Here is a 54,947-nt window from a genome sequence, read left to right as displayed (position 1 = left end):
CGCGCATGCACCGGTGGCCGAACGATCCGCCATCGGCGACCCCAACGAAGCGAGTCTTACGAGCGACCGTTCGCGGCCCGTCTCAAGTCCGAGCCGTCCAAGCGCACGCGCCGCAGGCGTAGGACTCGACCACCCCTCGCGCATGCACCGGTGGCCGAACGATCCGCCATCGGCGACCCCAACGAAGCGAGTCTTACGAGCGACCGTTCGCGGCCCGTCTCAAGTCCGAGCCGTCGAAGCGCATGCGCCGCAGGCGCGAGTCTCGACGACTCGGACGCGAGACACCAGGGGGCCGCGAACCCGCCGCGCCGAAGGCGCGGCCATTAGACACAGCGGCAATTAGACACTCTCGCGCGCTTCCTCGATGCCGGTGCGCGCATCCGCGGCAACCGACTTGATGTTCGCGAAAGCCGTTCGGTAGCGCTCGATTTCGTGATCCTTGTCCAGGTACACCGGACCGGTGAACGCTTCGACATAGACCACCGGCGGCTCCCGCAGCTCCACCTGCGCCGTATCGGCGAATTCGAGTAGGACGAACGGGCCCGAATCCATGCCGTCGTGATAGCCGGAATCCGAGGGCACCAACTGGATTCGCACATTCGGCAGGTCGCACATGCGCCGCAGGTGCGCGAGCTGTTCGACGGTCACCTCGGCACCGCCGACCCGCCGCCACAGCACCGATTCGCTGATCACCACATCCAGATGCAGCGGCGAATCCTTGCGCGTGAGCAATGCCTGCCTGGCCATGCGCAGCTGCACCCGACGCTCGATTTCGGTCTCCGACGCCTCCGGACGCGCGGACTTCAGCAGCGCGCGGGTGTATGCCGCGGTCTGCAGCAGTCCGGGGATCAGCTCGTTCTCATAAGTGGCCAGGGCACGCGCGGCCTCCTCGAGACCGATGTACACCTCGAAACCCTCGGCGATCACATCGCTGTAGCCGGTCCACCAACCCCTGGCCTTGGTCTCCTTGGCCAGTGCGGTCAGCGGTTCGACGAGATCGGTTGGCGCACCGTAGATCTTGCACATGGCCTCGACGTCCAGGCTGCGCAATGAGGTCTGCCCGGTTTCGATCCGCCAGATCTTGGCCTCGGACCATTCGAGCTGCTGGGCCGCCATCCGAGTGGTCATCCTGGCCCGATTGCGCAGATCACGCAGATGTCGGCCGAGCTGCCTGCGCGGCATGGTCGATCCTGTTGTGCCCTGCGGTAAAGCCATGCTTCCCCCTCGCGATATACGAACAGCATTGTTTCACAGTAAATCCGACACAGGTCACGATCGGTGTCGCACGCAGGCCAAGGGCGCACGAGCGACGAACAGGTTCCCGCGGGGGATGATCCGGCAATTCAGCTGGGTCCTATTTGCGTGCGCCGCGCTTGCGGAAACGCCAGAACTGCACGGCGCGAACGTCTTCGGAGAGCTGGTTGACCGGCTCGGCGACATCGGAGAGCGCCTGGAACAGATCGTCGGCGAGATCGGCGATGTGCTCGACCTTGGTCGCCAGTTTGGACGCGTTCTCCAGGAATTCGAGCAGCAGCCGTACGACGGCGGCGATCGTCAGGCCGAGCGGTATCGCGATCAAGGCGGCCAGCACGCCGAGCACCGCGGAAACCTGCCACATCAACACCGTCAGTGCGATCGGGATGCCGATCGCGAAGGCCAGCCCGAGCATGTAGGCCAGCGGCAGCAACGTCCTGGTCGCGGGGCGATGGAATTGCACGTCGAGCAGGCCGCGGGCGGCATCGGCGGTCCAGGCCCGTGGACTTTCGAAAGGTTCGGCAGGTTCGGGCTCCGCTGTGCGCGAGAACCGCTTGGACGTGGTTTCTTTCCAAGTGATCCAGCGTGATTCGGTTTCGTACTCCGCCGAATCCGCTGCCCCGTCACGATTGGATTCATCTCGCCCGCCCGTCACCCGACCACCACCCCCCATCGAATCGCTACGCGATGCTCACCCATATGGCGATCCTTCCCTCAATCCGACGCCGGGCCAATAGGAGTGGATTCACACCATCGGGTACGGCTGCGTGGGACGGCGGTACGCCCCATTAAAAGAGGCGTCTCGGTGATAGCCGATCACTACCGGGTGAGACGAACCCGACAGTCACCAAGATCTTTTGTACAACCCGTAACGCCCACCCCACCCCGCCCCGATACCACCCACGTATGCAGGACCCAGATCTATCGGGGAATGGAGAAAGACAGTGCGCACCACGTTTCCGACTTCCGCATCGGCGGCAGAGATGACTGCCGCGGCGCAGGACTACATCCAGCGCGGGTGGACGATCGCTGAAACGACCAACGGAATCTGCCTGATCACGGATGAGGATCTGTCGGGTATCGAGATCAGCGGTGAGCTGGCCGGTGAGGTTCGCCGGTTCATGCGCGCGAACAACCTGACCGGTCCGGTTATCGAGATCCCCGGCGCCGAGCGTCGCGAGATCCACTTGGTCACCGGCCTGCGCAAGGCCGCGATGGCGCTGGAGGCACTGCGCGAGGCGGGCGCCACCGTCTACACCGACGGCGACGGCATCCCGCTGCCCCCCACCCAGCTCACCACCGGCGAGGCTTGCTGGGGCGTGGCACCCGGCGAGGCCCGCTGGATCCCGCCGGTAGTCGCGATCGGCGCGGCGGTTCGCTCGGCGCTCTCGCGTCGCACGACCGTCAGCACGGTCGCCTGCTGAGCAGACGTATCTATCCGGGCGGGGTCCGCACTGCCCTGACCCACCGATGACCGGTATCCGCTATCCGCGGATACCGGTCATTCTTGTTTCCTTGTGCGCGGAGATCCATCGCGCGCGATGATGGGGGTTATGGCCCAGCTCACTGATGACTCCCGGACGCTGTTGCGGACCTGCCCGCTGTGCGAGGCGGTCTGCGGACTCGAGATCACACTCGACTCGAACGACCATGTGACCTCGGTTCGCGGGGATCGACAGGATCCGTTCAGCAAGGGATTCATCTGCCCCAAGGGGGCCAGCTTCGGACATCTCGACGAAGATCCGGACCGGCTGACCGAACCGATGATCCGGGACCGGGCCACCGATACCTGGCGCACCGCATCCTGGACCGAGGCATTCGAGCTCATCGCCGCGCGTTTTCCGGCGATCGTGGCCGAACACGGAAATCAGTCGGCGGCACTGTATCTCGGCAATCCGAACGCACATACCGTGGCCGGGGCGCTGTATGTGCCGGTGCTGATCCGGGCGCTCGGCACCAAGAATCTGTTTTCGGCGAGTACCGCCGATCAAATGCCCAAGCAGGTGGCGAGCGGGTTGATGTTCGGTGATCCGCTCACCGTGCCGGTGCCGGATCTGGATCGCACCGATTATCTGCTGATGCTGGGCGCGAATCCGCTGGAGTCGAACGGATCGCTGTGCACCGCACCCGATTTCCCGGGCAGATTGAAGGCATTGCGCAAGCGCGGCGGGAAATTCGTCGTGGTGGATCCGCGGGAAACGCGGACCGCGAAGCTGGCCGACGAGCATCTGTTCATCCGGCCGGGTAGCGATGCTTATCTGTTGTTCGGGATCGTGCACACGTTGTTCGAACAAGGTCTGACCGATATCCGCGTGGATGTCGCGGGGGTGGATGAAGTGCGCACGGCCGCCGCGGATTTCACGCCCGAGGTGGTTTCGGAACGGACCGGAATCCCCGCCGAGACGGTTATCCGGATCGCGCAGGAGTTGGCTGCCGCGCCGACCGCGGCGGTATATGCGCGAATCGGCACCTGCACGGCCGAATTCGGCACGCTGACACAGTGGTTGGTCGAGGTGATCAACGTGCTGACCGGCAACCTCGACTCACCCGGCGGCGCCATGTTCGCCAATGCGGCGGCGGGCGGCATCCCGCGCACCAAGCCGTTCCGAACCGGGCGCTGGGCCAGCCGGGTGCGCGGCCTGCCCGAGGCGATGGGCGAACTGCCGGTGGCGACCCTGGCAGATGAGATCACCACACCCGGGGCGGGACAGGTCCGTGCGCTGGTGACCGTCGCGGGTAATCCGGTGCTGTCCGCGCCGAGCGGGGTCCGGTTGGATTCGGCCTTCGCGCAATTGGACTTCATGGTCAGTGTGGACCGGTACCTGAACGAGACCACCCGGCATGCGGATGTGATCCTGCCGCCGCCGCGGTCTACGCAGTCGCCGCACTACGACTTCGCATTGCTGCAGTTCGCGGTTCGCAACTACGCGCGGTACTCGCGGCCGCTGGTCCCGCTCGGCGATCGGCCTTCGGAGTCGGAGATCCTGGCCAGGCTCGGGGCCGCACTGACCGGGCAACCCGCCGGACCGGAGGCACTGAACGGCGTCGACGAACTGATCATCGCGGGCATGCTGCACAAGGCGGGCATACCTGAGCGGCGGCCCGAACTCATCGGGTCCAACAGCACCGAGCAACGCATCGACCTGATGCTGCGGCTCGGACCGTATGGCGAGTGGAATGCCGGCGCGAGCGTCGGGCCCGGAGCCGGTGGCCCGCGTGACCACGAAGGGCCCCGGGAGCGCCGAGAGCAATCCAGCACGCTGAATCTGCAGGTGCTGCTGGACAATCCACACGGTGTCGATCTCGGGCCTTTGCGGCCGCGCCTGCCCGGCGTGCTGCGGACGGCATCCAAGCAGGTGGAGTTGGCGCCGCAGCCGCTGCTCGACGACGTCGCGCGGATGCGGGCCCGGCTCGCCGATGTCGCGCCGGATGTGGTGCTGATCGGGCGGCGTCAACTGCGATCCAACAACAGTTGGATGCACAATATCCCGACGCTGGTCAGCGGGTCGAATACCTGCACCCTGCATATCAATCCGGCGGATGTGGCGCGGCTGGGGCTCGGTGATACCGCCGTGGTGAAGTCGGCCGCTGGGACGCTGACGGTACCGCTGGAGCCGACCGAGGCGATCATGCCCGGGGTGGTCAGCTTGCCGCACGGCTGGGGACATGCCGACAGCACGCAGACGGTGGCCCGGGCGCATGCCGGGGTGAATGCCAATGTGCTGACCGATGATTCGGTGGTGGATGTGCCGTCCGGAAATGCGGTCTTCAATGGCGTTCCGGTGACTTTGACCCCTGCCTGAGTTGCGCCGGATCCGACCGGTCGCGCGGTAAAAATTCCGGCCGGTCGGATTGTGGCTATTTTCTGGAAACCCTTGCGCTAACTAAACATTCAGTGCATTCTCAACATGGATTTTGCTGTGTTGCCAGACTAAAATGGACAGGATTTCGGTTTAGTCGCGGGCTCAGCGTCGAACCCGTTGCGGTGTGCCGGATTCCAGCTACCAGAGGGGGCGCGATGCCCGGTACACGTTGTGGCAGTGACGGTGAGCACGAACTACAGGACAGGTACGGTACGCGGGACCGCGCCGAACGCTTCTACCAAGATCAAGTACTCGATCAGCTGAACCCGACGATGATCGAATTCATCGCCAGGATGGATATGGCGTTCATCGCCACCGCGGACAAACACGGCGAATGCGACGCAAGCTTCCGTGCGGGCCTGCCCGGTTTTCTGCATGTGATCGACGAACGCACTCTTGCCTACCCGGAATATCGCGGCAACGGCGTGCATGCCAGCCTCGGCAACATCCTGGAGAACCCGCACGTAGGCATCCTGCTAATCGATTTCGTCCAGGATCTGATCGGATTGCACATCAACGGTTCGGCACGGATCGTGGACGACACCGCGCTGCGCCACAACGTCCCGGAACTGCCCGAGAACGTCAAGGGGCGAGCCGCACAGCACTGGGTGGTCGTCGATGTGGAAGAGGCCTACATCCACTGCCGCAAACACATCCCGCATCTGGTCCCCGCCGCGCGCGAGCAGCGGGAGTGGGGCACCGACAACATCCGGGCCAAGGGTGGCGACTACTTCGGGGCGAAGGCGCAGGCCCAGGCTGACGCCCTGGTTCGTTAGCCGAACTGCATACTCGGCCCCGCCGGAGCGAGTCTTACGAGCGAGGAGTTCGCGGCCCGTCTCGCGTCCGAGTCGTCCAAGCGCATGCGCCGCAGGCGTCGGACTCGACCATCCGGCGAGCGCGCATCAGTGGCCGAACGATCCGCCATCGGTGGCCCCCAACGGAGCGAGTCTTACGAGCGAGGAGTTCGCGGCCCCGCGGGGGGGCGGGGGGGGGGGGCCCCCCCCCCCCCCCCCCCGGGCGGGCACCCCCCGGCGCCCCGCCCCCCGCGGGGGGTCCGCGCCCCGGCGGGGGGCCGTGGCGCCGCAGCGCAAGCGACGAAGTCGCGAGTCTCGACGACTCGGACGCGAGACACCAGGGGGCCGCGAACACGCCGCGCCGAAGGCGCGGCAAATCAGACACCGAGTTTGAAGATGACCAGGCGTTGCACAACGAAGTTGATGACCGTGGCGGTGCCCTGGGCGATGACGAAGGCCAGGGGCTGGCGCCACCAGTCGCCGGGGAGCGTGGCGTAGAGCACGGCGTTGATGCCGACCTGGACGGCGAAGGTGACGGCATAGAGGACCACGACCGCGATGAAGCGGGTGCGGCTCGGGGGCGCTTGGAAGGTCCAGCGGCGATTGATCAGGTAGGCGGTGGTGGTGCCCGCGATGAAGCTGATCGATTTGGCGACGCTGACCGGCAGGCCGATGAGGTTCAGCAGGAAGCTGTAGATCCCGTAGTCGACGATGGCCGAGAGACCGCCGGTGAGGGTGAAGCGGACGATCTGGGTCTTCAGGTCGACATCAGTACTGGATTCGATTCGGCGCTCCCGGGTCCCTTCGTGGTCACGCAGGCTACCGCCTTCGGGCCCGTCGGTCACGCCGGCCGGCTCGTCGACCAGCGGCAGTTCGGTCGGGAGCGGCAGGTGGGGTTCGGCTTGCACGCGACGAGCGTAACGGCGTGACGCGGGACACGCGCAATCCAGGACCGTTGGACATCTGTCCGGCGAGATGGAACCGATGTCGGACCTCACATACTGGGGAGTACGGCGACGCCGACCGCATATCCGCTCATGCATGTAGCCTCTATGCCGATGTCCACGAAAGCTCCGACCGCCACCACAACCGGTAACTCCGGCAATGTCGCCGACGGCACCTACACGCTGCCGACGCGGACCAAGGCATTGACAGGGTGGGGTCGCACCGCACCAACATCTTCCGAAGTGCTCTCGACGAGCGATCCCGAACTGATCGCCAAGGCCGTCGCCATGGTCGCCGAGGACAACGACTCCAAGCCGGCACACCTGCGTCGCGGCATCATCGCGCGCGGGCTCGGCCGCTCCTATGGCGATCACGCGCAGAACGCGGGCGGTCTCGTCGTCGATATGACGCCGCTGAACAATATCCACCGGATCGACCGGGACACCCGGATCGTCGATGTGGACGGCGGCGTCAGCCTGGACCAGCTCATGAAGGCCGCGCTGCCGTTCGGGCTGTGGGTTCCGGTGCTGCCCGGCACCCGTCAGGTGACGATCGGCGGCGCCATCGCCTCCGATATCCACGGTAAGAACCATCACAGCGAGGGCAGCTTCGGCAACCACGTGCGCTCGATCGATCTGCTCACCGCCGATGGGCAGGTGCAGCACATCACGCCCAAGCGCAATGCCAAGCTGTTCTGGGCGACCGTCGGCGGCAACGGACTCACCGGCATCATCCTGCGCGCGACCATCGAGATGGTGCCCACCGAGACGGCGTACTTCCTCAACGACGGCGTGAAGACCACGACTCTCGACGAGACCATCGCCGCGCACAGTGACGGCAGCGAGGCGAACTACACCTACTCGAGCGCGTGGTTCGACGTGATCAGCCCGCTGCCGAAGCTCGGCCGGGCCACCATCACCCGCGGCCGCCTCGCCAAGGTCGACGAACTACCCAAGCGCCTGCGCAAGAAGCCGCTGAAGTTCGATGCGCCGCAACTGATGACGGTGCCCGACATCTTCCCGAACTGGACCATGAACAAGTTCACGCTCCAGGCCATCGGTGAGGCGTACTACGCCATGGGCGGCAATTACACCGGCAAGGTGCAGAATCTGACGCAGTTCTACCACCCGCTCGACATGATCGCGGAGTGGAACCGCGGCTACGGTTCCAACGGCTTCCTGCAGTACCAGTTCGTGGTGCCGACCGAGGCGGTCGAGGAGTTCAAGCGGATCATCATCGATATCCAGGGCTCCGGGCACTACTCGGCACTGAACGTTTTCAAGCTGTTCGGACCGGGTAATCCCGCACCGCTGAGCTTCCCCATGCCGGGCTGGAACATCTGCGTCGACTTCCCGATCAAGCCGGGTCTGAACGAGCTGGTGAGCGAGCTGGACCGCCGCGTCATGGAGTTCGGCGGGCGGCTGTACACCGCGAAGGATTCGCGCACCACCGCGGAGACCTTCCACCAGATGTACCCGCGGATCGACGAGTGGATCAAGATCCGTCGAAGTGTCGATCCCACAGGCGTTTTCATGTCCGATATGGCGAGAAGGCTGGAGCTCCAGTGATTAATGCCGTAGGCAACCCGCAGACCATCCTGCTGCTGGGCGGTACCTCGGAGATCGGCTTGGCGATCTGCGCCGAGTACCTGCGAAAGAGTCCGGCGCGCATCATTCTGGCCGCACTGCCCGGTGATCCGCTGCGCGAGGACGCCGTTTCCGAGCTGAAGTCGGCCGGTGCGACCCAGGTCGACGTCATCGACTTCGACGCGCTCGATACCCAGAGCCATCCCAGGGTTATCGACGCGGCCTGGGACGGCGGCGATGTGGATGTCGCCATCGTCGCGTTCGCCCTCGACGGCGATCCGGAAGAGCTGTGGCAGAACCAGCGCAAGGCCGTGCAGGTCGCCGGAATCAATTACACCGCGGCGGTTTCCGTCGGCGTGCTGGTCGGCGAGAAGATGAAGAAGCAGGGCTTCGGGCGGATCATCGCCATGTCCTCGGTGGCCGGTGAGCGGGTGCGTCGCTCGAACTTCGTCTACGGCTCCACCAAGGCCGGGCTGGACGGCTTCTATCTGGGACTCGGCGAGGCGTTGCGACCGTACGGACCGCGTGTGCTGGTGATCCGGCCGGGCATGGTGCGGACCCGGTTCTCGGCGCACGTCAAAGAGGCGCCGCTCACCGTCAACAAGGAAGATATTGCGGCACTGGCGGTTTCGGCGTCGCAGCGGGGCAAGGAGCTCGTCTGGGCGCCCGGCACCTTCCGCTTCGTGATGATGATCCTGCGCCACATCCCGCGCCCGATCTTCCGCAAGCTGCCCATCTGATTTCCCGAGCCGCACCTCGCTCACCGCGCACGCGTCCGCGCGGGACAGGTGCGGCTCATCTATATCCGCAACGCGCGGTTCCGTGGCTGCCCGGCGGGGTCGGTGCCGACGCGCCGGCAAGGCCGACATCAGCGCACACCACTGTGCCATTTGGGTGGATACCATCGTCGCGGTTCGCCGGGACCGGTCGATACGGCATTCGGCACCCTGCCCGTGCGAGCGGCCGGGCGGCGTGGCAAGTTCGGAGCCGACCTCGAGCCGTCGCATTGTCGAAGGAGCACTCCGTTGAGCACAGTCACGGCAGAACGCGCCGAGCACTCCGCACCGGAGCGCGGCCGGGGGACCCTGCTGATCCGGCACATCGGCTCCGGAATCGGCGAGGCACTGCTGGCTGTCGTGGTGGCCGCGATCGTTGCCGCCGTTGGGCTGGTGGCGTTTTCGATGGTGCAGTGGCCCGCATTCAACTCGTCCAATGTGACCAGGTCGTTGACCACGGTCGGACAGGTCGGCGCGGCGGTGCTGTTGGGCGCGGCGATCTGGCTGGTGCGGGCGCGGCGGTGGCCGTGGATGGCGAAAGCGCTGTCCTGGGTCGGGATTTCGACGTTCGTCACGGTGACATTGGGGATGCCGCTGGCGGCCACCAAGCTGTACCTCTTCGGCGTCTCGGTGGACCAGGAATTCCGCACCGAATATCTGACGCGGCTGACCGATAGCGCTGCACTGCACGATATGACCTACGCCGACCTGCCGCCGTTCTATCCGGCCGGCTGGTTCTGGATCGGCGGTCGAGTGGCGAATGTGCTCGGGATGGACGGCTGGGAGGCGTTCAAGCCCTACGCCATCGGTTCGCTCGCGGTGATCGCGGTGATCGCACTCGTATTGTGGTCCAAGCTGATTCGCGCCGACTGGGCGATCGGAGTCAGTGCGGCGACGACCGCGGTGACGGTGGCTTATGCCTCGCCGGAGGCCTACAGCGCGGTCATCGTGCTGCTGCTGCCACCCGCGTTGATTCTTGCGTGGGGTGCGTTGTACCGGCCGCTCGAGGGGGCGAGCGCCGCCGTTCACGCTGCGGCCTCGAGTGGTGGTAGTGCGTCAGGTGATGCCGCCGCACCAGGTGGCGAAGGCGCACCAGGTGGCGCTTCGGCATCAGGTGATGCGGCTGCAACAAGTAGCGCCGCTGCCTCGGATATCGCCGCTGCATCTGATGGCGGAGTCGCAGCGGGCAGCGGTGTGGCGGGCGCCGCCGCGTCGGCGGGCGGTATCGGAACGGCAGGAGGCTGGGGCGCGGTTATCGGGGCCGGGCTGTTCCTCGGGATGGCTGCGTCGTTCTACACGTTGTATTTCGGAGTGGCGGCCTTTGCGATCGGGCTGATGGGGCTGGTATCGGCGGGGCTTGCGGTGCGAGCACAGCGGGCGGCAGATCGAGCGCGGCGCGGTAGCGGCGAGGGCGAGGCGGGTTCGATTTGGCGGGCCGCGGTGCCGCCACTGGTTCGGCTGGTTGTCATCGCGGCGATCGCGGGTCTGGTGGCGCTGGTCGTCTGGCTGCCGTTCGTATTGAAGATGCTCGGTGGGACGATGCCGAGCTCGGGGACGGCGCTCCACTATCTGCCCGAGGGTGGGGCGCAGTTGCCGTTGCCGATGGCGGAGATCTCGCTTTCGGGCGCATTCTTCCTGCTCGGGACGGCGTGGTTGGTATTGCGGGCGGCGTCGTCGCGGCGGGCGCAGGCGCTCGGGATCGGCGTGGTGGCGATCTACCTGTGGTGTCTGCTGTCGATGACGGCGACCGCGGCGGGTACCACCCTGCTCTCGTTCCGCTTGACGCCCGTGCTCGAAGTGCTGCTGGCGGCGGCCGGGGCATTCGGCTTCGTCGAGGGCGCGCGGGCGGCATACCGGGCACTCGATGAGCCGGGGCGGTTCAAGTTCGCCGTGGTCGTAGTCGCCATCGTCGGTGCGCTCGCGTTCACACAGGACATTCCGCAGGTGCTGAAGCCGGAGATCACCACCGCATACACAGACACCGACGGCAACGGCGAACGCGCCGATAAGCGCGCACCGGGTGCGGCGTCGTACTACCGCGAAATCGATGCGGCACTGATCGCGCAGACCGGCCGTCCACGCTCGGATTCGGTGGTCCTCACCGCCGACACCAGCTTCCTTTCCTTCTACCCGTACTACGGCTTCCAGGCGCTCACCTCGCACTATGCGAACCCGCTTGCCGATTTCGCGGGTCGCGCCGCCACCATCGAGTCGTGGAGCAAGCTCAACTCGTCCGACGCCCTGGTGGACGCACTCGGCAAGACCCCGTGGCGCGCGCCGGACGCCTTCCTCTTCCGCAGCAGCGGCGATACCTACACCCTGCGCCTGGCCAAGGACGTCTATCCCAACGACCCCAATGTGAAGCGCTACACCGTGAGCTTCCCCAAAGAGCTCTTCGCGGATCCGCACTTCACCACGACCAATATCGGCCCTTTCACCTTGGTCGTCGTCAATCGCTGACGCCGCCTGCGCGACTCATCAGCGTCGACGGTGTGCTCGCCCGACGCATGATTTCGCGAGGACATGGGTAACTGGTGGGGAACTGCTGACCCAGCCGGCCACCGACCGGCGGCCGCCAACGGTAGCGTCGCGGCACTCTAGTGCGGCCTGAAGGCGCGGGGAGGCGGTTCACAGGGTATTCGGTTACGGTGGATCGCTGATCTGACCACTTACGGGAGAAGTTTGTTTTGCGGGTCGAAGCACCACCAGCAGTAGGCGTCGTCACCAGGGGATCGACACCGGCTGGCGGGGCCAGATCCGAGCAGCGCACCGCGAAGCGGAGACGGATCCGGGTCGATCGGAGTGATCTGGTCGCCTCGGTGAGCTATCTCGCATCGGCCGTCACGGTGCTGTCCGGACAATGGCGCAATACACATAGCGGGTACCTGATCAAAAGCGGTCAGGACCAGACCATGTGGGAGTGGTTCTTCGCGGTCACCGCCCATTCGGTGGCGCATCTGGAGAATCCGCTCGGCACGAATCTGCAGAACTTCCCGGCCGGGGTGAACATGATGGCCAATACGGCCATGTTCGGGGTCGGGGTGCCGTTGACGCCGGTCACGCTGCTGTTCGGGCCGACCGTCACCTTTGTGCTCGTCCTCACGCTCGGCCTCGCCTCCACCGCCTTCGCCTGGTACTGGCTGTTCTCCCGGGAATTGGTGGAGTCCCGGCTGGCCGCCGCGATCGGCGGACTGTTCTGCGGTTTCGCGCCCGCGATGATCTCGCATGCCAATGCACACCCGAATTTCGTTCTGCTGGCACTGCTTCCGGTCATCGCGCTGCTGTTGATCCGCATCGCGCGACATACGGCGGCCGCGGATACGACCAAGCCACGCAGGCGAGTTCGTGATGCCGTCGTGCTCGGCTTCCTGGTAGCGCTGCAGATCGCACTCGGCGAGGAACCGCTGCTGATCTTCGCACTCGCCTTCGGACTCTTCGGCCTCGTGTACTACCTGCACACACCGCGCACGGGCTGGCAAGTAGTGCGTGCGATCGCCCCGACCATCGCATCGGCCGCGGGGATCACCTTGATGCTCACCGAAATTCCGCTGTGGTGGCAGTTCTTCGGGCCGCAGAGTTATCGCTCGATCGACCACGGGCCGATGGGCAACGATCTGAAGGCCATCGTGCAGTTCCCCGCCGAATCGCTCGGCGGGATGTTCGCGCCCGGCCAGTACGTGTCCATGAACGACACCGAGCAGAACGCCTATTTCGGCTGGCCACTGCTGCTGTTGCTGCTCGTGACGGTGGCGCTGCTGTGGCGCGACCGGGTGGTCCGGGCCGCGACCGCGGTGATGGTGGTCTTCGGAGTGCTGTCACTCGGTGCGACGGCCATGTTCGGCAAGGAGTCGACCGGGATCGAATTGCCGTGGCGCTGGGCCGAATTGGTCCCGCTGCTCAATACGGTGCTGGAGACCCGGCTGACCATGGCCGCGATTCCGGCCATCGCGGCGGTGCTGGCCTTGGCGACGCAGCGGGCGGTCACCTGGTGGCGGCAGTCGCCGGTCGATTGGCGTCCGCTGGCCTGGTTCCCGGCCCTCGCGCTGGCCTTGGTGCCGCTTGTCCCGACCGTCCTTCCGGTGATCGAGCGGGCACCGACTCCGGAGTTCTTCGCCGGAGGGACGGTAAAGCAGTACGTGAGCGGCGGTTCGGTGGTGCTGGTGCCGCCGCCGCGCCCCGCCGAGGCGCAGGCCCTGCGCTGGCAGGCCGACGCGAATTTCGACTTCGCGCTCGCCGGCGGCTATTTCGTCGGCCCGACCGGCGCGAACAAGAAGGGCATCTACGGACCGGACTTCCGCCCGACCACCGCGCTGCTCGTCGGCGCACAGGACTCCGGCGTCATCCCGCCCATCGACGACGACACTCGCGCGCAGGCACTCGACGACCTGCGCTTCTGGGAGGCCGACGTGGTGGTCCTGCCCGCCACCAAGAACTCCGAGGTGCTGCGCACGACCATGACGCAACTGCTCGGCGTCGCGCCACGACAGGTCGATGACGTGTGGCTCTGGGACGTCCGGCCGCTGCGATAGGCGGCGGCGATGATCTCGGTGGTGAGCATCACCAATGCGGGTGGCTAGCATGGTGCCTCGTGCGACCGGACCGAACTTCTGCAGCGTTCACCCGCAACCGCCTGATCGCCCTCGTCTCCGGGTTGCTCGGATTCGTACTGGCACTGTTGACGCCGTTGCTTCCGGTGAAACAGGATCAGGCCACGCTCGACTGGCCACAGGCGGGCCATACCAGTGTCGAGGCGCCACTGGTTTCGTATGTGCCGCTGCGGTTGGATGCGACACTGCCGTGTTCAGCGGTGGCCGCGGCCGGGTCGGGCACGGTGCTGTCGACCATTCCGCACGCTTCGGGTCAGGCGAGTGCCAAGGGACTGATCGTCTCGGTCACCGATGGCACGCTCGCGGTGCTGCAGCGTGATGTGCCGCTGCTGTCCGCGCCGGTCGCGGAGATCACCGGGTGCGAGTCCGTCGACATCACGACGACGGCGGCCGCGACCTCGGTCGAATTCGTCGGTGCGAAGCGCCAGGACGGTACGCCCTTCCGCAACACCATCACCCGCGATATCCGCCCACAGATGGTCGGCGTCTTCACCGATCTGGATTCCGCGAAGCTCGATGGCGCGAAGCTGCACGCCGATATCGATTCCCGCTTCTCCTCGACGCCGTCCGCGCTGAAGCTCGGTGCCATGATCGCCGCGGCGATCTGCACGATCATCGCGCTGATCGCATTGCACCTGCTCGACAATGCCGATGGCCGCCGGGCGCGCCGGTTCCTGCCCGCACACTGGTGGCGGTTCACCCTGGCCGATGTGGCGGTGCTCGGGCTCCTGGTGCTGTGGCATTTCATCGGCGCGAATACCTCCGACGACGGCTACATCCTGAATATGGCCCGCGTCTCGGAGCATTCGGGATACATGGCCAACTACTACCGTTGGTTCGCGGTGCCCGAGGCGCCGTTCGGCTGGTCCTACGAGGTGCTGGCCTGGATGACCAAGGTCTCCGATGCCAGCCCCTGGATGCGGCTGCCGACGCTGGCCGCCGGAATCGTGTGCTGGATGGTGATCAGCCGAGAGGTGCTGCCGCGCTTGGGCGCTCGGGTGCGCAGGCACAAGGTGGCGCTGTGGACCGCCGGTCTGGTCTTCCTCGCGTTCTGGCTGCCCTATGACAACGGTCTGCGGCCCGAACCGCTGATCGCCGCGGGTGCGCTGCTGACCTGGTGCTCGATCGAGCGGGCCATTGCAACCGGACGGCTGCTGCCCGCCGCGGTCGGTGTGCTGATCGCCGGATTCTCGCTGGCGGCCGGTCCGACCGGGCTGATCTGTGTGGCCGCGCTGATCGCGGGTTCACGGCCGGTGCTGCAGATCATTATCCGACGGGCGCATGATGCCGCCGGCACATTGACGAACGCTGATACCGACCGCAGCACCTCTCGCTTTGCCGCGTTCTTCCGGTATGGCGCACTGCTGGCACCGGGGCTCGCCGCCGGAACGCTCGTGCTGGTGGTCGTTTTCGCAGATCAGACCCTGGCGACGGTGATGGAAGCGACCCGGGTGCGCACCCTCGTCGGGCCGAATGTGGCCTGGTTCGACGAGCGGACGCGGTGGGATTCGCTGCTGATGCTCTCGCCGGACGGATCGCTGGCGCGGCGGTTCGGTGTGCTGATCATGCTGCTGTGCCTGCTGGTCTGCGTGCTGCAGGTGCTGCGCAAGGGGCGGATCCCGGGAACGTCGCGCGGGCCGTCGGTGCGGATTCTCGGCATCGTCTTCGCCTCACTGCTGCTGATGATGTTCACACCGACCAAATGGACCCACCACTTCGGCGTTTACGCCGGGCTGGCCGGGTCGCTGGCGGCGCTGGCGGCGGTCGCGGTGGGCACCAATGGGATTCGCTCGCCACGCAACCGCGCACTGTTCGCGGCGGCGGTGCTGTTCCTGCTGGCGATCACCTTCACCGGATCCAATGGCTGGTGGTACGTATCCAGTTACGGTGTGCCGTGGTGGGACAAGGCGCCGCTGGTCGCGGGTAAGGGCCTGTCCACCCTGTTCCTCGGGCTCAGCGGGGTGGCCCTGATCGTCGCGGTGTGGCTGCACTACCGCGAGCCCTACCGCGAGAAGACCGATGCGCCACGCCGTTTCGAGCGTTACGCCTCCGCGCCGTTGACGATCGCCGCCGCGCTGCTCGTGCTGTTCGAGGTGGCGTCGCTGGCCAAGGCGGCGGTCACGCAGTACCCGGCGTACTCGATCGCCAAGTCGAATCTCGAATCGCTGAGCGGCAATACCTGTGCGCTCGGCAACGAGGTGCTGGTGGAGACCGATACCGCGGATTCGCTGCTGCTCCCCTACACCGGCTCCCCTGCCGACGGACTGTCCGTGGATTCCAAGGGATTCACGCCCAGCGGGGTGGCCGCCGACCTCACCGCCGATGCCGAGGAAACGGTGACCGGCGGCGCGAATTCGGTCAATAAAGATTCGAAGAACAAGACCACCAACACAACCGGTGCGGGCACCGGCGGCGGTACCAGTCAGCAGGCCGGAATCAATGGCAGCACCGTGGCATTGCCGTTCGGTCTGGATCCGGCGCGAACCCCGATCATGGGCAGCTACCAGGAGGGGGCCGACCAGCAGCAGGCCAAGCTCACCTCGCAGTGGTACCGGCTCGATCTGACCGACAGCATACGCAATGACCCGGCATACCAGGTGCTGTCCATTACCGCGGCAGGCCGGATCCGCTCGATCGACGCCGACGGTGTGCTCACCTACGGGCAGGAACTGCACCTGGAGTACGGCGTGCGCGGAGCGGACGGCGAGGTGCAAACGCTCGGTTCGGTGGATCCGCTCGATATCGGGCCCGTACCGTCCTGGCGCAATCTCCGTGTGCCACTGGACAAGTTGCCCGCCGGAGTGAACGCGGTGCGATTGGTCGCGGTCGACAACGACATCACCCAGAAGCAGTGGTTGGCCGTCACCCCACCCCGGCTGCCGCATCTGGCCACGCTGAATTCCGTTGTCGGCGAAATCGCTCCGGTCCTGCTGGACTGGCACGTCGGCCTGGCCTTCCCCTGCCAGCGACCGTTCGACCACCACGACGGCGTCGCCGAGGTCCCCAAGTGGCGCATCCTGCCCGACCGCGTCGGCTCCGACGCCTCCAACGCCTGGCAGGACGATATCGGCGGCGGCCCCCTCGGCTGGACCGGTCTACTCCTGAAATCCCAGACCATCCCGACCTACCTCGCCCACAACTGGACCCGAGACTGGGGCTCGTTGGAACGGTTCACCCCCTACGACCCCACCGCCACCCCCGCAACCATCACCACCACCGTGAAATCGGTCAACGGCTGGAAGAAAGCCGACCCGATCCGAGCGCGATAGCCCATGCCAGCGCGTGAGCCGACCACCCTCGGCGCACGCGCGTGGGCTGCGGCACATCGCCGCCGGCCATGCCGTGAGCCTGCCGGGCAGAACTCACGCCAGCCGATAAGCCGCGAGTGCCGAGCGCGATCATGGAACGAGGACGAGGCGGCCGCGCAGGCCTCCGGCCGCCAGGCGGCGTTGGGCGGTTACGACCTGATCCAACGGGTAGGTTTCCGCTACGCGGAGGGTGAGTTGGCCTTTGTCGACCAACGCGACGAGTTCGTCGAGTTGGGTGCGGTCGGCGTGGACCAGGACGGTGGTTACCTTGGTGCCGCGCAAGGGGATCGGGGTGTTGGGGACGCTGATGGAGACGAAGCGGCCGCGGGCGCGGACGGCGGCGAGGGTTTCGGGGCCGAGGGCCGCGGCGTCGAGGGCCGCGTCTACGCCGCCGGGTACGAGGGCTCGGACGGCATCCGGGAGGTTCGCTTCGCGGGGGATGAAGTCGGTGGCCCCCAGGGCGCGGGCGGTGGGTTCGTCGGCAGCCGAAGCAACGGCGATTACTCGAATGCCTCGGGCGGCAGCGAGTTCGACGGCATAGCCACCTACCGCGCCTGCCGCGCCGGTGATCAGGAGGGAATCGGCAGGTGTGAGGTCGAGTGCGACCAGGGCCTGGAGGGCGGTGAGGCCGTTGAGCGGGATGGTGGCCGCGGCGGTCGCCGGTACGGAAGTCGGTGCGGGGGCCACGTTTTGAGCTTCGAGGACAACGTAGTCGGCTTGGGCGGCCAACGAGACATCGAGACGCTCGCTGATACCGATCACCGGCTGCCCCACCGTGAAATCGGCACCGGCACCGGCAGCGTCGATGACACCGGCGACATCCCATCCGATCCCCCACTGGTCGCGCGGGGCGGCGAACGAAGTCCCGCCGACGCCACCGCGGACCATGAGATCCACCGGATTAACCGTCGCCGCAGCCACTTTCACCCGAACCGTACCGGGCCCCGGCTCGGGCGTCGGGACCTCGATGATCTCCGCGACCGCCTCCGGGCCGGGTCGACGGACTACTACTGCACGCATGGCGCTTCCTATCGCTTGTCGAGATACGAATTCGTCGACAAACATAGGAGCGGCTACTATCCATTGGGTAGTAGTTACCTAGAAGTGCGTAACGGGCAGCAGAGAAAGCAGATGGCGACAACAACCGCGACACAACGCCGTGAACTGGCAAAACAGCAATACGACGCCTACGTGGCCGAATGCCCGACGCGCCAACTTCTCGACCGGATCAGCGATAAATGGGTCAGCCTGATACTCAACGCTCTCGCTGACGGCCCGCTGCGCTACGCCGAGATCAACCGCATCATCTCCGGCGTCAGCCCCAAAATGCTCACCCAAACCCTGCGCACCCTCGAGCGCGACGGGCTACTCGAACGCCGGATCACCGCCGAGGTGCCGGTTCGCGTCGACTACGAACTCACCGCGCTCGGTCACAGCCTGCAGCCTGTGATGCACGCCATAAAAACCTGGGCCGAAGATCGCATGGACGAAGTGTTCGCGGCACGCGCACGTTACGACGGTGAACCAGCGTGACCATGTCGTAAAAGTTGGCCACGAATGCCTTCCCAGCGGTGAAGCTGGCTTTAACCTTTTATTCATGACCGCGGCCTTCGATGATATGGATCTGCGCGACCTCGTCGGACTGCTTACCGAAGATGAACTACGGGAGCTTCGACCGGCGGTGCTGCGTGTGTTATCCCGCCAAACCCCGCAAGAGCTACTCCGTCGCGAACTCGGCCTGCGCATGGCAAAAGTCTGAGCCCGCCGTTCATCGACCACCCGACCACCCGGCCGTCGCAATGGCGCGAATCGCCAACGCGGCGGCCTTTCGCTGTCGAGGATACGTAAGCACAGGCCACACGCGTGTTCGGCACCACACCGCGCTTTCGTCTGCCTGGGCTCACGAATAGGCAGTTGAGTTCCGCGTGGCGAAGAGCGCCGCTCGATGACAAACATTCCGTGCGGTCGCATTTAGATATAGGACAGGCCCGCCGAATCGGTGGAGTTCCGATTCGACGGGCCGGTATAGCTAGGAGTTAGAACACGCGCAGTTGCCCTGGCGACCAAAGCCCCGAGCGGCTGGCCGTACCCGTATCCAACTTGGCCGGAACCGCATTCGGGTAGTACTGGTCGTACCGCTCCAGCGAACCCCAGTCCCGCGCCCAGTCGTTCTTCATATACGTCGGAATGGTGCTCGACTTCGCCAGCATCTGGCTGAAGCCGAGGAGCCCGCCGAATTCCTCGGCCTGCCAGGTATTCGTGGAGCTGATGGCCAATGGCCGGTCCGGCAGGATCCGGTACCCGGGCACCTCGGCCACGCCGTTCTTGTGGTCCAGCGGCCGCTGGCACGGGAACTGCAGCCCGACCGCCCAGTCCAGCAGCACCGGCTGCTCGGAGCCGATAAAGCTGTTGAGCGTGGCCAACTTCGGCATCCGCGGCGGGGTGAAGGCCAGCCACTGATCGCCGATCAGAATCGGGTCGTTGGCGACAATGCGCACCGCATCGGCATCGGGCGCGATCTCGTCGAGCGGAATGCGCAGATTGCGCCACGACGGGAACGGACCGATATCGCGCGGCAGGTAGGTGCCGAGCATCTGCACGCTGCCGTCGGGCAGGTGCTTGCCGTAGTCGACGGTCAGCGACTGGCCATACCGCGCGTCGCCGGTGTCGTCGACGGACAGGATGCGGCCCGCGGCCGAAATGACCACCAGCGGACGATCATCCGAGCGCGGCGCCAGCTGGTACCAGCTGGAGACCAGATGCGCGGGCTGCTGCACGCCGCCCTGGTAGCTGCCCATCACCGGCGTGGTGGCCGGATCGAGGCCGAAGGGCAGGGTGGCCCGGCTGCCGTTGACACCGGTCGCGCCGAAACCGCCGTCGGTGCCCGCGTTCTGACCGTCCGCGCCGACCGGGCCGACCGACTGGGTGGAGGTATTGCCGGTGCCCGGCTTCACCTCGATGGTGTCGGCGCTGAGCTTCTCGGGCACACCGTTCGGATCGAAGCCGACCGGATCGGCACCGGCCAGCGGATCACCGTTCTTCGGCGGATTCGCCGGATCGACGATCGGCGTGAGCATGCCGTTGCCCTTGTTCACATCCGGTTCCACCAGCACGTCATTGGCGAGACCGCATGTATTGCCCTGCACCGCATCGAAATTCGAGCGAGCGAGCGAATAGGCCGGGTACTGCGCCACCGCGCCCTTGACCAGCGAGAACACCTCGAGCAGCACCATCAGCGCGGCGACGACGGTCAGCGGGATCGCGGCGAACTTGCGAATCCGCTTGCCGCGCACCGACTTCGCCGACGGCTGTGGCCTGGTGTAATCCTCGCGCAGCGCCGCCCAGGCGACCAGCGCCAGCGCCAGCCCGAACAGCACCAGCATCAGCGTGTTCGACTGGTAGCCGTGCAGCGAGATCCGCTTGTCGAACCACGGCACGCCGAAGCTGGACACGTACCAGTAGCCGTTGATGCCAGAGAAGGCGACCGCCAGCACGAACAGCAATCCGGCGAGGAAGATCGCCCGATTCTTCCTGGCCCGCAACGCACTTGCCGAAACCGCCACCGCGGTGACCGCGGCCAGTGAGCCGGCGATGCCCGCGTACGCGCCGAAGTGGTGGGTCCACTTCGTCGGGTTGAACATCATGAAGAAGATGGTTCCGAAGACCACGCCCATCAGCCGCCAGGTCGGACCGCTCGCGATGCCGGGAACCTGCCTGCGCCGCAACAGCACCAGCATGGTGGTGAACAAGCACAGCAGCATGATCAGGAAGGCGAAGCGGCGCGACAGCGATCCGTCGACGGTCTCCACGAACAGGTAGTAGTAGCGCAGGTAGTCCTCGTACCAGGCCAGGTTCGGGCCGGTCACCTGTCGCACCCGGTTGGCCTCCTGGATGCCGGCGAAGGTCTGGTCGCTGTAGACCACGATCAACACCAGCAGACCCGCCGCCGCGATCGGCGCGAGCAGCGGCAGCGTCGACCCCCACTTACCGACACCCTGCGCCGCGAACTGCCGATGCCGCCGCACCACGATCCGCACCAGCGGCCGGATTCCGGCGAGCAGCGCCGCCACGCACATCAGACCGGTCGGCGCGGCAGCCAGGGTGAACGCGGCCACCAGAATCGCCATCGCGGCCGGAAGCAGCCGTCCCGTCGCAATGGCCCGCTCGATCGACACCCAGGTCAGCAGCGCGCCGAGCGCGACGATCGGCTCCGAGCGCAGACCGTTGTCGAACGGCAGCCAGAACGCCAGGAAGACCAGCCCACCGGTCCACAGCGCCACCTTGCTGTTGCGCACCCCGCGCCCGAGCCGGGGCACCACCTCGCGGCTGATCACCATCCAACAGAGAATCGCGCAGAACAGCGCGGGCAGCCGGACCCACGGGCTCGCGGTGGAGATCTCCGAGAAGGCCTGGATGACGTAGTAGTACCAGCCGAACGGCGCCTCCGGCACGCCGTACCAGCGGAAGTAGTTGGCCATATAGCCCGCGTGCGGCGCCACCCGCACCATGCTCAGGATGTAGCCGTCGTCGGAGGTGTTGGCGCCGACGAAATGCCACAACAGCAGCGTGCCGACGACCGCGCCGTCCGCCCAGTTCGGCTTCAGCCAGTTCGCGGGCAGGAACCGGCGGTGTCCGCGCCCGTCACCGCCGTCGAGCCGAGCCAGTGCGCCGAGTGCGATCAGCGTGCACAGCACCGCCGCGATCATCGCGATCAGCTTGACCGGGGTCGGGCTGGAGGAGAACCGGGTGTCCACCGTCATGTGGAACGAAAGGCCGGTGGGCACCGCGCCCTTCAGATCGGTGAACACGCCGACCACCTGCGGCCGCAGATCACCGTTCAGCTGCCCCTCGACCGGTACCTCGACCTTCTGCGTCGTCCCGGGCGCCGCACCCTCGACCGGCCGCTCGATCATCGTGGTCACACCGTCGAACGACGCCCTGGTCCGATTGATATCGGAGCTGATGGTGATCGACGTGCACGCGCCCAGCTGCGCACGCTCGGCCGAGGCGACCACGGCATTGCGGTCGACCACATCCACCGTGGTGTCCGAGACCCGCACGAACATCGCCTCGAGCGAGGCCCGGTCGCCCTGCGGCGGGGCGGTAGCCAGCAGCATCCCGCCGTAGCTCGGCAGCTGATCGATCGCCGAACACGGAATGCGTGCGTCGAGATCGATCGGCACCTGCGACATGAGCGGCGCCTGCACGCTGTTGAGGGCGCCGTCCTGCGGCCAGTTCAGCGTCGCGGTGGTCTGGCTGACCGGTAAGAACGGAGCTGCCAGCGCGAACAGCGCGCCGAGCACGCCGGTGACCAGCGCGGCGAGGCGCGCGGTTCGGAAATCGCTCGGTGCGACTTCGGGCGCGGCAGGCGGTTTTGTCAAGACAGCGGTAGCGACGTCGGGCACGGTTGGCAATGGTATCCGCACGCGTGTCGCCACGGGCGTTGGCTGCACACAAGTTGGGTACCGTTCCCAGCAACTTCCGAGCCGCCCCTCCGCGGTGCCGCCCAAATCCCCTGTAAAACGCGGGAAATTGTCGCCTGAGCCGGGAATCGTCAGACGACACGGGCCGTGGCGTGGCTACTGGAATAAGTCCGAAAGATGACCCCGAAGTGCTGACCGGTATCGGCCACGATGGAAAGGTGTGGGGTATGACAAAGGTGAATCTCGAAACCAACTACGGACAGATCGTGCTGGAGCTCGACGACGCGAAGGCCCCGAACACCGTCGCGAACTTCGTGAATTACGTGAACGCCGGCCACTACAACGGCACCATCTTCCACCGCGTCATTCCGGGTTTCATGATCCAGGGCGGTGGCTTCACCCCCGAGATGCAGCAGAAGGGCACGCAGGCCCCGATTCAGAACGAAGCGAACAACGGCCTGAAGAACGACAAGTACACCGTTGCGATGGCCCGCACCAACGACCCGCATTCGGCCACCGCGCAGTTCTTCATCAATATCTCCGACAACGGCTTCCTGAACCACTCGGCGCCGAACCCGCAGGGCTGGGGCTACGCGGTCTTCGGCAAGGTCGCCGAGGGCTCCGAGGTGGTCGACAAGATCGCCGCGGTATCCACCGGTTCGGCGGGCATGCACCAGGATGTGCCGCAGGACGACGTGATCATCGAGTCGGCGACCATCGCCTGACTTCGGCTGCCACGAAGAGCATCGGGCCGCATTCCCGCCGGGGATGCGGCCCGATCCCGTCAGAGCGGCAGGAGGTGGTGTTTGCGGGGACTGCGGACGAGGGCCTTATCGCGCAGGAGGTGGAGGGCGCGACGGAGTTCCAGGCGGGTGGTCGACGGCTCGATGACCGCGTCGATATAGCCGCGCTCGGCGGCGACCCACGGGGTCGCCACAGTCGCGTTGTAGAAGTCGATCATCTGCTGACGCACCGCGGCGCGCTGATCCTCCGGCGCCGCCTCGATCTGCCTGCGGCCGATCAGGCTGACCGCGCTCTCCGCGCCCATGACCGCGATCCGCGCGGTGGGCCAGGCCAGATTCACATCCGCACCGAGCTGTTTCGAACCCATCACCGCATATCCGCCGCCATAGGACTTGCGGATAACCACGGTCACCTTCGGCACGGTGGCCTCGACGTAGGAGAACAGGAAGCGACCGCCGCGCTTGATGACGCCGATCTTCTCCTGTTCCACACCGGGTAGGAATCCCGGTGTGTCGACAACGAATACGAGCGGAATCTCGAACGCGTCGCACATCCGCACGAAGTGCGCGGCCTTATCCGAGGCCCTGGCATCGAGCGCACCGGCGTACACCATCGGCTGATTCGCGACGACACCGACGCTGCGGCCGTCCACCCGCGCGAATCCGGTGATGACATTGCGCCCAGCCGTGGCGCCGATCTCGTGGAAATCACCGTCGTCGAATATGCGCAGCAAGATGTCGTGCATGTCGTACCCGGCTGTATCCGAGTCCGGGACAATCGAATTCAGCTCCAGATCCGATTCGGTGATCTCCGGCTCCATACCCGGATTCACGATCGGCGGCTGTTCCTGGCAGCTTGTCGGCAGGAAGCCCAAATACGCGCGCACCCATTCGAACGCGGCCTGCTCATCTTCGGCGACGTGATGGATATTGCCGTACTGCGCTTGGCTATTGGCGCCGCCGAGTTCCTCGAGGCTGACATCCTCGCCGGTGACCTCCCGTATCACGCCGGGCCCGGTGACGAACATGTACGCCTCTTCGGTCGCCACCACCACATCGGTATTGATGGGCGCGTAAACCGCGCCGCCCGCGCACTTGCCGAGAATCAGCGATACCTGCGGCACCAGCCCCGATAGCGGCTCGGCGCGATTGCCGAGCTCGGCGTACCAGGCCAACGAGGTCACGGCCTCCTGCACGCGCGCACCGCCGGAATCGTTGATGCCCACCATGGGGCAGCCGACCTTCGCGGCGTACTCCATGATTTTGGCGACCTTGCGGCCGAACATCTCACCGACCGAACCGCCGTAAACGGTCTGGTCGTGTGAGAACACCGCGACCGGACGCCCCTCGACCAGGCCGTGCCCGGTGATCACGCCGTCGCCGTACAGCGCGGACGGATCACCCGGCTTCCGCACCAGCGCACCGATTTCCACGAAGGTTCCCGGATCCAACAGCATATTGATCCGGTCACGGGCACTCGGAATTCCCTTCTTCGCCCGCTTTGCCACCCCCGCTTCGCCCGCCGGTTCCTGCGCTAATTCCAGTCTTTTGCGCAGGTCGGCGAGTTTCTCGGCAGTAGTGCTCACTTAAACCCTCTCATCAGGTGGTGCACCCCTATGGGGCAATCACAGCAAGTTTCGCGGTGAGGTCGGCTCCGATCTTTCCGATCCGCGGCTCGTCGACGATCTGGAGGTGGTCACCCGGGATATGTATAACCTCGAGGTTCGGAATGTATTCATCCCAACCACCATTGGGTCGCCGATCCGCGTACCGCGGCTCCAGCTCGATCATGCCGTCGTGGTAGCGATCGGCGAGATAGAGCACCACATTGCCGTCGTAATGGCTCGGCGTGGTCTTGGCCAAATGGCGTCCCTCGATCCACGAGGTGCGCTGATGCTCGAGCACACCGCCGGGAATCTTGGTGCCGCTGATCTTGATCAGATCCGACACCATCTTGAACTGCTCCTCGTCCGAGGCCGCGGCGAGCTCTTCCAACTGCTCCTGCGGGAGTTCACCTTCCACGCCGTAGGTCTTCTTGGCGAAGGCCTGGTAGCGCTGGATCCGACGAACCCGCTCCTGCGCGCTGTTGTCCTCGCCCTCGGTCGGGATGGCCAGGTCGATCAGGCCGACGATGCGCACATCGGCCCCCTCGGCGCGCAGCAACTGCGCGACCTGCAGAGCGAATACCGCGCCGAGCGACCAGCCGTACAGCACGTAAGGACCGTTGCCCTGGATCTTGCGCAGTTCGGGCAGATACTGGCGCGCGCGCTCGACGATATCGCCCTCGACGCGCTCGAAGCCGTACATCGGGGTATCGGCCGGAAGCCGCTTCAGCAGCGGTTCGTAGACCAGCGTGTTGCCGCCCGATGGGTGGAATACGAAGACCGGCACCGCATTCGAGCCCTCGGCGCGCGCCCGCAGCGGGCGCACGAACCCATCCACATCGGCGCCGCTGTTCTGCAGCTCGCGCACGATATCGGCGAGCTGCTCGATGGTCTCGCAGTCGAGCACGTCGTCGACGGTGACCTCCGCCTTGATCCGCTCGGTGAGTCGGGCCGCCAACTTCTCGGCGACCTCCTCCGCCAGGATCGGCAAGGTATCGAAAATGCCACCCGCCGACTTACCGGTGACGATCGCCCAGGTGGCGAAGGTCAACCGCTCGGCGGCATCGCGCGGCGGCACATCGTCCTCATCGGCACCGGCCGGCTGACCACCGAAGATCGCAGCGGCAGCCACGGTCTCGGCCCCGCCCACCGCGGTGGTGTCCTCGGTATCCAGAGCGCGTTCGATCGTGGCTTCATCGGCCTCGACCGCAGCGGCCTGCGCGGGAGTGGCCGGGGCAGGCGCGGCGGTACCAGCGACAGCACCGGTGATACCGGCAGCAGCCTCCGCCTCGGCGACAATCTTCTCGGCCTCCGCCTCCACCGAGGTGTTCTCGGCATCCAGCGAAACCCCTTCACCGGCAGCGGCATTCGCCACCACGGCGGCCGGGTCCGCACCCGCCGCAACCGCAGCGCGCGCCGCGGCGATGAATCCGCCGTCGACCGCGATCTCTTCACCGGCCGCCTGCTTATCGGCGATCGCCTGCACCTCGTCGCGGTGCTCGATGGCGTAGCGCAGCACCTTGCCGACCTCGTTCAGGTTGGCATCGCGCACGGCCTGCATCTGCAGCTGTGGAATATCGAATTCGTATTCCACCCGGTTCTTGATGCGCATGGCCATCAGCGAATCGAGGCCGAGCTCCATCAGCGGGATCTCCATCGGCAGATCCTCGACCGCGTAACCCATCGACTCGGCGACGATCAGCGCCAGCCGCTGCTCCAGGGTCTGGGTGCCCGCCGGATCCCAACGCTCACCGAAGGTTTCGACGATCTCCAGATCGGCCTCGCCGGTGGTCACGACCTCGGTTCCCGGAACCGCCGCGGCGACAACGGGTTCGGGCAGCGGCGCACCCGAGGCGACGACCGCCTCGAACAGCAACTGGAAGCTCGCCCCCGCGCGCGCATGCACCTGCACCGACGCACCACCCGGGTGCGGGATCAACGTGGTGGTCAGCGTTCCGGTGGTCGGCAGCACCGCGTGCGGGACCGACGCGCCCAGCGACACCTCGCTGAGTACCTGTGCCGCAGCGGTTTTCACCAGCGCCGCGAGATCGGTGACGGCCGAGGCCTGCACCTCCCACACGTGCCGGCCGTCCGGCAGCGCGACATGCGCACCGGGCACGCGGGCATTGCCGCTGCCACCGGCCATCTTCGCCTTCGGCCAGTACTGCTTGCGCAGGAATGCGGTGCGCGGAATATCGGCATAGTCGCCCGCGGGCAGCAGCGAGGGCAGGTCGACGCGGTGTCCGTGCACGTAAAGCTGGGCCAGCGCGGAGATTACGCCCGCCGACTCGTCTTCCTTGCGCTTGAGCGTCGGGATGAGCTGCGCATCGTGCACACCGGCCGCGAAGGTCGTGCCCAGAACCTGCATCAGCGCAACGGAATTCGGCGCCAATTCCAGGAAGGTGGTGTGGCCGGTGTCCACCGCGAGCTTCACTGCATTGGTGAAGTACACCGAGTGGCGCATGTTCTTGACCCAGTAGGCCTCGTCGTGCACCGGATCGCTGCCGGGCCGGTAGAACTCTTCCTTGTTGACGGTCGAGTACAGGCCCGCCGTCAACTTGGTCGGCTCGATACCGGCCAGCTCCGCCGCCAACTCGCCGAGCAGCGGATCCATCTGCGAAGTGTGCCCGGCGCCGCGGGTCGCCAGCACGCGAGCGAATTTGCCCGCCTCCTCGACCTTGGCCACGATCGCCGCGACCTGATCCTGCGGACCACCGATCACCGTATTCGTCGGCGCCGCGTACACCGCGCATTCCACATCGGGATAGTCGGCCAGCATCGCCTCGACATCGGCGGCACTCAGCTCGACCAGCGCCATATTGCGCACATCGTCATCGCTGATCATCGCCTCGCCCTCGCCCATAAGGCGTGAACGGGCGCAGATCACGCGCACGGCATCCTCGAGCACGAGACCACCGGAGATGTAGGCCCCGGCCACCTCACCCATCGAATGACCGACCACCGCATCGGGTTGCGCGCCGTGCGCGCGCAACAGTGCGGCAAGACCGATCTGAATGGTGAAGATGCCGACCTGCGAGGTGCCGACGTTGTAATCCTGGGCGTCGTCCAGGATCATCTCGCGCACCGAATACCCGGCCTCGTCCTGCACCAGCTCGTCGACCTCGTCGACGGCCTTGCGGAAGATCGAATTCTCCAGGTAGAGCTGCTTACCCATCTTGCGGTGCTGCGCGCCGAATCCGGCGAGCACCCAGACCGGGCCGTCGGCGGCGGGGGCGTCCGCGGTGAACACACCGGGACCCGGCTTACCCGCCGCGATGGCGCGCAGACCGGCGACGGCCTCCTCGTGCGTCTTGGCCAGCACGACACCGCGCGAACGCGCGTGACTGCGCTTGGCCGTGGACCGGGCCACATCCGCGAGCGGAACATCGCGCCCCGCATCGGATTCCAGCCAGTCGGCCAGATCCGCGGCGGCCCGCCGACGCCGCGAGGGCAGATAGGCCGAAACGGCGATGATCACCGGCAGCGGCTCATCCCGCTCGGTCGACCATTCCGCCTCGGGCACAACGGCTTCCGCGGCCTCGACGATTTCGGTGGCTTCCTCGATCACATCGGTCGACTCTTCGTCGACCTCCGCGGCCACCGGCTCGGCAGCTACCGGCGCTGCGGCCACCGGAGCTGCGGCGGGCACATACTCCTGCAGGACGATGTGCGCGTTGGTACCACCGAAACCGAACCCGGAAACGCCGACCGTCGCGGTGCCGCTGTAGCGCGGGAACTCCGTCGGCTCGGCAACAACCTGCAAATGCGCCTGATCGAACGGGATATACGGATTCGGGCCCGCGAAGTTGATGCTCGGCGGCAGCACATTGTGCTGGAACGCCATGATCACCTTGGCCAGGCTGGCCGCACCGGCACCGGACTCCAGGTGGCCGAAGTTGGACTTGGCCGAACCGAGCAGCGCGGGCTTGTCGTCCTCGCGTCCACGGCCGACCACCCGGCCGAGCGCATCGGCCTCGATCGGATCACCCAGCAGGGTGCCGGTGCCGTGCGCCTCGATGTAGTCGACGGTCGAGGGGGCGATGCCCGCATCCCGGTAGGCCCGGCGCAGCACCTCGGCCTGCGCATCCGGATTGGGCGCGAGCAGACCGTTGGACCGGCCGTCATTGTTGACCGCGGAACCCTTGATCACCGCGTAGATCTTGTCGCCGTCCCGCTCGGCGTCGGCAAGCCGCTTGAGCACGACCAGACCGCCGCCCTCGGAGCGGACCATACCGTCGGCATCGGACGAGAACGCCTTGATCCGACCGTTTTTGGCGACACCGCCATTGCGGTCGAAGCCGAGTGTCGCCATCGGCGAAAGCAGCATATTCACGCCGCCGGCCAGTGCCAGATTCGAATCGCCGTCGCGCAGCGAGCGCACCGCCTGGTGCACCGCGACCATCGTGGAGGAGCAGGCGGTATCGATCGCGACCGAGGGGCCGCGGAAATCGAAGAAGTAGGACACCCGGTTGGGGATGATGCTGGAAACGCTGCCCATAATGGCGTACGCCTCGGCCGAGGCGGGCACAGTCGGATCCGGGGTGCCGAGTCCCAGCGCGGCGATCAGCTGGAATTCATTGCTGGACGAGCCGATGAAGACACCGACCGGTTCACCCTTGAGCTCACTGGCCGGAATTCGGGCGTGCTCCAACGCTTCCCAGGTCAACTCCATCGCCAGGCGCTGCTGCGGATCGACCCGCTCGACCTCGACCGGCGACATCGCGAAGAACTCCGCATCGAAACCCTTGACGACCTCCTGATCGAGGTAGCCACCCAGCGTATTGCCCTCGGCAACCGCCTCGGCGACCGCGGGTTCGCTGGTGAACTCGTCCCAGCGGCCCTCGGGACGCTCCCGGATCGCGTCACCGCGGTTGATCAGGAATTCCCAGGTCGACTCGGGGGTATCGCCCGCGCCCGGCAGCCGGGTGGACAGGCCGACGATCGCGATATCGTGCGCCTCGCCCGGCTGGTAGCCGGCGGTGTAGAACGAATCGTCGGCGGATTCCTGCGGCAACTCCGGCTCACCGTTGACGACGACCTCGGCCAGCGACGCGATGGTCGGATGCTGATAGACGATCGTCGCCGTCAGCACCACACCCGTCAGTTCTTCGATATCACCGCCGAGTGCGATGGCATCGCGTGAGGCCAGCCCGAACTCCTCCATCGGCCGGTCCACCGTGATCTGCTCGATCGATTGACCGGTCGCGTCGGCGACCCAGCGCCGCAGCCACTCCCGCAGCTCCGCGACGGATATATCGGTCCGCGCGGCGGATTGCGAAACGTCCCCGGCGCCAGTGGTATCGATCGCGTCCGCATCGGCGAGCACGATCTCGGTCGTCTGGTCGGGCGTGCCCTCGTTGTCAGCCATCAGTTCCTCAAGCTACCTGTCTGCGTACCGGGCGCGCCGCGAATCGACGCCTGACGTGGGAAGCCACGCAGAGCGTCGATATTCGGGTCGAGCCACCCTCGGGCAATTACTCTTCCGGTGCATCGGGGAAGGCCTGCTGGGTGTAACCACCCCGCAGCGTTCCCTCCAGATAAGCAGTCTTGCAGGCGCGTCGAGCAATCTTGCCGCTGGAGGTCCGTGGAATCGAACCCGCGGGAACCAAGAGCACGTCGCGCACGGTCACACCGTGACGCTGGGATACCGCCGCGCGGACCGCATCGGCGATGGGCAGCGGATCGGCCTTGCCTGCGCCGGGTCCGCGCTCGCCCACGATGACGAGTTGCTCGGAAGCATCGTCGGCATCGAAGCTCAGGCCGGAATGGCTGCCCTGTTCGAACACCTCGGCGGGCAGCTGGTTCGCGGGCACCGAAAACGCGGCGACGAAACCGGGTCGCAGCGCCTTCGAGGCCTCCTGCGCGGAGAACTCGAGGTCCTGCGGGTAGTGGTTGCGGCCGTCGACGATCACGAGGTCCTTCACCCGCCCCGTGATGTAAAGCTCGCCCTCGAAGTACACGCCGTAGTCACCGGTGCGCATCCAGTTGGCGTCGGCCGCGGTGCCCTCGGTGTGGCTGCCCTCGGTGAGACGATGCGCGACCTTGTTGTGGAAGGTCGCTGCGGTCTCATCCGGACGACCCCAGTAGCCGATGCCCATATTGTTGCCGTGCAGCCAGATCTCACCGACCTGACCGTCGGCCAGCTCGTGCCCGCCGCCGTCGGAATCGACGGTCTCCGGATCGACGATGGCGGCCCACTGCGACAGCGCGACATAACCGCAGGAGACCTGCGCGATGGCGTTCTCGGCGCCCTGCTCGACCTTGACCATGCGACCGGCGTTGAGCTCGTTGCGGTCGACGTAGACGACCTTGGCCTCGTCCTCGGCCTTGGTGGCAGAGACGAACAGCGTCGCCTCGGCCATGCCGTAGCAGGGCTTGATCGCGGTCTTGGGCAGGCCGTACGGGGCGAACGCGTCGTTGAACTTCTTCATCGACGAGGTGGTCACCGGCTCACTACCGTTGATCAGGCCGATCACATTCGACAGGTCCAGCGATTCGCCGTTCTTCGGCAGGCCGCGCGCGGCGGCATGCTCGAAGGCGAAGTTCGGTGCGGCGGCGAAGGTTCCGGCGCCGTCGTTATGGGCGGCCAGTTCCTTGATCCAGCGGTACGGGCGGCGCACGAACGCGCTCGGCGACATGATGGTGATGTACTTGCCGCCGACCGCGGGCAGGATCACCGTCAGCAGACCCATATCGTGGAACAGCGGCAGCCAGGTGACACCGCGCGAGTTCCAGTCCAGGTTGATTGCCTCGACCATCTGCAGCAGGTTGGTGCCGACCGCCCGGTGGGTGATCTCGACACCGGCCGGGACGCGAGTGGAGCCCGAGGTGTACTGCAGGTAGGCGATGTCATCGACGGCGACATCGGGACGCACCCAGCTCTCGCCGACGGCGTCCGGGATCGCGTCGACCGCGATGATGCGCGGTCGCTGGGCGGCGGGCAGCGAGCGGAAGAACTGGCGCACACCGGCCGCGGAGGAGCTCGCGGTCAGAATGGCCGAGGGTTCGCAGTCGCCGAGCACCGCGTGCAGGCGGTCGGTGTGGCCGGGCTCGTCCGGGTCGAACAGCGGCACCGAGATGGTGCCCGCGTAGATCGCGGCGAAGAAGGAGATCACGTAATCCAGGCCCTGCGGGGCCAGGATCGCGACCCGGTCCCCCGGGTTGGTCACCTGCTGCAGTCGAGCGGCCACCGCGCGCAGCCGAATACCGAACTCGCGCCACGTCAGCTCCTGCGCCTCACCGTCACGCTCGCGCGAATAATCGATGTAGCGGTACGCGAGGGTGTTCGCGTCGTTGCGCGTGTGCTTCTCGACGTGGTCTACCAGGGTGTGATCATCGGGAATACGGATGTTCCCGGTCTCATCCAGGTAATCGTCGAAAGTCTCTTCCATTCCTTCATCTCCTCCGAGGCACACGCAGCAAGACGGCGACAACGCCGCTGTTACCTGTGAGGCCCCGACTCGCTATCGCCCGCGGGTGCTCTACATGCGAGAGCCAGCCTGCAGATTTTATTGCGGTCTGCGCGGTAGACCGCTATCGGCTAGATGTTCTCAAACCAGAGTCATGTTACAGAGAAGACCGGGTCACTCCCCCCGCAGCAGCGGAATAATCGGCGCGAACGCGTCCATCTGGGTTGGAAACACACCGACATAGGACATCGATGTGAGTTGCCGCACCTGACGGATCTGTTCGGCGATCTCCTCGAATGTGCCGATCGCCACATACGGCGAGGCGAGGATTTCCTCGACCGACAGCTTTACGTCGACCTCGAGGTCCGGGTGCAGTCCACGATCGATGGCGGACAGCGCCATCTCGGCGGTCTTCTCCCGGTCGTCGGTGATGACGATCGCGGTAATTGCCCAGTTCAGCTCGATATCGGCGAAACGCTCACCCGCGGCTTCCTTGATCAGGTTCACCTTCTCGATGGTCTTCTCCAAGGTGATGCCGGACAGCAGGCCCTTGCCGTTCTTGGTGGTGACCGGAACGACCGAAACGATGTCGGCGTGCTTGGCGGCCAGGCGCAGCATCTTCGGGCCGCCGCCGCCGGTGCAGATGGGCGGGCGCGGACCCTGCCGCGGCCGTGGCGTCCCCTTGATACCGTTCACCTGGTAGTACTTGCCCTCGAAGGTGCATTCCTGGCCACGCAGCAGCACATCGAGGATGGTCAGGGTCTCGTCCAGCTTCGCGAGGCGCACGCCCGGCGATTCGTACGGCAGACCCGCGGCAACGAATTCGTCCTGCTTCCAGCCCGCGCCGATGCCGACCTCGAGGCGGCCCTTGGACAGCACATCGATGGTGGCGAGGTCCTTGGCCAGCACCACCGGATGCCGGAAACCGTTGGCCAGTACCGAGGTTCCCAGCCGGATCCGCTCGGTGGCCTGGGTCAGCGCGCCGAGTGCGGCGATCGGGCCGATCTGGTCACCCAGGTGGTCCGGCACCACGAAGGTGTCGAAGCCGTACTCCTCGGCCGTCTGCGCGGTCTGGACGAACTTCCTGGCCCCGCCCTCTTGCTTATTTCCCTCGCCCGCGGCCGCGAAGCGGAAGGGCCGCAGCGGAGTACCCAGCGCGGTCAACTCAGCATCCGCTTCACGGCTCGCCGTGGTGGCCGGTGCGGCTTCTGTCATGAACTCATGCTCCTGGCTGTAAGGAAATGTGGGCGCGACGCCCGGCCGCATCGTGCCCACGCTTCTGGGGGCTCGAGGGCCGACGTCGCGATCATCAGGCGCACTTTACAGCGTGTGACGCAACTCCAGTGCGGTTGTCGCAGTCCACCCGCTCGAACACAGGTTGTACCTGTGTCCGCTGTGCGATCTCACGAATGCGCCGGATGTGGCGCACCTTCGATCAAACCATTGGCCCAGTTCACCGTCCACTGTGTCGCGGTGGTGCCATCGCCGTCCACCACGTAGCCGTTGTAGAGGCTGTGCACCGGGTTGCCGACCGCGCGAACCAGGGTCAGCACGCTGCCCACGATGTTCAGGGGACTCAACGCATCGCGCGGCGAATCGCAGATCATGTCGCCGGGCGCGCAGATGGTGTAGGTGCGATCGGCGAGCGAGCCGAACCCACCCGAACGCGCACCGGTCATCGTGATCCCTGGCACCTTCAACCCGTTGAGCGAAATCTCGGCGCCGACTCCGGCGGGCGCGGTGCCGATCTGGATGGCCTGGCCCGGTCCGTTGTCACCGGTGCGGCGGCCGTCGGCGATCAGCATGACGCCGAGCACCTTGTCCGCGGGGACCGGTCCCTTGCCCACGCCGATCTGGTTGGCGATATCGCCCGCGATCACCGCACCCTGGGAGAACCCGGCGACCACATAGGTGGTCAGCGGACAGTCGCGATACCGATTCGCCATCGCGTCCTGCGCGCGCTGCCAGCCCTCGGAACGGCTGTTGTTGTAGGACTGCTGGCCGTCCGGCGGAATCGCGATCGGATTGGAGAACTGCGCGACGTACGGAACGGTGTAGACATCGAGCCGTCCCTCCGGGAACTGCTGCGATACCGGCCCGGAGACGTTGAGCATCAACGAGATCGGATTGGCCGTCGGATTGTGCGGATCGTCGTTGCTGTTCGATTCCCAGGTACCGGGTATCGAAATCATCTGCACATCGGGACACCAGGCCGGCTGGGAGGTCGGCGGTGTCGGCGGCGGCTTCGGACCGGGCTTCGGCTTGCGCAGCGGTCCGGCGAGCACGAACCACAGCAGCAGCGCGATGACGACGACGAGCACCACGAGACCGATGAAGAGCAGGCACCCCGCCGGTTTTCGGGACCGGCGGGACGCCGAACTGCGCACACTCACTGGCAGTACGTCGACTTAGCCGTATCGATGTAGATCTTTCCGGCCTGCTCCACCGGCATCTTCGCCGGATCGAAGGACGGATCCGATCCGGCCATCGCGGTAGCGAAGGTCATCAGATCCTGATCAGAGGCATTCGCCGCGACGCCCTGGCAGACGTAGGTGCCGATGCTCAGCGCGATATCCGGGCTGGACGGGGTGATGCCCGCGGCCTTGAGCGCGTCGAGGAACTTCTTGTCCTTATCGGTGAGCTTCGACGTGTCACCAGGTGCGGTATTGGTCGGGACGGGCTGCGGGCGCTCCGGCGTCGCCGTATCGGCGGGAGTCTCGGGGGCCGCCGACGGCTGACCGGTCGCAGCGGCGCTGGTCGAGGCGGAGGGCGTTGCCGCCGCCGTCGTGGTGTGGGACATCGTCGGCGTGCTCGTCGCAGTCGAATCGTTATTGCCACAGGCGGCGAGCAAGCCGGTAGCGGCGATCCCCACGACTACGCCGATAACCTTTCCGCGGGTCCGATGCATGAATTCGTGTCCTCGATCTGTTCGCTAAGGGGACGGGTCGCCACCCAGGCTAGAGGAAAGCGGAGCATAGGTGCAGGCGGTCGGCAAACAGACCGGTTGGAATCAAATGCCGTGAACTTCGGGTTTGCCATCGCGCACCGTAATGAATCCGGTCTGGAAATTCTGCTGGATGCCGCCGGGAACGGCGAACTCGTCACTTATCGGATACCCGAGCCTGCCGTTCTCATAGCCGACCACCGACCACATATCCATGATCGGACCCGAACGCACCGGCCACGCACCCGACAGCGGGCTCCAATAGATATTTCCGCCCTCGAACTTGCTGTAGCGGCCGAGATCCTTGCTCGGGGTCTCGTCGGCGGTGGGGAAGCCGAGTTGGCTGTTCTCATAACCCAATTCGGCGTACTTGCCCAGGATCATTCCCTGCACATGATGCACGCCGGTCTTCGCGCTGTAGTAGAACGGACCGTTTTCGAAGGCCTGGACCATACCGTCCCTATTGGGGGCCTTGGTCTCCGGTCCGGTGGGATATCCGGCCGGGCCGCGCTCGAAGCCCTGCCTACCCCATTCGTCGAGAATCGCGCCGCGCACCACCTGGGCGCCGGTCCGCGGGGTCCAATAGAGCAGGCCGTTCTGGAAGGCCTGCATGCGTCCGCGGCCGTCCGGCAGCCCGCGTTCGTCATCGGTGGGCAGGCCGAGCGCACCGCCCGGGCCGAGCGCGGCCTGGTAGCCGCCGCCGATCATGCCCCCGACCGTGTGCGCGCCGTCGGCCTGCGAATAGAAGACCCGGCCGCCCTTGAAGTCCTGTGCGATGCCGCCCGCCACCTGGTACTCACCGGTGAGGCATTCACCGAGCCAGCCGTTGCCGCTCGCCAGGGCGGCGATCGCGCCCCCGGTCTGGCAGGCCGGTTTGTTCGGATCGACCCCGAGCGCGGCGGCGGCCTGCGGCCAGGACTGGCGCATTTCGAAATCCCAGTACGGCCACGAATGTGTGCCGGACGGACGGTAGTTCACCTGAGCCGGGATGGATAGCTTGCCGAGTTTGGTCACGAAGTTCTGCGAGGTCAGCCGGGATAGGATTTCCAACCCCATGCCCGCGTAATTGGTGCTGACCCCGGGAATACCGCTGGCCTGGTCGAACGGTCCGATCGAGCCGTTACCGCTGGAGATATACAGGCTGACGCCCTTGAGCTTGTCCGCCAACGCATATGGGTCGTGGTTCTCCCATTCCGGACCGCCCGGCGGACCCCACATGGCGGCCGAATCGAATCCGCCCGCATCGTGCATGGCGTACTGGATCGCCTGCGGCATGCCCAGGGTGGTCGTGGTCAGCACACCCGAGTAGGACGCGGCGTATTTCGCGAAGTTCGGATTGCGCCCGGCCAGGAACATCGCGGCCGTGCCGCCCATCGAAATTCCCTCCATGCCACGCATATCCGTGGTCCGCCACTGACTCTCCAGCAGCGGCGGAAGTTCCTTGGTCAGGAAGGTTTCCCATTTGTAGTTGCGACCGTTGTCGGGCTGCAGCCAGTCGGAGTAGAAGCTGGACTGGCCGCCGACGGGCAGCACCACCGTGACATTCTTATCGGCGTAGAAATCCACCGCACCGGCGTCATGGGTCCAGCCGCTCTCATCATCGGTGGCCCGCAGACCGTCGAGCATGAACAGGGCCGGGAACCTGGCCTCCGGGTGTGTGTTCCAATCCCGGGCCAGCAGCAGCTGCACCTGGATGGGTGTGGCCATCGATGGCGAATTGATCCACAGCGCCACCCGCCGGTCGGAGAGCCACACCACCCGCTGCACCGTCGCGCCGACAGTCGATGCGGCGGCGGGTTGGGCGTTTGCGGGTGCGGTGCTCGGGGAACACCCTGAGGCGAGTGGGATCGCGATGACGGTGACGAGCATCGCGACCCGGCCACGGGCCACACGTCCGCGACGCCGCCCGCGCCGCTCCCATCTGCCGAACGCAAGTCCTGCCACAAGTGTTTCCTACCCCGGTTGCGGCGCGGTTGCGGGTAAGACACGCGGGCAGGCTTATCCGCCTCCGAATGCGAAACGGCGCCGCCGCTTCCGTTCGGAAGCAGACGGCGCCGTTCGGCGTCTAGATCCTCAGCTCACCAACCGCCGGTGGCGTCGAGGATGCCGTTGTGGGAGTTCCACAGCTCACCCTCCCAGTACTTCCACGAGTGGGTACCCGCGGCCGGGAAGTCGAACGTGGCCGGAATGCCGAGCGAGGCCAGGCGAGACTGGAACGCGCGGGTGTTCACCAGCGAGAGCGCCTCCAGCGCCATACCGTTGGCGGTGTTGAAGTAGCCGACCGCCGAGTTCGGGTTGTCGTACTGACCCGGCAGACCGCTGGCCGCCGAGATGTACATCGGCAGACCCCGCAGCTGCGGGGCGAACACGAACGGGTCCATCCGCAGCCACTGCGAACTCCACGGCGCGGCCATCGAGTCGACGTTGTAGCGGCCCGCGTCCAGCATGGCGATGCGGATCGCCTCACGCATGCCCGGCGCGGAGATGTTCAGGTAGCCGGAGTAGGACGCGGCGTACTTGAACTGGTCGCGGTGGTAGGCGGCCAGTGCCAGCGCGGCCGAGCCACCCATCGAGAGGCCGACAACCGCGTTGTTCGTGCGCGACACACCGTAGCCCTCGAGGAAGGCGGGGAGCTCCTTGGTCAGGAAGGTCTCCCACTTGTAGGTGGTCTTCTGGCCGTTGGTGTTGCTCGGGCTGTACCAGTCGGCATAGAAGCTCGACTGGCCGCCGACCGGCATGATCAGCGAGATGTTGTCGTTGCCGAACTGCTGGAGGGCGTTCGTCTCGAACGACCACGCATTGCGGTCGTCACGTGCCCGCAAGCCGTCGAGCAGGTACAGCGCCGCGTTGCCGCCGCGCGCCGCCCACTGGACCTGGACCTTGATCGGACCCATCTGTGACGGGACCATCAGATCCTCGAGGCCGCCCGACGGCGTCCGCAGCGCGGGGCCGTGCACCGGCGCGGCCAAGGCAACGGTCGGGCCCGTCACGCCTGCGGCGATCGGTAGCGCCAACGCCGCCGCACCGACAGCCAGAATTCGATTCCGCCAACCACGAGGGGTGCCTCGCCGTCCCGACTTGGTTCTCTTCGGCGCGGCCGCCCTGCCGAAACGCATGAATTCTGCTCTCTTTCTGCTGTTGTGGTGTCGCCCGTAGCCCTTGCGGGCCGGGCAACACCCGTGCTGCCAACGAGACGCGCGTCACATGCGAACCGGTACCCGACATTCCGGCACAAGAGACGGCGCTACAACGATCTGGTCACACTTGCGCTCGCTGGAGGTTATTCGACGTGCGAAGCCTTAGCAAGACCGGGGTATTCGAGTGGCCGAATTCCGCCCGTTCACAAGCTGTGATCGTGCGGAGACCCTATCGCGTTCGTGCGGAGATGTCGTGTCGGAACGGGAATTTCGGACAAAGATTAGGGGGTCACTAGGGAGTCCGAATCCTTGCGCCGGGTACCGGCCCAGATCCGGCACCATCTCGAGCACTTGGTCGGCCCAGTAGCGCCAGGCGCGCACACCGACCGCCGGGGTAGCGGAAGACCGCGTTCGTCGGGCCGCGGGAATCCACCCGAACCAGCCGCAGCGCCTCGCGCACAGCGGTCGCCGAAATATTTCAGGTGGCCCGAATACGAACCGGCATAGCGGAATTGGATTGCCCACCGACCGTAATGACAACGTTGATATTCCACTGCGGAGCATCCGGGAGATCTCGGGATCGATCTCCCACCCGCTCAGAACGTTGCGGGCGCGCGGTCCGTCGAGGCATCGACGATGCGCCGGGGATTGCCGTCAACCAGCCACCGGCAACTATTCCGCGCACTCCGCGAGCCGCATCGATTCGCCCCTTCGCCCGTGCGAGCACCATTGCTCGCCGCTGTCGCGCACGAGGATCGACACTCGATACCAATGCTCCCCGCACATCGAAGGTATCGGCGTTATCGCTCTTCAATAGACATGCTCGAACTGCGCCCGAGTCAAAAGCCGCCGCGATGTCGGATCGTGATGGGGTCCAGGGAATTGTCGGCGCGAACTCTTACCCCAACCTTCGCCGGGCATGCAGCGCCGAAACTCTCGAACCAGCGATCATCCGGCGAACCGTCGGGAAATGCGTCGATACGGACCAAGACAAAGCCGCCCGGTCCGTGCAACCGGGCGGCTTGTGCACCGCAACACATGCCCGCGCGGAGCGAGCGATTGTTCGTGGCGGCCGATAGCTCAGCCGATATTGGCGGACATATCCGGAATCATCCGATAGGCCTCGTCCTGCCAGTTGGTCCACGCATGCAAACCCGCGGGCGGGAACGAATACACCACGTTCTGCGCCCCCAACGACATCATGCGGACCTGAAATGCCCTGGTATTCGCCAAGGCGAGGGCCTCGAGCGGCGCACCCCTGATGACACGGTCCGCGGCCACCGGAAACGGAATGTTCACATCGTCGGACATCGGCAGCCCACTACCGGCGGCGACCCACACCCGGGTGCCGTTCCCGATCAAGCGCGGCGCGAAGACGAACGGATCCATCCGCAGCCACTGTGGGCCCCACGGCGGCGCCATCGAGTCCACGTTGTAGCCGCCCGCATCGACCATCGCCGTCCGAATCGCCTCCCGCATGCCCGGTGCCGAAATATTGAGGTAGCCCGAGAACGAACCGGCGAAGCTGAACTGATCGGGGTGATAGGCCGCCAGCGTCAGCGCGGCACTGCCACCCATCGACAGCCCGAACACACCATTGCGATTCGGATTGAAGCCCAAGCGATCCCGCAGTGCCGATCGCAATTGCTGGGTCAGGAACGTTTCCCAGTCGTAGCGATAGCTTTTCCCGGGCCCTGCCAGAAAGGCTTCCGTCACACCAGATCCGGTGGACGAACCCATCGAACCCGGCGTGACGCCGAAGAAGTTACTCGGCGCATTCCAGTCCGCGTAGAAGCTCGACATCCCGCCGACCGGCATGACCACGTTGATGTTCCAGCTCGCGAGGATCTCGGGGACGTTGGTCTCGATCTCCCAGCCATTGAGGGTTTCCGGCGCGCGCTGGCCGTCGAGCACGTAGACGACACGGTTGGTATTGCCGTCGGCCGCACGCAGCACCCGGCTCTTGATCGGACCCATCACCGGGGAATCGACCCAGAAGTCGAAGGCCGCCGGATCGAAGCCCGCCGATGCGATGGCGCCACTGCCCGCGATGGAGATCCCGAGCGGTAACAGCATTGCCGTCGCCACACCGAGCGCCCATTTCTTCGTCCAGGAAACCCTGGCCGCCCCGGCCGAGGAACTGGCCGAGCTTCCGGGCCTACGTTGCCAGCGCACACTTCGCATTCGACTCGACCTTTCGTCCGGACGGCCAGTCAGCAAATTTCAAGCAATTTCGACTGACCCCCTCATCGGGTGTAAGACGGCTAACCCCTGTCCAAAACGGACATTCCACCTGCATGCATGCCGCTCGTACATCAATCACCAGCAAATGCATCTATGTTGCTGGAAAGTGATCCACCCCACAACTACCGCAGGCATCCAGCAGCTGATTCGTTGTCAACGGGGGTTTCGGACGGATGCGAGCAAACAAAAAAAACCGCCTGGCGCGCGAACACACCAGGCGGTCAGCTCACCGCATTACCAGCCCCACTCGGAGCGAGTCTTACGAGCGACGTTCACGGCCCGCCGAAGGCGCGGCCAATCCTATTACCCGATATTGGCGGAGAGATCCGGGATCATGCGGTAGACCTCGGACTCCCAGTTGTGCCAGTTGTGGATGCCGACGGACGGGAAGCTGTAGGTGACATTCTGCGCGCCCAGCGTCGCCATCCGGACCTGGAAGGCCCGGGTGTTGACGAGTGCGAGCGCCTCCAGCGGCGTGCCCTGGATGACGTCGATCGGCGAGCTCGCGTCGGCCGGACCGGGCAGTGCGCTGCCGGCGGCCACCCAGAGCCTGGTGTTGTTCCGGATCAGCTGCGGCGCGAAGACGAACGGATCCATGCGCAGCCACTGCGGGCCCCACGGCGGCGCCATCGCGTCGATGTTGTAGCCGCCCGCGCTGATCATCGCGACGCGCAGCGCCTCACGCATACCCGGCGCGGAGATGTTCAGGTAGCCGGAGTACGAACCGGCATAGACGAATTGGTCCGGGTGGTAGGCCGAGAGCGTCAGCGCGGCGCTGCCGCCCATGGACAGGCCGAAGACACCGTTGCGGGTCGGGCTGAAGCCCAGGCGATCACGCAGGGCATTGCGCAGATCGCTGGTCAGGAAGGTCTCCCACTTGTAGGTGTTCGACTTGCCGAGGGTCTCGTTCCAACCCGAGGAGCCGGTCATCGCGGACCCGGAGGACGAACCGTTGGCCGAACCCGACGAACCGGTGCTCAGGCCGAGGAAGTTACCCGGCGCGTTCCAGTCCGCGTAGAAGCTGGACGGGCCGCCGACCGGCATGACGACATTGATATTCCACTTGGTCAGCTCACGGGCGACCTCGGTCTCGATCTCCCAGCCGCTCAGGTCACCGCGGGCCCGCATACCGTCCAGCGCGTAGACCACACGCCCGGTGTTGCCGTCCGCGGCGCGGAAGATCCGCGACTTGATCGGCCCCATGCTGGAGTCGACCCAGAAATCGAAACCGTCCGGGTTGAACGCAGCCGACGCGGAACCCGCCGGACCTGCTACTGACACCCCGAGCGGCAGCAAGATAGCCAGCGACATCAGCACCGACCGCTTGAGCCACGAACCGGCTCTACGGGTTTTCAGACGTCCATTTTGCGTCCTTCGCCCGATCACGCCTCGCATCTGTTTTTCGGCCTTTCGTTATGCGATCGAACTTCGACCGCGTCTCTACGTTGACCACTCGATGGGCCCATGTCGAATCGGACGCCCCGATGGGCGTTCCCACGTACCATATCGCGTCATCGATGCGGTGACGTTATCAAAAAGAGATAAAGCGATATGCGCCACGTTTATTTGCCCTGGTCAGTGAAAGAACTGAGCCCACGGAGATCCACGGGCCCAGTGTGACAGGAGTTGCGTCTTACCTTTGCGGTTGAGGATACGGATCCACCAGCCCGCACCGCTCGATCTCGTACTTCGGCACGCGATCGATCCGGTATTTCGCGAAGTGCAGTGCGTGGATCAGGTTGTGCTTGAAACGACCCCAGGTGAGCGGATCACGGTAGGAGATATTCAGTGCCACGGTGTCCGGGCAGCTCATGGCGGTACGCGCCTGGGTGACCCACTTCTCGTCCATGTACCACGGCATCCACGGATGCCGGTCGACCATTCCGGTATCCACCACGACCCAGTCCGGATACAGGCTCTTGTCGTGGCCGATCCGGCCGTCGGTGAGCCGGTCGGTGTGCGCGGCCAGCGGATAGGCCAGACCCATCTGGTCGATGACGCGCACGTCCAGTGGGACGTTCATGCTGGTCATGCCGAGATTGAGGAAGTAGACGGTATGCCCGGCGCCGCCGTCGGGAATCGGCTGCGGCGGGGGTGCGACGTACCAGAACATGAACGACGGCGAGTTCAGCAGCAGACCGCCGTCGGGGGTTTCGGCGATGTTGTTCACCATGGCCCGCACGCGCGGGTAGTCCATGTAGTCCTCGGCCAGGATCGGATGGTCGTGGCCGGTATTGAGGACGTAGTAGACGCGCTCGTCGACGATGCCGGAGGCACTGATCTTGGTGCCGGACTTGATGGCCGTGGTGTTGGCCGCGAACAGCGCCCAACCCGCGGTGCCGAGCAGCGCGAGCGTGATCACCGCGAAGGACCAGTCCTTCGCGGTCACCGCGCGCAGACCGCCCTCGGGCAGCCGGATCGGCACCACGGCGACCGGCAGCAGCAGGCAGAACAGCTGCGGCAGCAGCATCCGGCCGTGCATGAAGTCACCGCCGACGCGCAGGGCGTAGATCGTGAGGACGAATCCGCTGCCGAGCATGAGCGCGACCACCGCGCTCGGCGAGTGCAGCCATTCGCGGACCCGGCGCACCGTCCAGCCGCGCTCGTCGGTCGCCTTGCCGGCACGCGCCGATCGGCCCGCGACCACGCCGAGCACCAGCAGTACCAGCAGCGGCACCCACAGGTAGTACGGACCGACCAGATCCCAGAGGTATTTGAAGCCCTGCCCCCACTTGGCGCCGCCCGCATCCTTGGCGACCGCGGTATTCGGATAGGGCAGGCCGTAGTAGCCCATCCGCCAGACCTGATAGCACATCGGTACCAGTCCGGCGGTGGCAACGATCAAGCCGCGCAACACGATCGGATGCAGGCGGGACTGTGGCATCGGGGCCAGGAAGATCATCAGCAGCGACAAGGCGCCGACCAGCGTCATCTCCGGACGGACCAGCGGTGCGAGTCCGGCGAGAAAAACCAGCCCGAACAGCGCGGGCAGCTTCACCCGCTCGGTCTGACTCCAGCGCACCAGTTGCCACCACAGCAGGCCCAGCCAGCAGATGACCAGACCGCTCTCCAGACCGGAGGTGGCGTAGTCACGGGCGGGCGGCAGGGCGATGTAGACGAATACGCCCGCCGGCAGCAGCAGCGCCGATTTGGTGCCGCCCCACAGCCGTGCGGCGCCGAGCATGGCAAAGACGATCGCCAGCATCGACACCGTCAGCGCGACGCCGAGTACGACGTACTCCAGCCTGGCCCTGGTGAGCCAACTGAAGAACCACACCAGATAGGTCCATGCGGTACTGGTGTTGGTCTCGACGCGCTCGCCCTCGTTGAAGACCGGCCCGTTGCCCGCCAACAGATTCCGCACCGTGCGCAGCACGATGAGGCCGTCGTCGGCGATCCAACGTCGCTGCCAAGCGCCGACCGAGAATAGTGCGACGGTGAGCGCGATCCCACCGACGAAGGTGGCTCGGGATAGCCTGACGAACCGCAAGGCCGAACGAGCCGGCCCTTCGGCCGGCTCCTCCGTCACTTGTTCTGTTCGCTCCACTCCCTCTACCAGCAGTTCGTCAGGTGAGATAGACAGCGACACCTACCGCTCCGATCCAGGCGATTGCGAGGAACTGGAGGATGCGATCCCCCAGCGCGATCTCTTCGGGTTCACCGGCCTCGCCGCCATCGACGTCGACCGCGTAACGCAGGATTGCGATGGTAAACGGAATCATCGAGATTGCGAACCAGTTGGTGTGCTTGAGGCTGTCCTGTTGGAACGCCCACAGACCGTAGAACACCACCACCGCGGTTGCGGCGAGAGTCCAGATGAAGCGCAGATATGTCGGTGTGTAGTACTCCAGCGACTTGCGGATCTTGGCGCCGGTGCTCAGCGCGATCTGCAGTTCCGCGTAGCGCTTGCCCGCGGCCATGAACAGCGAGCCGAAAGCCATGATCAGCAGGAACCATTGCGACAGGTCGATATTCGCGGCCGCACCACCGGCAACCGCGCGCAGCAGGAAGCCGGAGGACACGATGCAGATGTCCAGCACCGCCTGGTGCTTGAGGCCGAAGCAGTAGGCCAGCTGGATGCCGATGTAGACGGTCATCACCACGGCCAGATGCCAGGAGGCCAGGAACGATCCGGCGATCGAGCCGACCAGCAGCACGACCGAGAGCAGGTAGGCCAGATTCACCGGGACCACGCCCGCGGCGATCGGGCGGTATCGCTTGGTCGGGTGCGCCCGGTCGGCCTCCACGTCGAGCGCATCGTTGACCAGGTAGATGCCCGAGGCCGCCATGCAGAAGACCACGAATGCCAGACCAACGTGACCGAGCACGGTCAGATCGGTGGCCGTATCCGGACCAGCGGCCAGCGGCGCGGCGAGCACCAGCACGTTCTTGACCCACTGACGCGGGCGGACCGCCTTGAACAGCCCGCCGGCCAGTGTCTTGGGCGGACCCTTGACTACTGCTTCGGCTAGGTCCGTGCTGGTCGGCTCTTCACTCATGTCAACGAAGGTCTTTTCTTGTGCGGTCACTATCGAGTCTCTTTTCGGCGGCAAGCACAACAGCGGCGGACGCGGCGCCGAGCGCGGAACCGGCGAGCACGTCGGAGGGATAGTGCACCCCGAGCACAACCCGGGAGAGCAACATCGGTGGGACGAGCACCGCAGGCAAGGGTAGCCCGGTCAGTCTGCCGAGCAACACCGCCGCTGCCGTGGTCGAGGTCGCGTGCGAGGACGGGAAGCTCAGCTTGCTCGGCGTCGAGACGTTGACCTGCACCGATGGATCATTGGGGCGCGGACGCCGGACGATGCGCTTGATGACGATCGATGCCGCGTGCGCGCCGACCGCGCCGACGGCGACCCCGGCCCACTGCCGCCGCCGCGGTTTGTCGACGAGCCAGCCCGCCGCCGCGATGCCGATCCAGCCGAGCGCGTGCTCACCGAAATGCGACATACCGCGTGCGGCCTTGATCACCTCGGGCTTGGTGCCGATGGTCGCCTGGACCGCGTTGATGATCTTTACCTCGGGCGGCTGCGGCGCCGACGGCACCGCCGATACCGGGCCGCCGTGACCGTTCGCACTCGAGTGCACCGCGGTGTTGTCGTCCGCGGCGGTGGCTTCCAGACTCACTACTGCTCATCCTTCGTATCGATACCGAAGATGTTCTCCCAAGCCGCCGTGCTGGTCAGCGTCGGGTGGGCGGCGCGGTAGCGCTGCTGCATCTCCGGGAAGCGGGCCGCCAACTCCTTGCGCAGCCGCATGGCCTCCTTGAATAGGCCGAGGGCCTGACGCGGATCGCGCTTACGGTAGACCACGCCGCGGCCGTCCGCGGTGGTAACGGTGACGCCGTCGATCTGCGAGAGCAGGAACCAACGGGCATCCAGCGTCGGCACATTCAGCTGCGGACGCTCGTGGTGCTCGGCATGTGCCGGGCGGAAGTTGTGCACGACGCCCTTGGCCAGGCGGACCACCTTGGCGATCGGATTCGCCGGTTCACCGACCGCGCCGACGCCGATGTGGCTGGCCAGCGGCAGTTCGGTGGACGACGGCAGGATGACCGCATCCGGGTACTGCTTGCGCATTTCGTGCACCACGCCGAGGGCGCTCGGCAGCAGTTGGAACAGTCGCTCCGGTCCGGCGAGGAAATCCTGGATCGCCAGATTCTGGATGGCGACCGTCGAATACTCCAGGCAGAGCAGGTGTTTCAGGGTCGCCTTGACGGTGTTGACGACCATGCCACGCCCGTTGCCCGGCATGTGCAGCGAGGCGACCACCAGGCGGTTGCGCAGGTGGAAGTACGCCTGCCAGTCGATCGCGTCGTCCTTGTCGCTCCAGGCCATATGCCAGACGGCGGCGCCGGGCAGGGTGACGGTGGAGTAGCCGTGATCGCGGGCGCGCAGCCCGTATTCGACGTCGTCCCACTTCAGGAACAGCGGCAGCGGCTGACCGATCTCCTCGGCGACCCGGCGCGGGATCACGCAGGTCCACCAGCCGTTGAAGTCGACGTCGATGCGCCGGTGCAGCAGCTTGGAGTTGTCGCGGTCCTTGAGCGGGTACTTCGAGAAGTCGTGGTCGTATTCGACATTCGGCGCGGAGGTCCACATGAAAATGCCGCGGTCGACGACCTCACCCATGCTGTGCAGGTGCGAGCGCTCCTGCAGGTTGAGCATCTGGCCGCCGACGAGCATGGGCGATTCGGCGAAGCGGGCGAAGGCCAGTGCGCGCAGGATCGAATCGGGTTCGATCTCGATATCGTCGTCCATGTAGACGATGTACTCGGCGTCGGTGGTCTTCAGCGCCTCGTACATGACCCGGCTGTAGCCGCCCGAACCGCCGAGGTTGGGCTGATTGCGAATGGCGAGCCGGTCGCCGAGCACCGCGGCGGCTTCGGCGAAGCCGGGCTCGTCGACCACCTTGCGGTTGCCCTGATCCGCGACGATGACCGCGGCGATCTTCTCCAGCACCAGCGGATCCGAGCCCAGCGCGCCAAGGGTTTTCACCAGATCGGTCGGCCGGTTGAAGGTCGGCATGCCGACCGCGATGGTGCCGTCACCGGGCGCCTCGACCGGCGCGTACCAACCGCCCGCGAGCAGCGTGACTGCCGTATCGGTGGTGATGTCGAACCAGATCCAGCCGCCGTCCTCGAACGGGCCGAGATCGGTCTCGAATTCCACGTGCACCGATTCGGTGCCGGGCGCGACCGCGAATTCCTTGCCCTGCACGTGGATTCGCGAGCCGTCCGCCTTCGAGCGGTAGACGTCCACGCGTCCGTGTCCGGCGAGTTCCAGCCGCAGCACCACCGACTTCAGGATGCTCCAGCGCCGCCAGTAGCTCGCGGGCAGCGCATTGAAGTAGGTGCAGAACGACACCTCCGACTCCGCGCCCACCGACAGCGAGGTGCGAGTGGTGGCGTGCGCGCGCCGGGCGTTGGTCGGCGATTCCTCCAGGTAGAGGGTGCGCACGTCCAGCGGTTCACCCGGCCGGGGCAGGATGATGCGCTGCAGCAGCGACTTCGCGCGGGTTTCGGTGGTCATATCTTCCAGGATCGATTGGGAGGTCATTCGTCGCTTTCAGCGTCAGTGCGGGACACCCGCACCCGGTCGGCTTCGATGAGCGGGGCTTCGCCAGTGTCGCTCATCTACGCCTCCTGGTCCGAAAGAGGTTCGCCCGACTCCAGGTGCGGCCGCAGGACATTGTCGAACATGCTGAGCGCGCTGCCGATCGCCATATGCATATCCAGGTATTGGTAGGTGCCGAGGCGACCACCGAAAAGCACCTTCGCCGCTGCGGTTTCCTTCTTCGCCAGCGCCCGGTACGCGGCGAGCTTGGCGCGGTCCTCCGGTGTGTTGATCGGGTAGTACGGCTCGTCACCGGTCTGCGCGAAACGGGAGAATTCGCGCATGATCACGGTCTTGTCGTTCGGGTAGCTCTCGCGCTCCGGGTGGAAGTGCCGCGGTTCGATAATCCGGGTGTAGGGCACATCCGAATCGTTGTAGTTCATCACCGAGGTGCCCTGGAAGTCACCGGTTTCGAGCACTTCGGTCTCGAAATCGATGGTGCGCCAGCCGAGTTCGCCCTCGCTGTAGTCGAAGTAGCGGTCCACCGGGCCGGTGTAGACGACCGGGGCGTCCGGGTTCTCGGCGCGGATCTGCTCGCGCACGTCGAACCAGTCGGTGTTCAGCCGTACCTCGACGAGCTCGGAGGCGGCCATATTCTCCAGCCACTTCGTGTAGCCCTCTTTGGGCAGACCCTCGTAGGTGTCGTTGAAGTAGCGGTTGTCGAAGGTGTAGCGCACCGGCAGGCGGGTGATATTGCCCGCGGGCAGTTCCTTCGGATCGGTCTGCCACTGCTTGGCGGTGTAGTCGCGCACGAACGCCTCGTAAAGCGGACGGCCGATCAGCGAGATCGCCTTCTCCTCGAGGTTCTGCGCGTCCTTGGTCTCGACCTCCGAGGCCTGTTCGGCGATCAGCTTGCGCGCCTCCTCGGGCGTGAAGTAGCGGCCGAAGAACTGGGAGATCAGACCGAGGCCCATCGGGAACTGATAGGCCTGCCCCTTGTGCATCGCGAAGACCCGATGCTGGTAGCCGGTGAATTCGGTGAACTGGGTCACGTAATCCCAGACCCGCTTGTTCGAGGTGTGGAACAGGTGCGCCCCGTACTTGTGCACCTCGATCCCGGTCTGCGGCTCCGGCTCCGAATAGGCGTTGCCGCCGAGGTGATAGCGGCGATCGATCACCAACACCCGTTTGCCGAGCAGATTGGCGGCGCGCTCGGCGACGGTCAGCCCGAAGAATCCGGAGCCGACGACGATCAGATCGAACTGTGAGGCGGAGTATGCGGAGTTACCCGGGGACGATGCGACGGTCACGGGTGCCCAGCGTATCGGAAGTCCGCGCGCGGGCCGGGTGGAGTCGCGACCTGCGCGCTCTCGGCGGCGGATGCCATCGGGATTTCTCCTGGTGTTCGCCGAAACGAATACGCCGCCGCAACAAAGCCGCTATTGCATTCGGACGCGAACTGATCACATGTCCAGTTCGTCGCCTCGCATTGGTTCGGCGACTGCACCGACGCCGACTTTCTCGAGCGACCTGCAAGCAGTCGCCAGCGACCCGACCTGATGATGCGGAAATTCCATCTCCGGTTCCTCGCCCTGTTCGCGGTGCTGGGGGCGGCCGTAGGCGTCCCGTCACCCGCGAACGCGGCGGAGTTCGACTCGCTGGCAGCTACACCTGTTGCGGACACGGTGTGCGAGACCGGTGCACCGACCTTCGACGACATCGTCACCGCCGCCGCGCTGCGGACGGCGGTGCCGGGCGAGCAGGTCGCCGCCTTCGACCGTCAGGTCGCCGATTTCCGCGGCACCATCGCCGCGGCGCGGGCTGCCGGTTGCACCGTCGACGGTGAACGAGCGCGCCGAATTCCTCGAGCCGGGCTGAATGCCGGGGCCGAGTCGCCGCGAGATTTTCTGCGCGATAACCGGGTCGCGACGCCGGCGCTGCTGCGCCGGACCGAGGAACCGGGGCCGAACATCGATGCGCTCGATAAGCGCCCGTTCACATCGCCATACCCACGTCTATGCCCATGCGCCGCACCGCCTTCGCCTTCGTCCGTATCAGCGCCGCGCGCGGACCGCGTGCGATATCTCGGGCGCGGCGGCCCACGGTATCCATCAGCTCCGCCGCGGGCACGACCTCCGCGACCAGGCCGATGCGCAGCGCCTCGGCGGCATCGATGCGTCGGCCCGACAGCGTGAGATAGCGCGCGGCCGCGCCGCCGACCAGCTCGGCCAACGGGCGGTAGAGCTACTCCGGAAAGCCGATATCCGACTCGACGGCGTCGCGGTCGGTGTACATGCGCCAATAGTGGTCGCCCAGTTCGTCATTGGTCATGCGGACGATCTCGAGTCCGGCCGGGAACAGTTCCGGCTGCTCGTCGACCAGGCGCTCGGCCTTGCTGTTGCCGATCAGTGCGCCGATATTGAGCAGGCCGACATAGACGCCGGTGCCTTGCAGTTCGATCGCGAGCTGGCGAATGTAGGTGCGCTGCGCGCCGAGTGCAACTCCGAAATTGGACAGATACGGGACCGGATACCTGTCGGAGTACCCGGACGAAAACAGCAGTGCCCCTTCGCCGCGCTCGATCATCGCGGGCGCGAGCGCGCGGGTCATCCAGATCGGTGAGTAGACCTTCAATTCCAGCGGGACGCGCAGGTTGGCGGCGTCGACATCGAGTGTGGTCGGGATGCGATCGACCGCATCGCCCGCCGCGCCGTGCATCGCGACGTCGATCTGCCCGAACTTGTCGGTGATGTCATCGACCACGCTGTACAGCTGCTTTTCATCGGTGAGATCAGCCGGGAAGACCGCGGCCTCGATGCCCTCGGCGGCCAGCTCCGCGACATGTCCGCGGGCCTTCTCGGGATTCCGTCCGATGACCGCCACTCGGAATCCTTCCCGGCCGAACCGCCGTCCAGTCCCCATGCCGAGCCCAGGCCCGAAGCCGAATATCGCGATCGTCTTGGTCATACTTCCTCGCTAAGTTGAGCAGTGGTTCAAGTTAGCGTCGACGGTAGCATTAAGTTGAACCTATGCTCAAGATAAATTCGGTGGCGGATTTGTAGGATCGGCGAATGCCTGTGGACAAGCCGTTACGCAGCGACGCCCAACGCAACCGGGACGCGCTCGTCAACGCCGCCCGCGAGGTGTTCGAGGAACGCGGCCTGGACGCACCGCTCAAGGAAATCGCCGCCCGCGCCGGCGTGGCCATCGGCACGCTCTATAACCGCTTCCCCACCCGCGACGACCTCATCGCCGCCGCCGTCGAGGACCGCATCGAAGCGGGCGGCCGCATCGCCCGGGAGGCGATCGAAATCCAGGACCCCTGGGACGCTTTCGTCTACCTGGTCGAGAAGGTCTGTGAACTCCAGGCCGCCGACCGCCTACTCAGCGACCTCGCCCTACGCGGCGCCCCCAGCCCCGCGATCGCGCGCGCCCAGGAAGACGGCCACGGGCTGATGCGTCAAATCATCACCCGCGCACAGGAATCCGGCGCCCTACGCCCCGACTGGGTCCTGGAAGACATAGCCTTCATCACCTGGTCCCACACCCGCATCATCGAAGCCACCGCCAAAATCGCCCCCCAAGCCTGGCGCCGCCACCTCGCCCTCGTCCTGGACGGCCTCCGAGCCACCGCCGCCCACCCCCTCCCGGTACCCCCCATCACCGAGGATCAACTGATGCAGGCGCTCCAGGGTTAGCGCCCGCCCGAGGCGCTTCGTCCGGAGTACGTCAGTGCGGCCGAAACAACCTGTGGGCCAAGTTCACTGATACGGATACGATGTTTGCCCAGCAGGAGGCTGCTGCGGATAGGGGTACTGCCCGGGCTGATATGCGGACGGCTGATAGGGATCCGGTGCCGGCTGGCCATACGGCGCGGGCTGAGCATAGGGCGTTGCCGTCGGCGGCACGGGCTGACCGTACGGCGCGGGTTGCGCATACGGCTGAATCGGCTGACCGTACGGCATCGGCAACGGCGGGTGACGGCGCTCGGCGATCCAGCGGCCGGTCGAGCCAACCGCAGCAAGTGCCATGGTGGTCAGTATGAGCATGGCGGCGAGTGCCGACCTAGGAGTGAACACCCCGAACATTGCCACCCCCACCGCCATGTCGGCCAAGGCCGAGCCGCATCCGAGGAGCACCATCACTCGACCGATGGCAAGACGACACAGCAGCAGGAAGCCGCCCACAACCAGCAGGAACGCGATGACTCCGGCTGCGACCGTGGCAAATTGAACCTTGCCCGAAGCCGCACCGAGAATATTGGAATCATGCGCCATGAACGCCGCGATCCCCACCGCGTTCCAGCCCCCGGCAACCAATGCGAAAAGGCCTGCGGTGATTGCGGAGCGACCGCTCTCGGGCTGCTGCGGATAGCCGAACGGTGGTTGCTGACCGTAACCCGGATGTCCGGATTGACCGTATGGATAACCCAACGAAATCGCCCTCCCTTCGATCGCGAAACTGTACCGCGCCGTAGGGGTTTCGTTCGACGCGAGCGCGGTCAGTAGGTCAGCGCGGGGCGGGACGGGCGGGTGGGGCGGGCGGCGGTCCAGCGGGCGGCGTTCTCGTTGGCGCACAGGACGAGGATGAGGATGGGTTGGATGAGGTCTAGAGCAGTGCGGAGCAGGTTTTCCTGGATCAGCGCGGTCATCTGGCCGACCAGGCCGAAGAAGGGGGACACCCAAAGCGGGTGGTCGGCGGTGGACCACCAGAAGATGCCGAGGCCGAATTCGTAATCGGTGAGCGAAACGGCAAGTCCGACAACGCCGATCGCGAGCGAAAGACCGGACGCGACGATCAGAGTATAGCGCCCGGTCTCGTCCTGACGCCAGAGCTGGACACCGCCGAAGATCATGACAGCGGCCATCAGCGCCGCGCCGAACGTGGTGAAGATGACGAGCGAATTGTCGAACCGGCCTCGATTGTCGATGAAATCGACGACCAGCACCGTGCCCCCGACCAGGCTCCCCAACCCATACAGCACCGCAAACGCCGCGCCGGTCTGCGCGGCCACCCCGCTCGGCGGCCGATCCCCACTCCGGTAAAGCATCGTCGACACTCCTCCCCACCTAGTTGTGGACGATTCGATCCTACGGCCGCCGTACCGGACCCGGTCGAGATGTCGATTCGGCGGCGATCCAGCGGCCGGTCGACGGCACAGCGGCAAGGATGAGCGGAGCCAGCGGTGGAAACATCAGCATGAGCGCGAGCGGCTCAACGGTATCCACCGCCTGAGCAATTGTGAATATCAGGCTGAGCACGGACGCGACGATTACCAGCACCCGTCCGGCGGTGGTGCGAAGGAACAGCAGTGCCGCGGCCGACAACCAGACCAACGCGGCCACACCGCTGCTCGCCACGACGAAGTACAACTCGCCGGATCGATACTGCCGGTCTACCTCCGTGACCGCGAACATGCCCGCTGACAAGGTGCCGAATGCCAACAACAATCCGACGATCAGCGATATCGCCGCTGCGGCGATCGCGGTGCCGCTATTCGGTATCGGCTCGGGACGACCGAACGCGGGCGGCGGTAGCTGGGGCCCCGGTCCCCCATACGGATAGCCCATCGAAATCCCCTCCTCATTTTCGATCGCGAATTCTATCGCGCCGCAACCAGTTCGGCCGCCCGGCGAACTGCGGGTAGGGCGTCCGCTGGATGCGGGCGCCCTACCTTGTTGTTACCGCAGGTTGGCCTCGGCGTACGCCTTCATCGCGTCGCGCACGAATTCGGTTGTACCGTCGCCGTGTACGTCGTAGTTGGCCGCGAAACGCGGGTCGGCGACGTACATTTCGCCGAGTCCGGTGAAGTACTCGTACGACGGGCGGCCCTGCGAACCGACCCCCAACCAGTCGTAGTGCCGCGCGACGATGGCCTGGACCTCGTCGCTGTCCGGGGCGAGTCCGGCGGCGTGCGCCCGGCCGTAGTCGGCGGCGATATCCAGGTGGGTCTGGAAGTACGCCTTCTTATCCGCCTCGCTGAGCGAGCGCCACCAGCGGTCGCCGCTTTCGTAGGCGTCCTTGCCCCAGCGTTCGATCACCTCATCCTTGTACCGAGTGTGGTCGAAACCGTCGAAAACCTCTGCTGCCATGAGTTGTTCACCTCGTTCCGTCTTGTGCAGCGTGGTGGTCACCGACTCGATCTGGCGCCGGATCCGATCCTGTTCCTGCCGAAGCAGTTCCAGGTGCGCGCGCAGCGCGGCGGCGGTGTCCTGTTCGCCCGCGAGAACTTCGGCGATGACCGGAAGGCCGAGGCCGAGTTCTCGGAGCAGCAGGATGCGTTGCAGCCGAACCAGGGAGTCCTGGTCGTAGTAGCGGTAGCCGTTGGCGCCGATCCGGCTCGGCGGCAGCAGCCCGAGCTGCCCGTAGTGGCGCAGCGTTCGGCTGGTGGTACCGGCCGCCTTGGCCAGATCCTGGATGGACCATTCGGTGCCCGTTCGCATGACCTGTTCTCCCTTCTTTCTCGTCGGTACAACCAGCTTGCAAGTTGACGTTACGTCAAGGTCAACCCTTTAATGTACGTCCACCGATACCCGAGGTGTCACCACGGCAGGTTCGATCCGCGGCTTTGCGGCCACCTGACCGAGCAGCGTGCCGCCGAGCGCGATACCGAGTCCGACCACCTGCAGCGGGCTCAACGCTTGACCGAGCGCGATCCACCCGATCACAGCCGCCGATACCGGGCTGAGCAGTCCGAGGAAGGCGACCGAAGTCGCCGGCACCTTGGCGATGCCGCGGAACCAGAGGAAGTACGCCAGCGCGGTACCGATGACGCCGAGGTAGAGGTAACCGCCGACGGCCCGGCCGTCGAGTGCGGGCGGCGCACCCTCGATCAGGAAGGCGAGCGGTGCGATGAACAGGCCGCCCGCGGTGAGCTGCCAGCCGGTGATCGCGAGCGGTCCGACACCCTCGGGTCGACCCCAGCGCTGAGTGAGCACCGTGCCCATCGCCATGGACGCCGCACCCGCGAGTCCGGCGATCACACCGACCGTATCGAGTTGCGCATTGGCGCGCAGCACCACAAGTGCGACCCCGAAGACACCGATCAGGCCCGCGATCACCTTGCGCCCGTTGGGTTTTTCGGCGAGCACGACTGTTGCGAAGGCCAGCGCGAACATCGGTGCGACCGCACCCAGAACACCGGCGACACCGCCGGGCAGCCGGTACGCGGCGAGGAACAGCAGCGGGAAGAACGCGCCGATATTGAGGACACCGAGGGCAGCGGCGCGCCCGAGCCAGACCCCGCGCGGCAGCA

39 protein-coding genes (1 of these 39 running past the window's edge) are annotated in these 54,947 nt (G+C 65.9%); 12 read left to right on the top strand and 27 right to left on the bottom strand.

Annotated features, from left to right (window positions below; genetic code table 11):
* Positions 1-339: 339 nt before the first annotated feature.
* Complete coding sequence (locus ACIBW7_RS03245) at positions 340-1,215, bottom strand: helix-turn-helix domain-containing protein (protein ID WP_397043567.1); 876 nt, start codon at positions 1,213-1,215, stop codon at positions 340-342.
* A 139-nt stretch (positions 1,216-1,354) separates the two neighbouring features.
* Positions 1,355-1,909, bottom strand: coding sequence for a DUF4282 domain-containing protein (locus ACIBW7_RS03240; protein WP_397043565.1), 555 nt, complete (start codon positions 1,907-1,909; stop codon positions 1,355-1,357).
* A gap of 289 nt (positions 1,910-2,198) precedes the next feature.
* Between ACIBW7_RS03240 and ACIBW7_RS03235 the strand changes: the two genes are divergently transcribed.
* The 3 genes from ACIBW7_RS03235 to ACIBW7_RS03225 all read left to right on the top strand — a co-directional run bounded on the left by ACIBW7_RS03235 (position 2,199) and on the right by ACIBW7_RS03225 (position 5,893).
* Positions 2,199-2,678 carry a hypothetical protein gene (locus tag ACIBW7_RS03235; protein ID WP_397043563.1) on the top strand — a complete coding sequence of 160 codons (480 nt, stop codon included), beginning with the start codon at positions 2,199-2,201 and terminating at the stop codon, positions 2,676-2,678.
* A gap of 129 nt (positions 2,679-2,807) precedes the next feature.
* On the top strand, positions 2,808-5,057 hold the full coding sequence (locus ACIBW7_RS03230) for a molybdopterin-dependent oxidoreductase (protein ID WP_397043560.1): 2,250 nt from the start codon (positions 2,808-2,810) through the stop codon (positions 5,055-5,057).
* A gap of 215 nt (positions 5,058-5,272) precedes the next feature.
* A complete protein-coding gene (locus ACIBW7_RS03225) occupies positions 5,273-5,893 on the top strand; it encodes a pyridoxamine 5'-phosphate oxidase family protein (RefSeq protein ID WP_397043558.1) in 621 nt (206 codons plus the stop codon).
* 395 nt (positions 5,894-6,288) lie between these two features.
* Here ACIBW7_RS03225 and ACIBW7_RS03220 read toward each other — a convergent pair whose 3' ends face one another.
* Positions 6,289-6,819 (bottom strand): GtrA family protein, encoded by a 531-nt coding sequence (locus ACIBW7_RS03220; RefSeq protein ID WP_397043556.1) that lies wholly within the window; start codon positions 6,817-6,819, stop codon positions 6,289-6,291.
* A gap of 150 nt (positions 6,820-6,969) precedes the next feature.
* Between ACIBW7_RS03220 and ACIBW7_RS03215 the strand changes: the two genes are divergently transcribed.
* The 5 genes from ACIBW7_RS03215 (at position 6,970) to ACIBW7_RS03195 (ending at position 17,094) form a co-directional block, all read left to right on the top strand.
* Positions 6,970-8,424: an FAD-binding protein gene (locus ACIBW7_RS03215; protein WP_397043554.1), complete on the top strand. Its 1,455-nt coding sequence runs from the start codon at positions 6,970-6,972 to the stop codon at positions 8,422-8,424.
* Entirely contained in the window at positions 8,421-9,182 is a 762-nt protein-coding gene (locus ACIBW7_RS03210) for a decaprenylphospho-beta-D-erythro-pentofuranosid-2-ulose 2-reductase (RefSeq protein WP_397043552.1), read from the top strand. The genes ACIBW7_RS03215 and ACIBW7_RS03210 overlap by 4 nt, the downstream gene beginning before the upstream one ends.
* A gap of 345 nt (positions 9,183-9,527) precedes the next feature.
* Positions 9,528-11,678, top strand: a complete 2,151-nt coding sequence (locus ACIBW7_RS03205) for a galactan 5-O-arabinofuranosyltransferase (RefSeq protein ID WP_397044166.1) — start codon at positions 9,528-9,530, stop codon at positions 11,676-11,678.
* Positions 11,679-12,004: 326 nt separating this feature from the next.
* Positions 12,005-13,747 carry a glycosyl transferase gene (locus ACIBW7_RS03200; RefSeq protein WP_397044164.1) on the top strand — a complete coding sequence of 581 codons (1,743 nt, stop codon included), beginning with the start codon at positions 12,005-12,007 and terminating at the stop codon, positions 13,745-13,747.
* A gap of 59 nt (positions 13,748-13,806) precedes the next feature.
* Complete coding sequence (locus tag ACIBW7_RS03195; protein ID WP_397043550.1) at positions 13,807-17,094, top strand: arabinosyltransferase domain-containing protein; 3,288 nt, start codon at positions 13,807-13,809, stop codon at positions 17,092-17,094.
* A gap of 129 nt (positions 17,095-17,223) precedes the next feature.
* Here ACIBW7_RS03195 and ACIBW7_RS03190 read toward each other — a convergent pair whose 3' ends face one another.
* Positions 17,224-18,153: an NADP-dependent oxidoreductase gene (locus tag ACIBW7_RS03190; RefSeq protein WP_397043547.1), complete on the bottom strand. Its 930-nt coding sequence runs from the start codon at positions 18,151-18,153 to the stop codon at positions 17,224-17,226.
* 111 nt (positions 18,154-18,264) lie between these two features.
* On the opposite strand from ACIBW7_RS03190, the gene ACIBW7_RS03185 reads away from it, so the two are divergent.
* Both ACIBW7_RS03185 and ACIBW7_RS03180 read left to right on the top strand, forming a co-directional pair.
* Positions 18,265-18,666 (top strand): winged helix-turn-helix transcriptional regulator, encoded by a 402-nt coding sequence (locus tag ACIBW7_RS03185; protein ID WP_397043545.1) that lies wholly within the window; start codon positions 18,265-18,267, stop codon positions 18,664-18,666.
* Entirely contained in the window at positions 18,653-18,892 is a 240-nt protein-coding gene (locus ACIBW7_RS03180; protein WP_364480146.1) for a hypothetical protein, read from the top strand. Before ACIBW7_RS03185 ends, ACIBW7_RS03180 begins: the two co-directional genes overlap by 14 nt.
* Positions 18,893-19,169: 277 nt before the next feature.
* On the opposite strand, the gene ACIBW7_RS03175 is transcribed toward ACIBW7_RS03180, so the two are convergent.
* On the bottom strand, positions 19,170-22,538 hold the full coding sequence (locus ACIBW7_RS03175; RefSeq protein WP_397043542.1) for an arabinosyltransferase domain-containing protein: 3,369 nt from the start codon (positions 22,536-22,538) through the stop codon (positions 19,170-19,172).
* 245 nt (positions 22,539-22,783) lie between these two features.
* On the opposite strand from ACIBW7_RS03175, the gene ACIBW7_RS03170 reads away from it, so the two are divergent.
* Positions 22,784-23,281, top strand: a complete 498-nt coding sequence (locus ACIBW7_RS03170) for a peptidylprolyl isomerase (protein ID WP_397043540.1) — start codon at positions 22,784-22,786, stop codon at positions 23,279-23,281.
* A 59-nt stretch (positions 23,282-23,340) separates the two neighbouring features.
* Here ACIBW7_RS03170 and ACIBW7_RS03165 read toward each other — a convergent pair whose 3' ends face one another.
* The 17 genes from ACIBW7_RS03165 to ACIBW7_RS03085 all read right to left on the bottom strand — a co-directional run bounded on the left by ACIBW7_RS03165 (position 23,341) and on the right by ACIBW7_RS03085 (position 50,659).
* A complete protein-coding gene (locus ACIBW7_RS03165; RefSeq protein ID WP_397043538.1) occupies positions 23,341-24,885 on the bottom strand; it encodes an acyl-CoA carboxylase subunit beta in 1,545 nt (514 codons plus the stop codon).
* 28 nt (positions 24,886-24,913) lie between these two features.
* Complete coding sequence (pks13, locus tag ACIBW7_RS03160) at positions 24,914-30,271, bottom strand: polyketide synthase Pks13 (RefSeq protein WP_397043535.1); 5,358 nt, start codon at positions 30,269-30,271, stop codon at positions 24,914-24,916.
* A gap of 106 nt (positions 30,272-30,377) precedes the next feature.
* Positions 30,378-32,294 (bottom strand): long-chain-fatty-acid--AMP ligase FadD32, encoded by a 1,917-nt coding sequence (gene fadD32 / locus ACIBW7_RS03155; RefSeq protein WP_397043533.1) that lies wholly within the window; start codon positions 32,292-32,294, stop codon positions 30,378-30,380.
* Positions 32,295-32,486: 192 nt separating this feature from the next.
* Positions 32,487-33,527 (bottom strand): LLM class F420-dependent oxidoreductase, encoded by a 1,041-nt coding sequence (locus ACIBW7_RS03150; RefSeq protein ID WP_397043531.1) that lies wholly within the window; start codon positions 33,525-33,527, stop codon positions 32,487-32,489.
* A gap of 188 nt (positions 33,528-33,715) precedes the next feature.
* The gene (locus ACIBW7_RS03145; protein WP_397043529.1) at positions 33,716-34,705 is read right to left on the bottom strand and encodes a cutinase family protein; all 990 of its coding nucleotides are present in this window, start codon (positions 34,703-34,705) and stop codon (positions 33,716-33,718) included.
* The gene (locus ACIBW7_RS03140; RefSeq protein ID WP_397043527.1) at positions 34,702-35,220 is read right to left on the bottom strand and encodes a DUF732 domain-containing protein; all 519 of its coding nucleotides are present in this window, start codon (positions 35,218-35,220) and stop codon (positions 34,702-34,704) included. Before ACIBW7_RS03140 ends, ACIBW7_RS03145 begins: the two co-directional genes overlap by 4 nt.
* A gap of 102 nt (positions 35,221-35,322) precedes the next feature.
* The gene (locus ACIBW7_RS03135) at positions 35,323-37,125 is read right to left on the bottom strand and encodes an alpha/beta hydrolase-fold protein (protein ID WP_397044162.1); all 1,803 of its coding nucleotides are present in this window, start codon (positions 37,123-37,125) and stop codon (positions 35,323-35,325) included.
* 209 nt (positions 37,126-37,334) lie between these two features.
* On the bottom strand, positions 37,335-38,372 hold the full coding sequence (locus ACIBW7_RS03130; RefSeq protein ID WP_387295843.1) for an alpha/beta hydrolase: 1,038 nt from the start codon (positions 38,370-38,372) through the stop codon (positions 37,335-37,337).
* A 1,101-nt stretch (positions 38,373-39,473) separates the two neighbouring features.
* Positions 39,474-40,577 (bottom strand): alpha/beta hydrolase, encoded by a 1,104-nt coding sequence (locus ACIBW7_RS03125; RefSeq protein WP_397043525.1) that lies wholly within the window; start codon positions 40,575-40,577, stop codon positions 39,474-39,476.
* 363 nt (positions 40,578-40,940) lie between these two features.
* Entirely contained in the window at positions 40,941-42,032 is a 1,092-nt protein-coding gene (locus ACIBW7_RS03120) for an alpha/beta hydrolase (RefSeq protein WP_397043523.1), read from the bottom strand.
* A 238-nt stretch (positions 42,033-42,270) separates the two neighbouring features.
* Positions 42,271-44,196, bottom strand: coding sequence for a flagellar motor control protein ZomB (gene zomB, locus ACIBW7_RS03115; protein WP_397044161.1), 1,926 nt, complete (start codon positions 44,194-44,196; stop codon positions 42,271-42,273).
* A 7-nt stretch (positions 44,197-44,203) separates the two neighbouring features.
* A complete protein-coding gene (locus ACIBW7_RS03110; protein WP_397043521.1) occupies positions 44,204-45,136 on the bottom strand; it encodes a decaprenyl-phosphate phosphoribosyltransferase in 933 nt (310 codons plus the stop codon).
* 1 nt (position 45,137) lies between these two features.
* Complete coding sequence (locus ACIBW7_RS03105; protein ID WP_397044159.1) at positions 45,138-45,683, bottom strand: phosphatase PAP2 family protein; 546 nt, start codon at positions 45,681-45,683, stop codon at positions 45,138-45,140.
* Between the two features lie 80 nt (positions 45,684-45,763).
* Positions 45,764-47,695, bottom strand: coding sequence for a glycosyltransferase (locus tag ACIBW7_RS03100; RefSeq protein ID WP_397043519.1), 1,932 nt, complete (start codon positions 47,693-47,695; stop codon positions 45,764-45,766).
* Between the two features lie 77 nt (positions 47,696-47,772).
* Entirely contained in the window at positions 47,773-49,002 is a 1,230-nt protein-coding gene (gene glf, locus ACIBW7_RS03095; protein ID WP_397043516.1) for a UDP-galactopyranose mutase, read from the bottom strand.
* Between the two features lie 685 nt (positions 49,003-49,687).
* The gene (locus ACIBW7_RS03090; protein WP_397043514.1) at positions 49,688-49,924 is read right to left on the bottom strand and encodes an enoyl-CoA hydratase/isomerase family protein; all 237 of its coding nucleotides are present in this window, start codon (positions 49,922-49,924) and stop codon (positions 49,688-49,690) included.
* Positions 49,925-49,936: 12 nt separating this feature from the next.
* The gene (locus tag ACIBW7_RS03085; RefSeq protein ID WP_397043512.1) at positions 49,937-50,659 is read right to left on the bottom strand and encodes an SDR family NAD(P)-dependent oxidoreductase; all 723 of its coding nucleotides are present in this window, start codon (positions 50,657-50,659) and stop codon (positions 49,937-49,939) included.
* 104 nt (positions 50,660-50,763) lie between these two features.
* Between ACIBW7_RS03085 and ACIBW7_RS03080 the strand changes: the two genes are divergently transcribed.
* A complete protein-coding gene (locus tag ACIBW7_RS03080) occupies positions 50,764-51,390 on the top strand; it encodes a TetR/AcrR family transcriptional regulator (RefSeq protein ID WP_397043510.1) in 627 nt (208 codons plus the stop codon).
* 63 nt (positions 51,391-51,453) lie between these two features.
* Here the strand turns inward: ACIBW7_RS03080 and ACIBW7_RS03075 are convergent, their stop codons facing one another.
* From ACIBW7_RS03075 to ACIBW7_RS03055, 5 genes are all read right to left on the bottom strand, one after another.
* Positions 51,454-51,969: a hypothetical protein gene (locus ACIBW7_RS03075; RefSeq protein WP_397043508.1), complete on the bottom strand. Its 516-nt coding sequence runs from the start codon at positions 51,967-51,969 to the stop codon at positions 51,454-51,456.
* Between the two features lie 224 nt (positions 51,970-52,193).
* On the bottom strand, positions 52,194-52,706 hold the full coding sequence (locus ACIBW7_RS03070) for a hypothetical protein (protein ID WP_397043505.1): 513 nt from the start codon (positions 52,704-52,706) through the stop codon (positions 52,194-52,196).
* Between the two features lie 76 nt (positions 52,707-52,782).
* Positions 52,783-53,262, bottom strand: a complete 480-nt coding sequence (locus tag ACIBW7_RS03065; RefSeq protein WP_397043503.1) for a hypothetical protein — start codon at positions 53,260-53,262, stop codon at positions 52,783-52,785.
* Between the two features lie 111 nt (positions 53,263-53,373).
* The gene (locus ACIBW7_RS03060) at positions 53,374-54,135 is read right to left on the bottom strand and encodes a MerR family transcriptional regulator (RefSeq protein ID WP_397043501.1); all 762 of its coding nucleotides are present in this window, start codon (positions 54,133-54,135) and stop codon (positions 53,374-53,376) included.
* Positions 54,136-54,204: 69 nt separating this feature from the next.
* A protein-coding gene (locus tag ACIBW7_RS03055; RefSeq protein WP_397043499.1) for an EamA family transporter crosses the window boundary here: on the bottom strand, positions 54,205-54,947 show its 3' portion. Its footprint extends 184 nt past the window's final position; the window shows 743 of its 927 coding nt (coding positions 185-927); the start codon falls outside the window, past its right edge; the stop codon is at positions 54,205-54,207.

Source organism: Nocardia sp. NPDC049526 (genome assembly GCF_044465765.1).
Classification (GTDB): domain Bacteria; phylum Actinomycetota; class Actinomycetes; order Mycobacteriales; family Mycobacteriaceae; genus Nocardia.
Note: the sequence above shows the minus strand (reverse complement) of the source record. Positions and strands in the feature narration are given on the sequence as shown.

What these genes read in the sequence shown, in the direction of transcription:
- ACIBW7_RS03140 (WP_397043527.1), bottom strand. Translation starts at nt 35,220, where the DNA reads ATGCATCGGACCCGCGGAAAGGTTATCGGCGTAGTCGTGGGGATCGCC.
- ACIBW7_RS03135 (WP_397044162.1), bottom strand. Translation starts at nt 37,125, where the DNA reads ATGCTCGTCACCGTCATCGCGATCCCACTCGCCTCAGGGTGTTCCCCG.
- ACIBW7_RS03215 (WP_397043554.1), top strand. Translation starts at nt 6,970, where the DNA reads ATGTCCACGAAAGCTCCGACCGCCACCACAACCGGTAACTCCGGCAAT.
- ACIBW7_RS03245 (WP_397043567.1), bottom strand. Translation starts at nt 1,215, where the DNA reads ATGGCTTTACCGCAGGGCACAACAGGATCGACCATGCCGCGCAGGCAG.
- ACIBW7_RS03230 (WP_397043560.1), top strand. Translation starts at nt 2,808, where the DNA reads ATGGCCCAGCTCACTGATGACTCCCGGACGCTGTTGCGGACCTGCCCG.
- ACIBW7_RS03065 (WP_397043503.1), bottom strand. Translation starts at nt 53,262, where the DNA reads ATGGGCTATCCGTATGGGGGACCGGGGCCCCAGCTACCGCCGCCCGCG.
- ACIBW7_RS03150 (WP_397043531.1), bottom strand. Translation starts at nt 33,527, where the DNA reads ATGACAGAAGCCGCACCGGCCACCACGGCGAGCCGTGAAGCGGATGCT.
- ACIBW7_RS03100 (WP_397043519.1), bottom strand. Translation starts at nt 47,695, where the DNA reads ATGACCTCCCAATCGATCCTGGAAGATATGACCACCGAAACCCGCGCG.
- ACIBW7_RS03085 (WP_397043512.1), bottom strand. Translation starts at nt 50,659, where the DNA reads ATGACCAAGACGATCGCGATATTCGGCTTCGGGCCTGGGCTCGGCATG.
- ACIBW7_RS03185 (WP_397043545.1), top strand. Translation starts at nt 18,265, where the DNA reads ATGGCGACAACAACCGCGACACAACGCCGTGAACTGGCAAAACAGCAA.
- fadD32 (WP_397043533.1), bottom strand. Translation starts at nt 32,294, where the DNA reads ATGGAAGAGACTTTCGACGATTACCTGGATGAGACCGGGAACATCCGT.
- ACIBW7_RS03170 (WP_397043540.1), top strand. Translation starts at nt 22,784, where the DNA reads ATGACAAAGGTGAATCTCGAAACCAACTACGGACAGATCGTGCTGGAG.
- ACIBW7_RS03125 (WP_397043525.1), bottom strand. Translation starts at nt 40,577, where the DNA reads ATGCGAAGTGTGCGCTGGCAACGTAGGCCCGGAAGCTCGGCCAGTTCC.
- ACIBW7_RS03075 (WP_397043508.1), bottom strand. Translation starts at nt 51,969, where the DNA reads ATGGCGCATGATTCCAATATTCTCGGTGCGGCTTCGGGCAAGGTTCAA.
- ACIBW7_RS03060 (WP_397043501.1), bottom strand. Translation starts at nt 54,135, where the DNA reads ATGCGAACGGGCACCGAATGGTCCATCCAGGATCTGGCCAAGGCGGCC.
- ACIBW7_RS03080 (WP_397043510.1), top strand. Translation starts at nt 50,764, where the DNA reads ATGCCTGTGGACAAGCCGTTACGCAGCGACGCCCAACGCAACCGGGAC.
- ACIBW7_RS03110 (WP_397043521.1), bottom strand. Translation starts at nt 45,136, where the DNA reads ATGAGTGAAGAGCCGACCAGCACGGACCTAGCCGAAGCAGTAGTCAAG.
- ACIBW7_RS03120 (WP_397043523.1), bottom strand. Translation starts at nt 42,032, where the DNA reads ATGCGAGGCGTGATCGGGCGAAGGACGCAAAATGGACGTCTGAAAACC.
- ACIBW7_RS03190 (WP_397043547.1), bottom strand. Translation starts at nt 18,153, where the DNA reads ATGCGTGCAGTAGTAGTCCGTCGACCCGGCCCGGAGGCGGTCGCGGAG.
- ACIBW7_RS03130 (WP_387295843.1), bottom strand. Translation starts at nt 38,372, where the DNA reads ATGCGTTTCGGCAGGGCGGCCGCGCCGAAGAGAACCAAGTCGGGACGG.
- pks13 (WP_397043535.1), bottom strand. Translation starts at nt 30,271, where the DNA reads ATGGCTGACAACGAGGGCACGCCCGACCAGACGACCGAGATCGTGCTC.
- ACIBW7_RS03225 (WP_397043558.1), top strand. Translation starts at nt 5,273, where the DNA reads ATGCCCGGTACACGTTGTGGCAGTGACGGTGAGCACGAACTACAGGAC.